Here is a 47755-nt window from a genome sequence, read left to right as displayed (position 1 = left end):
GCCAGCAGGGTCCGCTTGAGCCGGATGCGGGGACGACCCGCACGTCCGGTTCTGAGGGGGCCGGGGTGCGGCAACGCACCCCGGCTACCCGACTGGAGCGCTTCAGCGGACGGAACGTCCTGATCACCGGCGGCGGCTCTGGCATCGGCCAGGCGACCGTGCACCGGATCCTCGCCGAGGGAGGGAAGGTCGTCGCCGTCGACGTCGACGAGGACGGTCTGAAGACGACCCTGGACCGCGCGACCGTCGACGGCACCGCGGACCGCCTGGCCATCCAGGTCCTGGACATCTCGGACGAGGCGGCCGTCGTCACCGGCGTCGCGGCGGCGATCACGGACCTCGGCGGGCTGGACGCCCTGGTCAACGCGGCCGGCATCCTCCGCTCCTCGCACACCCACGAGACCAGCCTGGAGTTCTGGAACAAGCTCCTCGCGGTCAACCTGACCGGCACCTTCCTGATGACCCGCGAGGCGCTCCCCGCGCTGCTCGCGGGCGGCAGGGGCGTGGTGGTCAACTTCAGCTCCACCTCGGCGAGCTTCGCCCACCCCTACATGGCCGCGTACGCCGCGACCAAGGGCGGCATCCAGTCCTTCACCCACGCCATCGCCTCCGAGTACGCGAAGCAGGGCCTGCGTGCGGTCTGCGTCGCGCCGGGCAGCATCGACAGCGGCATGACCCACAACCCGGGGCTGCCCGCCGACGCCGACTTCAGCCTGCTCGCCAAGCTCGCCCCGGCCCTCGGCCAGGGCTTCGCGGGTCCGGAGACGGTGGCCGGGGTGATCGCGATGCTGGCCTCCGACGACGGCGCGTTCGTCACCGGCACCGAGCTGCGCATCGACGGCGGCACCCACATGTGAGCCGCCGGACGGCAGCACGACGGTGGGGCCCCAGCCACTCCCCCCGGTGACACGGGCCCCACCGTCACGTCGCGGACGGCGGGGCCGGGCGCATGACGAGCGCCGGGCTCGTGAAGGCCGCTGACTCGTGACGGCCGCTGGCTCGTGAAGGCCGCTCGGGTCAGCCGAGGCAGCCGTTGCGGGCCGCGGCGAGGACGGCGGTGTCGCGGTCGGCCCGTACCTGGCCGGGCTCGCCGCACCCGAGCGTCCGGCCGCCCACCGTCCTCGCGCCGTACCGGCTCACGGAGGCCGACGTGGCCGCCTGGCGCGCCGTTCGGCCCGCGGCCGGCGACGGGGAGCTGACGCGGCTGCTCGCTTTCGGTGCGTTCGCGGCCGTCGAGCGAGTGGCGGGGTGGATCGGCGGGTGACCGGCCCGCCCGGCCCGTCCGGCCGTCAGCTGCAACCGTCAGCGCAGCGACTTCGCCATCACGAGCTCCCGGGTGGCCCCGCCGGCGAACGGCCCGCCGGGCTCGGCAAGCACGGTGAAGCCGTGCCGGCGGTAGAGCGTGATCGCGGGTTCGTTGCCGGGGAGCACCGCGAGGCGCAGCGTGCTGCCACCGGATGCGCGGGCCCAGCGCTCGACCTCCTCCAGCAGGCGGTCGGCGACGCCCCTGCCGCGCGCCTTCGGTCCGACCCATACCGAGCGCAACTCCCGTACGCCGTCGGCTCCGGGGAGGCCGTCCGCCAGGCCGACGGGAGTGGCGTCCGGACCATCCGAACCGGCCGGACCGTCCAGCAGCGCCGCGACGTGGTGGGCGCCCGGCAGGTGCAACCGGGCGCGCCACCGTCCCTCGCCGCCGTGGTGCCAGTCCGCCAGGCGGGCCTTGAAGGCGTGCGGCGCGTCGGAGAGGGCGGCGAGGCGTAGGTCGCGCCAGAGCGGCCAGTCGTCGGTCGTGAGGATGCGCAGGGTCACCATGGCCGTCACGGTAGGGCGTGGGCGGCGGGCCTTCGCCGAAGGCCCGGGGTCGGCCTGCGGCCGGGGTCGAGACCGGGGCGAGCCGAGCAGGGACGGTTCAGGGCGTGCGCCAGTCGGTGGCGAAGGCGGCGGCCGGGTTGGCGGTGAGGAGGAGGCCGGGCAGTTCGGGGCCGAAGGTGCGGGCGAGCCGTGGGACGAGGTCGTTGAGCAGCTCGGTCCGGCCGCCGGCCCGACGGGCGGTGCGGGTGGTGGTGTCGGCGCCGAGGAGGAGTCGGGAGGCGTGGCCGGCCTCGACGAGGTCGGCGATGACGTCGAAGGCCTGGTGGTCGGCCGGGTGGCCGGCCCGGGAGGGGCTGTCCAGCGCGAAGTAGACGCCTTCCGCCGCGAGTTCGCGGTGCACCCGCACATCCGGCAGCCGGGTGAGGTGGCCGAGGATGATCCGGTGGGGCGGGACGCCGTGTCGAACGTGCAGCCGGTTCAGTACGAGGTGCGGGTGGGCTCGGGGTTCGAGGTGAACGGCGATCGGGGCACCGGTGGCGTGGTGCGCGTCGGCGGCCGCGGCCATCACCCGGCGGGTGTGCGCCGTGGTGGTCCCGGGGTCGCAGGCGACCTTGATCAGGCCCGCCCGGACGGCCGCGGGCGACGCGGGTGCTTCGGGGGCCTCGGGGGCTGCGGGCGGTCCAGGCGGTCCAGGCGGTTCGGTGGCCGGTTCGGCCGTCAGCCCGGTGGTGAGTTCGGCGGTGAAGCGTTCGGCCAGCCCGTCGTACAGGGCGCGGAGGGTGTCCGGGTCGTAGTGGGCCGCCTGGTGCAGGCCGGTGGCGGCGACGACGTGGACTCCGGTCACGCGGGAGAGCCTCGCGAGGGAGTCCGCTCCGCGGCCCATGCCGTACGGGGTCCACTGGACGAACGACCGTCCGCCGACCGCCGCGAAGGCGCGCAGGGCGCCCTCGGCGGCGGCCGGGTCGTCCAGTTCCTCACCGGGGAGCAGGGGGCTGCGGATGAAGAGGTGGTCGTGGGAGTCGGTGGCACCGAGTTCCGCGGGGTCGAGGTCGCCGAGGACGGTACGGATCGTGGGGGTCATGCCCGGTCCTCCTCGGTCGGGGATACCGGGGTCGGGTCTGCGGCAGCCGGGGGCGCCTCGGTCGGGGGCGCCTCGGCGAAGGTGGCGGTGGCGACGCGCAGGCCGGCCAGGGCCTTGGGGACGCCGACGTAGGGGGCGAGGTGGACGATGACCTCGGTGATCTCCTCCCTGGTCAGGCCGATCCGCAGACTGTTGCGGACGTGGTCGGCGAGCTGCGGCTCCACGCCGCCGAGGGCGGTGAGCGCGGCCAGGTTGGCCACCTGCCGGTCGCGCAGGGCGAGGCCGGGGCGCTGGTAGGTGCCGCCGAAGAGACTGGTGACGATCCAGTCGGGGAAGCCGGGCGCGAGACCGTCCAGGCCGCCGAGGGTCGCGGCGGCGACCGGGCCGGCGAGGTCGGCGAGCAGGGCGTAGCCGGCTTCGCGGTCGAGCGGCGCGGGGGTCAGGTCGGCCGGTGTCATCGGGGCGGGGGCCGGGACGGCGGTCGCGGTCGCGGGGGTGACGGGGGCGGTCGCGGGGGTGACGGTCGCGGTCATGGGGCTGGTCATGGAAGTGGCGAAACCTTTCACCAGTGTCGGCCGCCGGGCAGCCGGTCGAGTTCGGGACGGGACAGGTGCAGCACCTGGTAGCGGATGCCCGGCACGTCGTCCGGGGCCGGGCCGTACCAGAGGGCGAAGCGGACCAGCTCCCAGCGGCTCGGATCCACCGCGACGGCGGCGGTGTGCAGAGCGGGGTGCGCGGGGGACTCGGCGAGGGCCCGCTCGACCGCCTCGGCGGGATCGTCGGACTCGGGGAGCCTGACGATGTGCCGGGTAGCCGTGATCGAGGTCGCGGTTGTGGTCGCAGTCGAGGTCGAGGTCGAGGTCGAGGTCGCCGGAGCGTCCGGCACGGCGCCGTGGGCCAGACCGGCGCCGAGCCAGTGACGGACGGCCGGGCGGCCGAAGTCGGCGCTCAGGCCGCGAAAGCCCGGTCCCCAGAGGAAGCTGTTCATGCCCTCGGCGGTGCGCCAGAGGTAGAACGGCGCGTACTGGTTGACGGGCGACCCGTCGCGGCCCCGCTCGCGGACCAGGTACGCCTTGAGCCCGAGGCCCGGGTGCGCATCGAGCAGATGGCCCTTGTCGGCGACGCGCTTGCGGATGATCCCCAGGTCGTAGTCGGCGGGGAGGGTGATCTCGTACTGCATGGCGTGCACGGCGGGTCTCCTCGGTCGGATCGTCGAGCGGGGATCGCTCGGCCAGTCGGTCACGCGGCCGGTCTCGCGGTCACGCGGTCACGCGGTCACGCGGTCAGTCGGTCACGCGCGCGGCCTCGCGGTCACGCGGCCGCTCAGCCGTGCGCGGCGCGGGTCAGGCGGTGCGCTGGGCGGCGAGCAGGCCGAGGGCGCCGCGTACGGCCTGATCGAAGGGCTCGGCCCGGCCGGCCGCGCGGGCCAGGACGTAGCCGCCCTGGACGACGGCGACCACGGCGGCGGCGGTGTCGGCCGGGTCGACACCGGGGACGAGCTCGCCCGCGGCCTGGCCCTCGGCCACCAACTCGGCGATCCGGGCGCGCAGCCAGTCGAAGGTCTCCTCGACGGGGGCGCGCAGTTCGGGGTCGGCGATGACGTCCGGGTCCTGGGCCATCCGGCCGATCCGGCAGCCGCGCAGCACGTCACGGTCGCGGTGCAGGTAGGCGGCGATGCGGTCGTACGCGCCGCCGGGGGCGGACAGGTCGGCGGCGGCGACTCCCCGCAGTTGCTCGGCGCTGCGGCGCAGGGCGGCTGCGGCGAGGTCGGGCTTGCCGGCGAAGTGGTGGTACATGCTGCCCTGGCCGACACCGGCGTGCTGCTGGATGGCCTTGGGGCTGGTGCCGACGTAGCCGCGCTCCCAGAGGAGTGCCTGGGTGCTCTCGATGAGGCGGTCCTGGGTGGTCATGCGAACCACTGTACATACCAGTAGGTACAGAAGGCCAGGAATTTCCCAGCTCGACGCGGACGCGGGGCGGGCGGACGAGTTCGCGCCGGGGACGAGGCGGGCCGACGGGTTCGCGCCGGGGACGGCCGAGGGCCGTGCGCCGCCCCCCGGCGGCCACGGCCCCTCGCCCGCTCGTCTCCCCCGCCCCGACCGGCGGCACTCCACCGCGGCCGGTGGCGCGCGTCACGTCGGGCGGGCGCTCACGGAAGCTCGCGCCTGACCACCGGGGCGACCTCGGCCGCGAACAGCTCCAACTGCTCCCGCTGCGCCCCTTCCGTCAGGGCGTCGACTCCGATCCCGACCACCTCGTTGCCGAAGGCCTCGTGATAGCGGTGGATCTTCTCGATCACCTGCTGCGGGCTTCCGACCAGGGCCGAACCGTGTTCCAACGCGTCCTCCAGCGAGGTGAACGGCGACTTGTTGTGCCGGCCGGCCGCCGAACTGAACATCGCGTCCCAGTACGGACGGAAGCCCTCGACCGCGTCCTGCGAGCGCTTGGCGACGTACAGCCCGCCGAAGCTCGCGCCCACCCTGGCCTCCCTCGGATCGCGCCCGTAGTGCGCCCAGCGCTCGCGGTAGTGCTCCACCAGGGAGCGGTACTTGGCCAGCGGGTGGAAGGAGTTGGCGGAGAAGAGCGGGTCACCGTAACGGGCGGCCAGGTCGGTGGACTGGGTGCTGGTCGCGCTGCCGTGCCACACCGGGATCGGGTCCTGCAACGGGCGCGGCGACACGGCCGCGTCCTTGAGCGGCGGGCGGGTCGAGCCCTCCCAGGTCACCCTCTCCTCACGCCAGAGTCGGCGCAACAGGCCGTAGTTCTCGGCGAGCGCATCCCACTGGCGCTCCTCGGGCAGGCCGAACAGGTCGAAGTGCCGCGGGTCGTTGCCCTTGCCGATGATCAACTCGACCCTGCCTCCGGAGAGCTGGTCGAGCAGGGCGTAGTCCTCGGCGACCCGGACCGGATCCAGGATGCTCAGCACCGTCACCGTGGTGAACAGCCGGATGGTGGAGGTGCGGGCCGCTATCGCGCTGAGCAGCACCGGCGGCGCCGGAGAGAGGAACGGTTCACCGTGCCGCTCCCCCACGCCGTAGCCGTCGTAACCGAGTTGCTCGGCCACGACCGCCTGGTCGATGACGTTCCACAGCTTCTCCTGCGGGGTGCGCTGGACGCCGGTCACGGGATCGGGTCCGTTGGCGACGAGGGACGAGACGGTGAACCGCACGGCGGTCTCCTTGGGGGCGCTCGATGGGGCCTCGGCGCGACGCCCTGACCCGAGGCGCGGGCACGGCTGCCGAGGAGGGGCGGCGGCGGCCCGCGCGGAACGCCCGGGTACGGGCTGCGCTCACGCGGGCGGCACCGGGAGGGGATCGCGGCGGAGCGGCTCTGGGGCGGCGTCAGCGCGAGGTGCAGCGGCGGCGACGACAACAGCGGGGCACGGCGGTCGCGATCGCGGGTGCGGTCATGGCCGTGGCCGTGGCCGTGGCCGCGACCACGGTTGCGGTCGCGGGTGCGGTCGCGGGTGCGGTCACAGCCTGGACGGTCATCGCGACTCCCCCTTCGCCTCGCACGCGTACGATCCCCCGCGAGCATAAGCACCGGTCAGAAACGGGGCAAGGGCTTGATCCGCCCGCGACGACTGGCAAGATGTCCGGCATGAGCTACCTCGCCGCGGATGACCGCTATGCCTCGATGACCTACCGCAAGGCCGGCCGCAGCGGCGTTCAGCTGCCGGCCGTCTCGCTCGGCCTCTGGCACAACTTCGGTGACGCCCAGCCGCTGGAGGTCCAGCGCGCGGTGCTGCGCCGCGCCTTCGACCGGGGGATCACCCACTTCGACCTCGCGAACAACTACGGTCCGCCGTACGGCAGCGCCGAACGCAACTTCGGCTACCTGTTCGCCCAGGACTTCCGCCCGTACCGCGACGAGCTGTTCATCGCCAGCAAGGCCGGCTGGGACATGTGGCCGGGCCCGTACGGCAACGGCGGCAGCCGCAAGTACCTGCTGGCCAGCCTGGACCAGTCGCTGGACCGGATGGGGCTGGACTACGTCGACGTCTTCTACTCCCACCGCTACGACCCGGACACCCCGCTCGAGGAAACGATGGGCGCGCTGGACAGCGCGGTGCGCTCGGGCAAGGCGCTGTACGCGGCGATCTCCAACTACCCGACGGAGCAGCACCGGGAGGCGGTGGCGATCCTGCGCGAGCTGGGCACGCCGGTGCTGCTGAACCAGTCGGCGTACTCGATCCTCAACCGGTACGTGGAGGAGGGCGTGCTGGACGCGGTGGGCGAGACCCGGACCAGCCTCATCGCCTACTCGCCGCTCGCCCAGGGCCTGCTGACGGATCGCTACCTGTCGGGCGAGGTGCCGGCCGGTTCGCGGATGTCGGTCGGGCGGTTCCTGACCGAGGAGGCGCTCAGCGGGCCGAAGCTGGAGCAGCTGCGGGCACTCAACAAGGTCGCCGAGCGGCGCGGGCAGACGCTGGCGCAGCTCGCGCTGTGCTGGGTCCTGCGGGACCCGCGGGTGGTCTCGGTGATCATCGGGGCGAGCAGCGTCGCCCAGCTGGACCAGAACATCGACGCGCTCGCGGGCGGTCCGCTGACCGCGGAGGAGCTCGCGGAGATCGACCGACTCAGCCTCTGAGCGGGTAGGGGGCTTGCCGCCGGAACGGGCGAACAACTAACAGCTGACAGATTTCATCATCTGTCAGCTGTTAGTTGTCACCTGTCAGCCGTCAGCGGCGGATGCCCAGGGCGGGCAGTACCGTTTCTGCAACCCGGTGGGCCTCCTCCAGCAGGGGGTTACCGGAGAGGATGAAGGTGTCGACGCCCAGCGACTCGAACTCCTGCAACCGCTCGACCACCTGGGCCGTAGAGCCGACCACCGCCGTACCGGGGCCGGGGCGGAACAGGCTCATTCCCGGCCAGAGGTTCGGGTAGGCCTCCAGCTCCCGGGCCCGTGCGGGCACCTTGCCGCCGTGCTGGCGGAACTGCCGCTGCCAGCCGACCCCGTCCTCACCCTTCGCGCCGCCCAGTTGGCGGGCGTACGTGGCCTCGCTGGTGACGTCGAGCAGGCGGTCGGCGGCCGCCCAGGCCTCGTCCTCGGTATCGCGGACGATCAGGTGCAGCCGCAGCCCGATCCGCAGGGTCCGGCCGTGGGCGGCGGCCCGCGCCCGGACCAGGTCCAACTTCTCCTTGAGCAGGTGCGGCGGCTCGCCCCAGGTCAGGTAGACGTCCACGCGCTCGGCCGCCATCTCGATGCCGGCCGCCGAACTGCCGCCGAACCAGAGCGGGATGCCACCGGGCTGGACCGGCGCCAGCTCCCGCAGGCTCGCGCCCGCGTTCTTCAGTTCGTAGAACTCGCCTTTGTGGTCGAAGACTTCGCCGGCGGTCAGGCGCTTGACGATCGACCAGTACTCGGCGCTGAGCCGGTAGCGGTCGTCGTGCTCGACGTCCAGTCCGTACTCGCGCAGTTGCGCGGTCGAGCCGTTGACCACGTTGAACCGCAGTCGGCCGCCGTGCATCCGGTCGAAGCTGAGCGCCATCTTTGCCAGCAGGGTGGGCGAGACCAGCCCCGGGTGGACGGCCAGCAGCGGCTTGAACGCCGGGGTGGTGACGGCCGCGAGCGCACTGCCGAGCGTCCACACGTCGTAGAGGTCGGTCGCGAGCAGGGCGCCGGTGTAGCCCAACCGCTCGACGCTTCCCGCCAGTTGCTGCAGGTAGCGGAGATCCACCGGGCGGCGGCCGGCCGGCTCCCACGGGTAGTGGCCCTCGCGCGGGATGATGTACCAGAGGACTTCGGAGGCCATGGTTCAGACCGCCTTGGCGAGCGCGGCGGCCACCGGGGCCTCCAGCGCGGGCAGATGGGCGTCGGCGACGGTCAGCGCCCGGTCGATGAACCCGACCCCGTGGAAGATGTCCGCGGCCTCCTGCTGCTCGGCGATGAACCCGGCGGTGGCGGGCTCCAGTTGCCACGGCAGTGCGGCCAGCGCCGTCTGCCAGTCGACGGCCGAGCCGCCCAGCTGCTCCGCCGCGATCGCGGCCGCCTCGGCCGGGTGGGCGGCCACCCAGGCGTCCGCCCGGCGCAGCGCGGCGGCAATCGCGGCGACCACCTCGGGGCGCCCGGTCGCGAAGTCCCGGCGGGTGAAGAACACCGAGCGGTCGGTGATGACGTCGCCGGTGCGGATCAGCTCCCGAAAGCCCCCGCTCCGGCGGGCGGCGGCCAGTTCGGCGCCCTGGGCGATCCACCCCGCGATCTCGCCGTCGCGCAGCCGCTGGGCCTGGTCCTCGCCGGCCGCCGGGCGCACCGGGGTGACGTCCTCGGCGTACGAAAGCCCCTGCGCGTGCAGGGCCTTGGCGAGCAGATGGGTCTGCCAGGATCCGATGCCCAGCACGACGGTGCCGCCCTTGAGGTCCGCCACCGCCTGGACCGGGCCGCCGTCCAGCACCAGCAGGGCGCCGTGGTCGGGCCGGGGTGCGGAGACCGCCGCGTACACCAGGTCGTGGCCGGCCGCCTGGGCGGTGACCGGCGGGGTCGAGCCCGTCCCGCCGAAGTCGATGGTGCCGTCGGCGAGCAGCGCACCGGTGCGGGTGCCGTCGGCATAGTGGTGGAAGGCGCCGGTCTCGCCGAGCGGGGCCAGTTCCTCGTCCAGGTAGGGCAGTCGGGCGAGGTAGTAGAGCGAGGGGTTGCCGGCGTGGACGCCGAGGGTCACGGTCATCTGTTCAACTCCGGTGGTGCGGGCGGGCGGTCTTGAGGACGGTTCGGTGGGGCCGCTTACGGGTCAGTGGACGCCGAGGTCGGCCAGCAGTCTGCGGCGCAGGTCGGCGAAGGCCGGGTCGGCGGGGTCGCGGGGGTGGTCGACGGCGACCGGTTCGTCGCGCACGAGCAAGCCGTCACGCAGGACGGCGACGCGGTCGGCGAGCCGGACGGCCTCCTCCACGTCGTGGGTGACCAGCAGCACGGCGGGGCGGTGGCGGCGGACGAGGTCGCCGACCAGGTCCTGCATGCGCAGTCGGGTGAGCGCGTCCAGTGCGGCGAACGGCTCGTCGAGCAACAGCAGTTGGGGTTCGCGGACGAGGGCCCGGGCGAGGGCGACGCGCTGCGCCTCGCCGCCCGAGAGGGTGGCCGGCCAGGCGTCGGCGTGCTTGTCCAGGCCGACCTCGGCGAGCGCCTTGAGTCCGGTCTCCCGGGTGGCGGCGCCGCGCGGCAGGCCGACCGTGACGTTGGCCAACACCCGCTTGGACGGGACGAGTCGGGGCTCCTGGAAGACCACCGTACGCACCGGCGGGACGAGCACGGTGCCCTCGTCGGCCCAGTCGAGCGCGCCGAGGATGCGCAGCAGGGTGGTCTTGCCGGTGCCGCTGGCGCCCAGCAGGGCGACGAACTCGCCCCGGGCGATGGAGAGATCGACGCCATCAAGGACAGCCCGGGTGCCGAACACCCGGCGCAGGCCCCGCAGATGGACGGCCGGAGCGGCGGCCGCGGGAGCGGCGGTCGCAGGCACGGAAGTGGCGGAAGTGGCGGAGGTGGCGGTGCTCATCGGGCTGCTCCCTGGACGGCCTGGCGCCACGGCATGAGGAGGCGTTCCAGGACCCGGACGACCGCGTCGGCGGTGAGGCCGAGCAGCCCGTAGATCAGGATGCAGACGGCGAGGATGTCGGTGCGCGAGTAGTTCTGGGCCTGGGCCATCAAGTACCCGATCCCCTCGGTGGAGTTGATCTCCTCGGCGGCGATCAGGGCGATCACGCTGAGCGTCATCGACAGCCGCAGACCGGACAGCAGGGCGGGCAGCGCGCCGGGCAGGACGACGGTGCGCACGATGGCCCAGCGGCCGAGCCCGAAGCTGCGCATCGCCTCGACCAGCTTGCGGTCGGTGTTACGGACGCCGCCGGAGGCGGACACGTACATCGGGAAGCTGGTGGCGACGCCGATCAGGGCGACCTTCGCGGTCTCGGTGATGCCGAACCACACCATGAACAGCGGGACCAGCGCCAGGAACGGGACGGTGCGCAGCACCTGGATCGCGGAGTCGAGCAGTTCCTCGCCGAGCCGGGTGAAGCCGGTGACCACGCCGAGCACCAGACCGGTGGTCGCGCCGAAGAGCAGGCCGAGGCCGGCCCGGGTGAGGGAGACCCCGAGGGCATCGGTGAGCTGGCCGTTGCCCCACAACTCGCCGACGGCTCCGGCGACCTGGGCGGGTGAGGCGAGGACGTCCTGGGTGAGGGCGCCGGTGGCGGAGGCGAGCGCCCAGCCGCCGAGCAGGGCGAGCGGGCCCAGGGTGCGCAGGATCACGGCGAGGGCGCGCGGGCGGGGTCGCTGCCGCCTGGTGTGCGGGGTGACGAGTCCGGCGTCGAGGGCGAGGCGGGTCTCGTCGGTGGTGCGGTCGGGGGCGGCGGTGGTCACTTGGCACCGTCCCCGAGCTTGTTGATGTCGATCAGGTACGGCTTGACGTCCACGAGTTGCTTGGTGACCTTCTGGTCGGCGAAGAACCGGGCGACGGTGCCGAAGCGGGCGGTGTCGGCGTCGGAGATGGCCTCCGCGGCGGCGCCCTGCCCGCTGACGTTCACCGCGATGTCCTTCTCGGCGGGGGTGACGGCGGTCGGGCCGGAGTCGGTGAAGACGTTGAGGTAGGCGGCCGGGTCCGCCTTCTCCTTGAGGCCGTTCTCGCGCAGGTAGGTGTAGAAGGTCTTGACCACCTCGGGGTGCTTGTCGGCGAAGCCGTTGCGGACGGCCCAGACGGCGTAGTTGTCGGATCCGACCTCCTTGCCGTTGGCCAGGAAGTGCGCCCCGGCGTTGGCGATGGTGGGCGTGGAGAAGGTGTTCCAGGTCGCCCAGGCGTCCACCTGGCCGGAGTTGAAGACACCGGCCGTCTGGTCGGCGCGAAGGTAGACCCGCTCGACCTTGTCGGCCGGGACGCCGTTCTTCTCCAGCGCCTTGAGCAGCAGGTACTCGCTGGTGCCACCCTGGGAGACGGCGACCTTGCGGCCGACCAGGTCCTGGACGGACTTGATGGGCGAGTCGTTCTTCACCAGGATCCCTTCGCCGACGCCGTCGGGCGCGGTCTGGGCGAACAGCTTGAAGCCGGGCTTCTGGGCGAGCGCGGCGACGGCCGAGGTGATCGAGCCCAGGGCGACGTCCAGTTGGTCGGCGGACAGGGCCTGCGCGGCCGGGGCGAACGGGCCCGCGCTGCCGGTCCAGGCGACCTTGGCGTGGACGGCGGCCAGCGCCTTGTCCAGCGAGCCGTCCTTCTTGCCGCGGGCGAGGAACCCGTTGTTTCCGGGGTCGGGCAGGCGGAGCACCACGTCGGCCTTGCCGCCGGCCCCGCCGTCGGCGGAGGCCTTGGTCCCGTCGGCGGACGAGCCGCAGGCGGCCAGTGCGGTGGAGGCGAGCAGCGCGGTGGCGGCGAGGGCGAGGCGGGGGGTCTTCACGGGGTCTCCAAACGAAGGACAGCTGACAAGTGACAACTTTCGAAATCTGTTATCTGAAATCTGTCTGCTGAAATCTGTTAGTTGTGATCTGTCAGCCGGCGGCCGGGCGGCGCTCAGCCGCCCACCGCGGCGCGGCGCCGTTCGCGCAGCAGCTCGTGGGCGGCGCGCAGGGGTTCCGGGTCGGCCCAGCCGGGGATGTCGACCGGGGAGGCGAGGAATCCCCGGTCCCCGAGGAAACGTTCCTGCTGCGCCAGCAGCTCCAGGCGCTCCGCCGAGAGGTCCAGGTGCAGGGTGCGGTGGCTGCCCGGTGCGTACGCCCCGGCCACGCCCTCGGCGCCCGCGCCGGTCTCGGCCCGCAGGATCCGCACCACCTCCGCCGGGCGCTCGGCCGCCCAGTCGGCGGCCTCCAGCAGAACGGCGAGGAAGCGGGCTACCAGCTCCGGCTGCTCGTCCAGCAGTTGCTGGTGGACGGTGACCGGCCGAGGCGTCCCGTTGTTGACCCGGGCCCGGCGGTCCGGCGCCGCGTCCAGCTCCACGGCCACCTCCGCCCCGACCCGGCGGGCCGCCTCGACGGCGAGCGCCCCCTTCACGTACACGGCGTCCACCACACCGTCCCACAGCGCGGCCAGCTCGCCGGCCCACTGCCCGCCGCCGGGCAGGCCCGGGACGTCGACCAGCTCGGCGTCGTCCAGCGTGAGCCCGGCGAGGCCGAGGGCGCCACGGAAGCCGGCCAGGGCCATCGCCCGCCAGAAGTCGATGCCGATGTCATGATGTGGGACCGCCAGCCGCAACCCGCGCAGGTCGCCGGGGCCGGTGATGCCGCTGCCGGCCCGGACCAGGACCACCTGGCGCTCCTCGATCCAGGTGAGGCCGACCAGCCGGGTCCGCTCGCCGCGCGAACGGGCCCACAGCGCCGGCACGTTGCCGCCCTCGCGGAACAGTCCGGTGAGCGCGTGGGTGTAGTGGTGGTCGGCGGCCACCTCCGGCGGGGCGTCCTGGAGCGAGCGGACGGCGATCCCGTCGGCGGCGAACTCGCGGGCGAGCCACCCCTGGTCGGCGGCGATCCCGGTGGCGGTGGGCACCGGGCAGCGGGTGAACCAGAGGGTGTCGGGGGCACTGGGGGAAGGGCTGGGCACGGGGTGTGGTCCTCTGCGGAGGGGGCGGGTTCGGCGGGCGCCGGAAGGCTGCGGGTCTGGGCACGCCGCGCGGGTCACGGGGCCGGGGCGTCGGGGAGTTGCACGAGGTGGCGAGTCGGGCGGGGCGGTGGGTCGCGCGAGGCGGGGAACGCCGGACGGTGCGACGCGAGGGGAGCGTCAGCGACAACACGCGCAGGAGACGGGGCACCGGTGGATCGTCACGGCGTCGCTCCTTCCTGCGGGTCGGGGTTGCGGGTGGTGCGCCGGGCGGCGGGCGTCCGGCGCGATGGGAGGAGCGTTCCACGACGATCGAGCCGGAGGCAAGGTTTTGCCACATGGTGGGATCACTTGTTCATCAACGCCATTCCATTGCAACGTCGTCGACACAATCCCGCAGCACTCGCTGCCCTACGCTGAGACTCCTCCCGGTGATCCAGCCGGATTCCCGAACCGAAACGCGAGGTGCCATGGCCGAGGCCGCCACCGCCGTCCAGGGCCCGCCGGCCGGTGCGCAGGCCGTCCAGCGTGCGCTGGGGCTGCTGCACTGCTTCCACGACAACGGCCCCGACCTGAGCGCCTCCGACCTGGCCCGCCGGATGGACCTCTCGGTCTCCACCGCGCACCGGCTGGCCCGGACGCTGGTCAGCGCCGGCTTCCTGGAGCAGGACGAGCAGACCGCGCGCTACCGGCTCGGCCCGGCGGTCGCCGAACTCGGCCAACTCACCTTCCACCAGCGCGGACTGCACCTGGCCGCACCCGAGTTGGACCGGCTGTCCCGACGCACCGGTGCGACCGCGGACCTCGCGATCCGCAGCGGTCCGCACGCGGTCATCCTGGTGGGAGCCTCCGTCCGCCCGGACACCGGCCTCGGGCTGCGCCGGCCGCTGCACTCCACGGCGCTCGGCAAGGTACTGCTGGCCTGGCCGCGCCCGGGGGAGCCGGCGGTGTCGGCGCTCGGCCCGCTGCCGTCGTTCACCGATCGGACGATCACCGAACCGGCCCGGCTCGACGAGGAGTTGGCGAAGGTCCGGAGCTCCGGGTACGCGCTCAACGACGGCGAGTCGGCCGCCGGGGTGCGGACGGCGGCCGTGCCCGTCCTGGACGGCACCGGGCAGGCCCGGTTCGCGCTGGCCGTCCGCTCGACCCCGGCGCACCTGACCGACGACCGCCTGGACTGGTTCCTGGGCCACGCCCGCACCTGCGCCGACGCGCTCGCCGTCCTGCTGCTGCCGCCTGATCAGCGTGCCTGACGACACGTCACAATGCCGCAGCGGGCTGCCCATTGCGCGATGGCACGGGCAACCCGCCGCGGCAGGAAGTTCGATGGCCGATCAGCTGGCCGGGGTGTACTTGTATCCGACCCGACGGACCGTCACGATCGTGTCCCGGTAGCCCGGTCCGAGCTTGCGGCGCAGCCGGGCGACGTGCACGTCGACCGTGCGGCCGTCGCCGACGTGGCCGTAACCCCAGACCGCCGAGACCAGGTGATCCCGGGTGTGCACCCGCTGCGGGTGCTCGGTGAGGTGGGCGAGCAGCTCGAACTCCAGGTAGGTGAGGTCGAGCAGCCGCCCGTCGACGTAGGCGTTGCGCCGCTCGGCGTCGACGGCGATGCCGCGCCCGGCCGGTCGGACCGGGCGAACACCGGCCTGTGCGGGCACACTCACGTGCACACCGGCGTGCGCACCGACGTGCTGTACACCCGAGGGCCCTCCGAGGGGCGCGCCGGCGGGCACCGCCGCCACCGGGCTGTCGGCCGGCACGAGCACCAGGTACCCGACCATCGGATTCCCGGTACCGGCGCCGAACTGCGTGCCGTACTGGGCGAGTAGACCCTGCGGCAGCGCGCCCTGCGGCAGTGCGGCGACGACGGTCGCCCCCTCGGGCAGCGCGGCGAGCAGGGCCGCCGGCGCGGCCGGGAGGACCGCGCCCGGCTGGGGCACGACGCCCGCGCCCGCCGGACGGGGCGGGATCGCGTGAGAGGGCCGGACCGCTCCCCCGGGCCATCGCTCGGCGGCCGGCGAGCCGTGCGAGAGCGGGGAGGCGGAGGAGCCCGGCGCGCCGGAGACGCCGGAGCCGACCGGGGCGACGCCCGGGACGGAGCGGACCGCGCGCAGATGCGGGGTCGCGGAGGGCAGGGGCAGGGTGGCCGTGGATGAAGAAGACATGGTGTGCCGCTCATTTCGCGCGTGACGGACGGGGTGGAGTCGTCTGCGCGTCGACCGGGCGTACTGCCGGGCTGATCCGGAATCAGCCTGCGGAGGGCCGGGACGCGCTGGGCGAGCCCGGACACGTCTGATCGAACAGGTGCGGCTGCCGGGACGGCCAGAACGGCTCAAGGTCGAGGCGACCCTGGTGGCTGTCCCCGGCGCGGTTCGCGCGCCCGTTCCACCGCCTGGCCGGTCCACCCGCGCACATCGCGGAGGCCGCCCCGGTCGAGCGGGGACGGCCGGCGATGCCGGGGGCGGGGCTGGTGCAGGCGATGTTCACTGGTGGTCTCTCCGCGAGGCGGGGCCGGATCGGCGGTCGCGGGCACGCCGGATGAGGCGGGTCCGCTACGGCCTGGTCGACGGGATTGGCGGTGCGTCAGACGGCGGCCGGGTGGGCCGGGAGCGTCAGGGACGTACCGGGAAGGGGCTGGCCGGTCACCGACAACAGGCGCTGCAGATCAGCGCCTGGTCGATGTAGCGACGGACGGTGAGCACCGGCGTGACGGGGGCGGGATCGGTCGTGGCGCGTCGCTGGCCGACGGTCATCCTGCTGCCCTCCCCCTTGCTCTGCACGACGGCGCGTCGTCGTCGATGCGCGCCTTCGTGAACGGAACGTTTCCGGCCCTCCCGACGGCATGGCCGGGCGGCTTTCGTGCCCAGAGCCTTCCACGCCGGGCCGGTCTAGGCAACCTTCGGCACACCGAACGTCCGGGATGCGGACAACCGAATGAGACGTCGGGAGGCTCGGAGGCTCTGTGAAGCCTCTGTGCGGGTGCAGTGCCGGACCGAGGGCGCACTGCCGGACCGAGGGTGCGGCGGCGTCAGACCAGGGACGCGGTGTCGTCAGACCAGGGACGCGGTGTCGTCAGACCGGGGGCGCGGAGGCATCAGACCCGGACGCGGTGTCGTCAGACCGGGTCCCAGCAGCGCTCTACCCGGGGTGTGGCGGCGTCAGGTCCGGGCCGGGGCGCCGCGGTGGCGACGGGCGGCGGCGTGCTCGACGAGCGCGACCAGGAGTTCCTTCCCGTCCTCCCGCAGGCGGGCGTCACACAGCAGCACGGGAATGTCCGGGTCGAGGTCGAGCGCGTCGCGGACCTCGTCCGGGGAGAACCGCTCGGTGCCGTCGAAGCAGTTCACCGCGACCACGAACGGGATGCCGCGCTGCTCGAAGAAGTCGACCGACGGGAAGCAGTCGGCCAGCCGCCGGGTGTCCGCGAGCACCAGTGCGCCGAGCGCGCCGCGGGCCAACTCGTCCCAGACGAACCAGAACCGGTCCTGCCCGGGTGTGCCGAACAGGTACAGCGCGAGTCCGGGCCGCAGGTCGATCCGGCCGAAGTCCATCGCCACGGTGGTGGTGCGCTTCGCCTCCACGCCCGAGGTGTCGTCCACCGGGCGGCCCAGTTCGCTGAGCTCCTCCTCGGTGCGCAGCGGCCGGATCTCGCTCACCGAGCCGACCAGCGTGGTCTTGCCCGCGCCGAAGCCGCCCGCGACGAGGATCTTCACCGCGACGGCCGGGCCGCCGCGCCAGCGCGGGTCGTTGGCGCGACCGCCGGAGCCGTGGCCGCCGGGGGTGCCGCCACCAGGGGTACTGCCGGCAGCGGTACCGCCGGCAGCGGCGCGGCCGTCGTGGTCAGAGCGCACGGAGTCCATTGATCACGTCTCGCAGCAGGCGCTCGTCCGGCAGCTCGGCGAGCGGAACGGGTCGGGTGACGCTGATCAGCTCGGCGTCGTAGAGGTCGCCGAGCAGCACCCGGACGACGCTGACCGGCAGGTCGGTGTAGGAGCCGAGTTCGGCGACGGACAGCGGCTCGCGGCGGCACCAGGCGAGGAGGGTCTGGTGCTCCGGGTCGAGGACGTGCGCGGGCACGGCCCCCGCGTTCGGCCCGGGCTCGGCGGCGGTGATCAGCGAAATCAGGTCGAACAGGCCGTCCTCGACCGGCCGGGTGCGGCCGCGGGTCATCGAGTAGAGCCGCACGACCGGGCCGGCCTCGTCGTCGAACCAGCGGTCGTCGGCAGGGGCACGCGGGTGGAGCAGGTCGGACTCGGCCCCGTCCTGGCCCGTCTGCTCCACCACCGCCCCGGCCGACACGTCCGAGCCGCCCGAGCCAGACGACTCGGGCGGCCCCGCCGCCTCAGCCTTCGGATCCGCCATCGGACCGCTCATCTCCCCGGCGGCGCGGCTTCGGTGCGCGGCTCGGCGGCCAGGTGCTCGCCGACCCGCTTGACCAGCAGCGCCATCTCGTAGGCGATCTGGCCGATGTCGGCCTCGGCCTCGCTCAGCACGGCCAGGCAGCTGCCGTCACCGGCCGCCGTGATGAACAGGAACGCCTCGTCCAGTTCCACCATGGTCTGGCGGACTCCGCCGACCTTGAAGTGCCCGCCGGCGCCCTTGGCCAGGCTGTGGAATCCGGCCGCGACGGCCGCCAGGTGCTCGGCGTCCTCGCGGTCGAGGTCGCGGGAGGCGCCGGTGGCCAGGCCGTCGCTGGAGAGGATCACGGCGTGCCGCAGGGCCGCGACGCGCCCCACCAGGTCGTCCAGGAGCCAGTTGAGGTCCCCGGACGGCTGCGTCGAAGTGGTCATGAATCAGTTCCTTCCGATGGAGCGGGTGGTGCAGGTGGTGCTGTTGGTACGGGTGTTGTCGATGGTGCAGGTGTTCCCGGTGGTGCAGGGTTTGCCGGGTTCCGTCGGACGGGCGAGCCGGCCGGCACCCGACGGGCGAGCGGTGCCCGCGCACCGTCCGGCGGCGCGGACAGCGCCGCCGGGGCGGGTGCCGGACTGATCGCCCGCCGGGCGGGGTCCGGCGGCTGCCAGGCGGGTACTGCGGCGGGCCGGGCACTCGCCGGGGCCGACCTGGGCGTGGCGGCGCCGCGCCCTCGGGTGAAGCCGCGCTGGAACGAGGCGAAGGTGGCCCGCGCCTCCTCGGGCGAGCGCTCACGCGCCCGCTCGGCCTCCTGGGCCTCCCGGGCCCGTCGGGCGGCGAGGGCGGCCTCGTCCTCGGGCCCGTGGTCGGCCCGCTCCCGGAGGCGCTCCTTCAGCTGCTCCTTGAGCTGCGGCGCGAGGTTCGCCTGCCGGACCCGCCGGGGCAGCCCGCCCTCGGTCCGCGGGCCTGCGACCAACGGCGGGTCCGCGGGCCCGTCGACGACGGGAGCGGCCGCGGTCGGCTCGTCCCGACGGTGGCGCCCCGTCCCCGCACCGTCCTCGGCGTCCCTGGGCGGCGCGGGCACCAGCACCGGCCCGCCCTTGGTCCGCGAGGCCCGTCGCGGCAGCCCGCCCGGTGTCCGGGCCGGCTCGGGCGTGGACGGCCGTGGACCGCCGCTGCCCCGGTTCCGCTCGTCCTCCCCCGCGACGGAACCGGCCACAGACCCAGCACCGGCGCCGACACCGACGGCAGAGCCGGCAGCGGCCCGAGCCGCGCCCTCCGCCGCACCGCCGCCACCACCGCCACCACCGCCACCACCGCCACCACCGAGCGCGGGCACGGCGACCAGGTCGCGCTGTCCGCGCCGGACCGGGGCGGAGCGCTGTCCGGTGGGCGGCGGTTCGGGCAGGCCGTCCGGCGCCTCGGCGAGCAGTTCGCGCGGGATCAGCACGACCGCCGTCGTCCCGCCGTACGGGGACGGGCGCAGGTGGACCCGGATGCCGTGCCGCCGGGCCAGCCGGCTGACCACGAACAGGCCCAGCCGGTCGGTGTCGGCGAGGTCGAACTCCTGCTCCACGGCGAGGCGTTCGTTGGTTTCGGCGAGGAGTTGATCGCTCAGCCCGAGCCCGCGGTCGTCGATCTCCAGCGCGAATCCGTGCGCCACCACCTCACCCTGGACGGTGACTTGGGTGGTCGGCGGGGAGAACACCGCGGCGTTCTCGACGAGTTCGGCGATCAGGTGGGTGACGTCCGCGACGGCGCTGCCGAGCAGGCCGGTGCCGGGGAACGGCCGGACGATCACCCGGGCGTAGTCCTCGACCTCGCCGACCGCCGCACGGACCACATCCACCATCCGGACGGGCTTGCGCCAGGCACGCCCGGGCGAGCCGCCGGCGAGGATGATCAGGCCCTCGGCGTGCCGCCGCATGCGCGTGGTGAGGTGGTCGACCTTGAAGAGGTCGGCCAGCTCGGTCGGGTTCTCGGTGCGGCGCTCCATGGTGTCGAGCAGGGTGAGCTGGCGGTGCAGCAGCACCTGGCTGCGCCGGGCGAGGTTGACGAACACCGCCGAGACGCCGCGCCGCAGTTCGGCCTGTTCGACGGCGGCCTCGACGGCGGCCCGCTGGACGGCGTTGAAGGCCTGGCCGACCTGGCCTATCTCGGCCGCCCCGAAGCGCAGTTCGGGTGCCTCGGCCGCGACGTCCACCGCCTCGCCGCGGCGCAGCCGCAGCATGACGGAGGGCAGCCGGGCGCCGGCCAGTTCGTTGGCCGCGTTGCGCAGTCCGATCAGTTCGCGGGCGAGGCCGCGCCCGATCCGGAAGGAGATCAGCACCGACAGGACGACCGCGACCAGGCCGATCGCACCGGCGATGCCGCCGCGCCAGAGCAGCCCGATCGCGGCGGACCGTTCGCGCTCGCCGATCCCGTTGGCGATCCGGGTGTTGATCGAGGTGAGGTCGCCGAGCGCCCGGTCGGCGGTCTCCCGCCAGGAGTCGCCGTTGATCGCCTGGGCGACCCGCTCGGGGCCGCCGGCGCCGACGAAGTCCGCTTCGGCGCGGGCCAGCGCGGCCCAGGCCTCGCCGCCGCGCAGGGCGATGTAGTCGGACTGGTCCGCGGGTTCGAGTTCGGCGATGTAGACGGTGAACAGGGCCTGCTGGTTGTGCAGGGCGTCCAGGGCGACCTGGTACTGCTCGGCGGTGGGCTTGGCCGCCCCGCCGCGCAGGCCCTCCATCGCCGCGTCCTCCTGCGCGAGGTACTCGCGGGCGCGCACCAGCTCGATCAGGATGGTCCCCTGCCGCGGGAGTTGGCCGCTCTGCCGGGCGACGTAGGCGGACCGGAAGCCGAACACCGGCTTGACCAGGTCGCTGTACTGCCCCAGCGCGAACTCCCAGTTGAGCGCGGAGCGGCCGACCTGCGCGCGCAGCGGTCCGATCTGGTCGGCGGCGGCGATGATCTGCAGGAAGCGGCCGCGCTGGGAGCTGGAGAGCTTGCCGCCCGCGTGGTCCTTCTTCTGCCGCAGGACGTCGAGGCTGCGGTCGGTGGCGGCCTTGGCGTGTTCGTAGGCGTCCGTGGCGACCTGCGAGTTCGGGACGGCCAGTCGCTGGACGGCCGCGCGACGCTCGTTCTGCAGATCGTCGGCGTACCGGTCGACCGGGGTCCCGAACTCCTTGTACGTACGGCTGATCTCCAGCTGGCCCCAGACGTCTCCGGTGGTGGCGAAGGTCGCGTACACCCACAGCGCGGTGAGTGCGACGATGGGCACCAGGAGCAGCGCGATGATCTTCGCGCGGATCGAGCTGCTGCGCAGACGCATGGAGTCCTCGGTCGGGAAGTGCCAGGCGCGGACGGGGAGCGGTTCGGAGGAGCCGCGGGGCTCGGCCGGAAAAGGCTTGGGAAAGGGCTTCGGAAAGGGCTTCGGAAAGAGTTCGGGTGCGGGCTTCGGGAATCGGCTTCGGGGCTGGTCGGCGTGGATGGTGCGTCGTCGGATCGGGCCTGGCCGGGAGGCCCCCGGTCGCAGGTCTGCGAGAGCCTACTACGCCCTGACCACTCGTTCGAGGGTCGTACCAGTCCACTTCCCCGGCTTGCCCCGCACACGTCAGGATCGACTCCCGGTCACTGCGGGCTCGCGTCCGGATCATCCACCGCCGCCCGGTTTGCCCGGTCACCGAACGCACGCGGTTCCTCCTCGGCGGCGACACCTTCCGCAGGGACCGGTGCCGATCTCGTCGCGTCACGGTCACAACCCTGGGCAGTGACAGGCCGATCCGATAGTTTCGCTCCACCTGCGCGGCCCGGCACCGCCGCCACGGCCTCCGGCGCCGACACCGGTTCCGGCACCGGCGCGGGCAGTGCCGCCGCGAGACGCCAACGGGGGGAATGTGCGCGAGTTCACCACCCCCGCCGTGGCCGGGCCCGAGGCCACCGGAGGACTCGCCGACTCGCTGTACGACACCGCCGAACGCACACCGGACCTGGTGCAGTTGGCCCGCCGCGTCGGCCCGCCGGGCCCCGCCGACCCCGCCGAGCACCGGGACGGGCACCGGGACGAGTGGCAGGGCGTCACCGCGCGGGAGTTCCGCGACGAGGTGCTCGCCCTCGCCAAGGGCCTGCTCACCCGGGGCGTGCGCTACGGCGACCGGGTCGCCCTGATGTCCCGCACCCGCTACGAGTGGACGCTGTTCGACTACGCGCTCTGGTCGATCGGCGCGATCACCGTCCCGGTCTACCCCACGGCGGCGGCCGAGCAGGTGCGCTGGATCCTCGCCGAGACCCAGGCCGTGGCCTGCCTGGTCGAGGACGAGGACGCCGCGATGACGGTCGGCGCGGTCTGCGACGCGCTGCCCGACCTCACCGGCATCTGGCAGCTGGACCGCGACTGCGTCGCCGCGATCACCGAGGACGGCCGTGACGTGCCCGACTCGCTCGTCCACCGCCAGCGGCTCGGCGTCACGGCCGGGAACGTCGCCACGGTCGTCTACACCTCGGGCACCACCGGCCGCCCCAAGGGCTGCCTGATCACCCACGCCAACCTGGCCGCCGAGGCCGACGCGCTGCTCGGCGGCTGGCGGGAGGCCTTCCACGACACCGGCGGCGGACAGCCGTCCACCCTGCTGTTCCTGCCGCTGGCACACGTCTACGGACGGGCCGTGCAGGTCGCGGCGATCCGCGGCGGCTTCCGGATCGGGCACGTCCCCGAGGTCTCCACCGACGCCCTGCTGCCCGCGATGGAGTCCTTCCGGCCGACCTTCCTGCACGTCGTCCCGTACGTCTTCGAGAAGATCTTCCAGCAGGCCCGGCGGGCCGCCGAGGACGCCGGGCGCGGCGAACTCTTCGAACAGGCCCGGCAGGTGGCCGTCGACTGGGCCGCCGCCCGGGAGCAGAAGGCGTTCGGGCGCGGGCCCGGGCCCAGCCCCAAGCTGCGGCTGCGCCACCTCGCCTACGAGCGGACCGTCTACCAGCGGCTGCGGGCCGTACTCGGCGGCCGGGTGCGCAGCGTGATGTGCGGCGGCTCCGCGCTGCGCCGTGAACTCGGCCTCTTCTTCACCGGCGCCGGCCTGCACCTGTACGAGGGCTACGGGCTGACCGAGACGTCCGCCGCGATCACCGCCAACCCGATCGGGCGGCAGAAGCTGGGCACGGTCGGGCACCCGCTGCCGGGCTCGTCGGTGGCCCTCGCCGACGACGGCGAGGTCTGGGTGCGCGGCGGCTCGGTCTTCGGCGGCTACCTCAACCACCCGCAGTGCACGGCGGAGTCCCTGATCGACGGCTGGTTCGGGACGGGCGACCTGGGCCGGCTGGACGAGGACGGCTACCTGACCATCACCGGCCGCAAGAAGGACCTGATCGTCACCAGCAGCGGCAAGAACCTGGCCCCGTCGGCGCTGGAGGAGCGGGTGGCCGCGCACCCACTGGTCTCCCAGTGCCTGGTGGTGGGCGACGACCGCCCGTACGTGGCCGCGCTGATCACGCTCGACCCGGCGGCGCTGGCACACTGGTTGAAGACGCACGGGCTGGAGCAGCTGGACCCGTGGGCGGTGCTCGCGGACGAGCAGCTGCACACCGAGGTCCAGCGCGCGGTGGCGGCGGCGAACACGGCGGTGTCGCGGGCCGAGTCGATCCGCGCGTTCCGGCTGCTGCCCCGCGAGTTCAGCCAGGACCAGGGGCTGCTGACACCCTCCCTGAAGCTGCGCCGGGCGGCGATCGCCAAGTACTACGCCGATGACATCGCGGAGTTGTACGTCCCCTGACTGATCGTCTCGTCCCTTTTGTGGCAGGTGCGGTGGGCTTCGGTTCACCGGCCGTTCCCTTGACGGGCTGATTGGTCCAGTCCATTGTTTCTCCTCGGTCCGAGTGCGGCGCACCATCCGCTCCCGCCCCTCCGGGAGCACCCAGGTCCCGCGAGCCCGGTTCCAGAGGCCCGCCCCACGGGCCCGGTTCCAGGGTTCCGGTTCCAGGGTTCCGATTCCGCCACGCCCTCCCCACGGGCGTGTCCCCCACACGCAGGAGTCCTCTCGTGTCGATGTCCACGCGCCCGTCTGCGCGCCTGTCCGCGCGCCTGTCCGCGCTGGCCGCCTCCGTCGCGCTGCTCACCGCCTTCGCCGCCCCGGCGGCCTCCGCCGCCCCCGGGCCCGCCCCGGCCGACGCCCCGAGCGCCCCGAGCGGTCCGAACACCCCGAGCGGCCCGACCGTCAACCTGGCCACCAACCCCGGCTTCGAACTGCCCACCCCCGACCTCTCCGCCTGGGGCGCCGTCCCCGGCTGGAACTGCACCGGCGGCCCGGCCGAAGCCGCCGTCACCACCACCGCCGCGCACTCCGGCACCTCCGCGCTCACCGTCACGCCGGCCACCGCCGACTCCACCGGCGAGTGCGCGCAGACCGTGGCCGTCCAGCCCAACACCGCCTACACCGCCTCGGCCTGGGTCCGCGGCGCCTTCGTCTACCTGGGAGCCACCGGCACCGGCAGGGACGTCGCCCCGGCCTGGACCGAGACCACCGGCGGCGGCTGGCAGCAGCTCACCACCCGGTTCACCACCGGCCCGAACGCGCACAGCGTCCGGCTCTACGTCCACGGCTGGTACCAGCAGGGCCCGTTCTCGGTCGACGACGTCCGGGTGGACGGCCCCGCACCCGCCCCGGCCGTGGCCGCCGGATCCATACCCACCAGCGACAAGGTCGTCTTCTTCACCATCGACGACGGCTGGCAGCGCACCCCCGAGGCGGAGAAAGTCATCGCCGACCACCGGCTGCCGATCACCGCCTTCCCGCTGCCGATGCCGGCCGGCACCGACCCCGACTTCTTCCGGCGCGTCACGGCCGTACCCGGCTCCTCCATCCAGGACCACAGCGTCTCCCACTCCGACCTCAGCAAACTGCCGCTGGCGCAGCAGCAGATCGAGATCTGCGACGCCCGCGACGCCCTGACCCGCCAGTTCGGCACCACACCGGTGGCCTTCCGCCCGCCGTACTTCGCCTGGAACGCCGACACCCTTCAGGCCGCCGCCAACTGCGGCATCCGCACCGTGCTCACCGCCGACGCGGACTTCAGCTGGGGCGCGTCCAACATCTGGCACCCGGGCCTGCTTCAGCCGGGCGACGTCGTCCTGATGCACTGGACCGACACCCTCGCCGCCGATCTCCAGCGCGCCCTCGCCGCTGCCGACGCGGCCGGGCTCAAGCCGGCCGGCCTGGTCGACTACCTGCGCTGACGCGTCGCCGTCGGCGGGCTCCCCAGAGAGCCCGCCGACGGGGGCACCCACTCGCGGGGCTCCCGTCCACCGGCGGCCGGGCTCAGCCGAAGACGTGCGCCATCCAGCCGCGCAGGCGCTCGTCGAAGTCGGCGACGCCGGTGAGGTCCCGCGTCGGCGGCCCCGCGTCGGCGATCTTTCGGCGGCGATCTTGCTCGTTGACAGGGCGTCCGCGCGTGGCTCTAATGGGGGCGTGCAGCGCGGCGCCGGCCACAGAGTAGTGGGCCGGCCGGCAGCCGAGCGAGCACCTTTATCCGAGGGACGATGCGCGATGAGTACTTTCTCCGCTGCCCTGATCTGACGTAGGCGGTCACCGTGGTGTCCGCGTGCACGCCCGTGCACCGCGTGTGGCCGTGACTCCCAACCCCTGCAGGAGACTTCACCCACACCTATGTCCATGTCCACGAACCATGTCAACCAGTTCAACCAGAGCGTCATCGAGGAGTTCCGCGCCAACGGCGGGCGGGTCGGCGGCCCGTTCGAGGGCGGCGACCTGCTGCTGCTCACCACCGCCGGGGCCAGGTCGGGCAAGCCGCACACCGTGCCGCTCGGGTACGTCCGGGCCGAGGGACTGCTCCTGGTCGTCGCCTCCGCCGCCGGGGCGCCGGACCACCCGCAGTGGTACCGCAACCTGCTCGCCCGACCGGTGGTCCGGGTCGAACTCGGCTCCGAGGCGTTCGACGTGATCGCCGTACCCGCCGAAGGCGCCCGCCGGGAACGACTGTTCGCGGCCGTCGTCCGGCAGGCACCCGGGTACGGCGACTACCAGGCGAACACCGACCGGGAACTGCCGGTGGTCGTCCTGGAACGACCCGAGACACCCGCGCGCGAGGTGCGCAGCCTCGCCGACAAGCTGCTGGAGGCCCACACCTGGCTGCGTGCGCAGCTGCGCCACGTCCGGGAGGAGACGCACTCGCACGTCGCGGGCCGCCCGACCGGCCTCGGGCTCCAACTGCGCCAGCACTGCCTCGCCTTCTGCGAGGGGCTGACGCACCACCACAGCGGCGAGGACGCCGCGATCTTCCCCGCGCTCGCGCGCAACCACCCGGAGCTGGCCGGGGTGCTGGAACAGCTGGGCGAACAGCACCTGGTGATCGGGCGGATCAAGGAGGAGCTGGTGGCACTGCTGACCGGGATCGAGGTCACCGAACCGGACCGGCTCCGGGCCGAGTTGGACCGGATGTCGGCCGAGCTGGAGGCACACCTCGACTACGAGGAAGCGGAACTGCTCCCGACGCTCGCCGGGATCCCGTTCCCGCCGCTCCGGCCCGGTCCGGCCCGGGACTGAGACGCACGAATGCCGTCGGCCCCTCTCCCCACGCTCGGGGAGAGGGGCCGACGGCCCACGAGCCGGTTCGGCGGCGTCCTGGAGCGACGGCCTACCGACGCGACGGTCCCACCTATGTGACAGGCCTGCCGATGCGACGGCCTACCGGCGCGAAGCCGTTACGACTGGGTGAAGACCGGGAGGTAGCCACCGGACTGGCCGGCGGCCTTCGGGTGGTAGCTCTCGTCGACCGGCAGGGTGGCGCTGTTCAGCCAGGTGGTCTGCGAGCCGCAGATCTCGTGCTCGGTGAAGATGCTGCGCACGTCGCCGAAGCTGAAGCCGGCGTTGGCGACCCGCTTGGCGATGACCTCGTCCAGCGTGTCGGCGGCGCCGTTGATCGCGGCGCGCTTGGTGTCACTGATGCCGAGGATGCAGCTGCCGCCGATCTTGTAGAGGTGCGGGTAGCCCAGCACCACCACGTGGGCGTTCGGCGCCTTGGTGTGGATCGTCGAGTACACCTTGTCCAGCTGGGCGGGCAGGGTGTTGCGGGCGTAGTTCTGGGCCGCGCTGACGGCGCTGAGGCAGGTGCTGTCCGACTCCAGCACGCAGGTCTTCATGGTGTCGGCGAAGCCGGCGTCGTTGCCGCCGACCGACAGGCTGACCAGCGTGGTGCTGGAGCTCAGCGCGGAGATCTGGTTGCTGAGGACGTCTCCGGTTCTGGCGCCGGAACACGCGACGAACGAGAAGGACGACGGCGAGTGCGCGTTCTTCCACAGGTACGGGTAGGCGTTGGTGCTTCGCTTGCAGTTGCCGCTGTCGCTCAGGTAGCTGCCGGCACCGACACCGGCGGAGTAGGAGTCCCCGAGGGCGACGTAGTTGACGCTCGCCGCATTCGCGGATGAAGCGGTGAACAACGTGGTCAGAGTGAGCAGAGCCGCTATCGCGGCAACGGACATGGCGCGCGCTGGACGGAGCATGGCACCTCCTGGTGTGGTACGGGTCACAGAAGTGATACCAGGCAGTAGGTGAACCGGGAAGCGGTCATGCCAAGGACATTGACGGGCAGTCCGACAACGCAGAAGTGAACCATCGGCCACAGGGCGTGAGTTGGCGCTGGTCAGCGCCGGTGTACGCCGACCGACGTCGGTCATCGCGCGTAGACAGTGGTCGGTGAAAAAGTCAGCGAGTGGTCAGTTGGTAGTCAGGGCGCGGCCAGGACACCGTTACGACACGGCCATCGCCAGGCCACCCCGCCGTACGACGCGTCGCGTCGCGCCGGGGCTCGCCACGGCACAGCGCGGCACGAACCGCCACGAACCGGCACGACACGACCCGACTCCGCGCGAACCGACTTCTCACGCAAGGGCGTCAGCGCGCGCGGGCTCCGGCGCACGCGGGCTCCAGCTCGAAGCCCTGACCGTGGATCACGCGGACGGCACCGTCACCCGGCAACCCCTCCTCCGGCTACGCGAGGCCCGGGTGAGACTCGCTCGGGCACACCGCATCCGGGCGGACGGCCTCCGGGTAACCGGCGTCCGGACACACGGCATCCGGGTAGACGGCGCCGGGGAAGACCACGCAGCCCTCCACCGGCAGCTCCTCGATCGCCTCGTTCGCGGCGACCGGCACGCCGAGCCGACGGGCGGCGGTGGAGACCGCCACCCGGGCCTGGCGCAGCCCGGGCGCGCCCCAGCCGAGCAGTTCGACGGCGAGTCCGGGCGCGACCAGCAGCCGCCGGTAGTGCCGGCCGGAGGCCGGGTCGGCCGCGCTCGGGCCGACCGCGCGCAGCGCCGCCGCCATCCGGACCCGCGCACACTCGTGCCCGCCGTTGGCCGAGCCGACCCGGTCGTAGAGGTAACCGAGGTAGTACGGTCGGCCGATCACGGCCTGGGCCTCCTCGGCCGCCTCCCGGGCCAGCGCGGAGGCCGGATCCCCGGCGTCCTCCGGTTCCAGCGAGCCGCCGGGGAGCGAGCAGATCCCGTCCCTGGGGTTGACCAGGGTCAGCACCCGCCCGTCCGGAGCGAACAGCCACCCCCAGGACTGCTTCACCGGCAGCCCCTCGGGCACCTGCTCGCCCGGCCGCCACGGCCACCCCGCCGTGGGACGCCGGCGCACCCTGCCGAGCAGCTCGGCGATCTCCGCGCTGTACTCGATCCGGCTCATGCGTCCCCCTCTCGCTGTCGGGCTCGCCGGACCGGCAGTGCGCGGGACGGACCTGCGGAGCACGGTACGGAGCGGAGCGGCCGGAGCGGCGGCGTGGGGCACCGCACGCTCCTGCTGTTGATCTTCTCCGAATCTTCCCCGAACAGGCGGTCGATGAACAGTCCCCAGCGCCGCATGGTGGATGGCAGGGGTGGAAACCCCCTGATCACCCCAGCGGCCCACCCCCCTCCTCCGACGGGGAAGCGGGCTCCGGGAAGCCCGGCAGCGGGAAGCCCGGTCGCGGGACCACCCCGGGCGGGAACGGCAGCCCGCGCGCGGCGTCGTCGGCCAGCTCGTCGAACACCTCGTGCACCGTCATCGGCCGCAACCGCCCGCCGGCCAGCGCCCAACCGCGCACCCACGGCCCGTCCGAGGCCGAGGCCCCGGGCGCCGGGAGACCCGGATCGCCGTGCAGCAGCAGCGCCCCCGCCCCGCCGCCAGCGACCCCCGCCGCCAGCGTCACGCAGAACGCCTCGGTGTCCCGCCCGGCGGGGTAGAGGCCGCCCGCCTCCACGCAGACCTCCACCGCCGAGCTGAGCTGCTCGCCGTCCTCCGGGCCGTGGCAGCGCAGCGTCAGCAGGTGGCAGCCCTCCCCCGCGCCCTCGGCCAGCGCGAGGTAGGCCGACGTCACGTACCCCATCACCGCCGCCAGCCGCCGCTGCCCGTCCGGGTCGTCGCCGACCGCCTCCAGCAGGGCCACGCCCGCGACGGACATCCGCACCCGCGCCCGGTGGTCGTCCAGCAGGACCGGGAGCAGTTCGGCCAGCCGCTCCCCCGCGTAGACGAAGGGCTCCCCGGCCAGCTCCGGATCGCCCGCGTACGCGACCCGGGCGGCGGGCGTCCGGGGGTCGAGGCCGAGCGCCGTGCAGTAGTCCTCGTAGTCACCCGCCTCCAGGACCCGCAGGTGCACCTCCAGGCCCTGCGCGTGCAGGACCCTCAGCTGCTCCTCCGAGCGCCGCAGGTACTCCTGGTGGGCGAGCCGGCCGAACAACCCGTACCGCGCGAGGCCGGCGAAGTCGGACGCAGCCGCCGCCACCGCGACCGCCACCGGCTGCGGCGGCGGAGCACCCCGGGCCCGCCCGCCACGGCGCCCCCGCGCACCGGCCCCGCCCGCACGCCCTCCCGGCGGCCGGTCACCACCGGACGGCCGGGCCCCGCCGGGAGCACCCGGCCCACCGTCCGCCCCGGCCCGCCGCCCGGCGCGCAGCAGCACCCGCCGGCGGACCCGCGACCGCCCGAAGACATCGACGGCCACGGAACCCCGGCAGCCCCCACAACGCCCCGCACAACGCTCCGCAACCTCGGAGCCCTCACGACCCAACGACCACACCCGCATGGTTCCTCCCACCGACTAGCCCAGCACCGGACACCGCCGACCGCTCCGACCCCGGAACCGCCGACGTCGAGGAACATACACAGAGCCACTGACAATCCACCCCGAGTAATCGAACACGCGCGTCCCAGGACCCCGGGCCTCCCGATCCGGACGGGATTGTCAGTACCGGACGTCAGGGTCGGGAACCATGCGACTGCCGCATGGAGACACAGCCCAATGGGCGGCAGCTTTTGGCGCACCAGTAGATCTGGCCGCAAAAGCAGCGAGTTGGATGGACCACTTCTGGACGACGATCCAGCTGTGAACGGGTGCGCCTTACAACGGCAAATGCCCGCCGGTGCAGGGGCACCAGCGGGCAATCCCGAAATATCATTCCTCGAAGCGCTTGCCGCTCCAGCCCGCCGGAGTCACAACGGTGTTGCGTGCTCCGCCGTTGACCCAGTGCCAGTTGGCGGTGCTGGCCTCGCCGGTCCGTCCGGGCACGGAGGCCTGAGCGTGGGCCTCCCCGGTGCCGACCGGAACGGCCGCACCCGTCGCAGGGAAAGCCGTGACGACTGCCGTGCTTTCCGCACCCGTCTGGGCAAGCGCCACACCGGCACCGAGGCTGAACAGCGCAGTTGCCGCTACGCCAACTACTACACGCTTGATCACTATGGTTCTCCAAGGACTCGAAGGGGTCAGTTCTCACAGTGGACCAGCGGCCAGTAGACATTCGATCAACGCCAGTTGTGCGGCGAATCTCGGGGGCCTCGTGAAACAAGGAAAGCGGGCCCCACCCGAGAAGGCGGAGCCCGACCCGTTTTCCTTGGGATCCACGATCCGGATCACCGCCGACGTCTGCGGCCGCCTGTCCCCTGATGCGGGTGAGAGGCTGAGGGCTGTGATGGACGGGGCTCTGTCGGTGGGTCCTGTGATACTCGGTACTGACCAGGCGCCGGCCACGTGACCGGTGCTGACTCGGCGCTGACTCGGAGGACATGGAAGTGGCAAACGTGCAGGTAGGGGCGCTGTAGTGCGACTGCTGCATACCTCCGACTGGCATCTGGGCCGTTCCTTCCACCGGGAGAGCCTGCACGACGCCCAGCGCGCCTTCCTGGACCACCTGGTGGACGTGGTCCGGGCAGAGCGCGTGGACGCCGTGCTCGTCGCCGGGGACGTGTACGACCGGGCGCTGCCGGGCCTGGACGCGGTCGCCCTGTTCGACGACGTGCTGCACCGGCTGGCCGGGCTGGGCGTGCCGACGGTGTTCATCAGCGGCAACCACGACTCGGCCCGCCGCCTCGGCGTCGGCGCCGGGTTGATCGGCCGGGCCGGCATCCACCTGCGCACCGACCCGGGCGAGTGCGCCGCCCCGGTGCTGCTGGCGGACGAGCACGGGCCGGTGGCGGTCTACGGGCTGCCGTACCTGGAGCCGACGCTGGTGCGCGAGCGGTTCGGGCTGGAGCGCGGCGGGCACGCGGCGGTGCTCGGCGCGGCGATGGACCTGGTCCGGGCCGATCTCGCGGCCCGCCCGGCCGGCACCCGCGCGGTGGTGCTGGCGCACGCCTTCGTCACCGGCGGCACGGCGAGCGACAGCGAGCGGGACATCGCGGTCGGCGGCGTCGCCTCGGTGCCCGCCTCCGTCTTCGACGGCGTGCACTACGCCGCGCTCGGCCACCTGCACGGCTGCCAGACCCTCGCCCCGCACCTGCGCTACAGCGGCTCGCCGCTCGCCTACTCCTTCTCCGAGGTGGACCAACGCAAGACCATGTGGCTGGTCGACCTCGCGGCCGACGGCTCGGTCGCCGCCGAGCGCGTCGACTGCCCGCGCCCGCGCCCGCTCGCCACCCTGCGCGACAGCCTCGACGCGCTGCTCACCAAGGACGAGTACGCGCCGTACGAGCAGGCCTGGGTGCAGGCGACGCTCACCGACGCGGCCCGCCCGAGCGAGCCGATGGAGAAGCTGCGCCGCCGCTTCCCGCACACCCTCCAACTGCTCTTCGACCCCGAGGAGAGCGAGGCCGAACCCTCCCGGTCGTACGCGGCCCGGGTCAGCGGCCGGGCCGACCTGGAGATCGCGGAGGGCTTCCTGCGGCACGTGCGCCCGGGTGCCGAGCCGGAGCCGGACGAGCTGGGCTGGCTGCGCGCCGGGTTCGAGAGCGTCCGGGAGACCACCGACCGGAAGGCGGACCTGCCCCGATGAGGCTGCACCGGCTCACCGTCAGCGCGTTCGGCCCGTTCGCGGGCAGCGAGAGCGTCGACTTCGACGCGCTCGCCGCCGGCGGCCTGTTCCTGCTGCGCGGCGCCACCGGCGCGGGCAAGAGCAGCGTGCTGGACGCGGTCTGCTTCGCCCTCTACGGCGACGTCCCCGGCACCCGGCGGGCCAACCGGCTGCGCAGCGACCACGCCGAGGCGCGCAGGCTGACCGAGGTCCGGCTGGAGCTGACGCTCGGCGGGCGGCGGCTGCAGATCACCCGGCTGCCGGAGCAGCGGCGGCCGAAGAAGGTCGGCACCGGCACCACCGTCGAGCGGCCGCAGACCCTGCTGCGCGAGTGGGCCGCCGACGCGGGGGACGGCACGCCCGGCTGGCGGGCGGTGAGCAAGTCGCACCAGGAGGCCGGGGAGGAGATCCACCGGCTGATCGGCATGAACCGGGAGCAGTTCTGCCAGGTGGTGCTGCTGCCGCAGGGCGACTTCGCCCGCTTCCTCAAGGGCGACTCGGAGGAGCGCGGCAAGCTGCTGCGGCGGCTGTTCGACACGGAGCGGTTCCAGCACGTCGAGGGGTGGCTCGCGGAGCAGCGGCGCGTCCAGGAGGCCGCTGTCCAGGCCGGCCGTCGCCGTCTGCGGGATCTCGCCAGCAAGGCCGAGCAGGCGGCCGGCCCGGGCGCCGAGCCCGCCGAGGGCTGGGTGCCGGCCGAGGAGGACGCCGCCGACCTGACCGCCGGGGTGCTCGGCTGGGCGGCGATCCTGCGCAGCGGCGCAGCCGAACAGCGCACCGTCGCCGGGGCCGCGCTGGCAGGCGCCGAGGAGGCGCAACGCGCCGCCCAGGGCGAGCGCGCGGCCGCCGAGGAGCTGGCCGGGCGGCAGCACCGCCACCGGCAGGCGCTGTTCCAGGCCGACCGGCTGGCCGCGTTCGAGCCCGAGGCGGCCCGGGACGGCCGGCGGCTGGCGGCGGCGCAGGCGGCCGTCGGGGTGGAGTCCGCGCTGCGGCTGCACGAGGGCGCGGCCGAGGCGCACCGGCGGGCCCGGGAGGCCGAGCGACGGCACCGCGAGGTGCTGGCCGGCGCCGGCGGCGCGGGCAGCGCTGCCGCCGGGGGTCCGGCACTCGCCGAAGCGGGGACCGCCGAGCTGGCCGAGGCCGAACGCGAACTGCGGGCCGGGCTGGTCCGGCTGGAGGCCGCCGGGGCGGAGGAGCGGCGCTGCGCCGAACTCGCCCGCGAGCAGCGGAGCCTGGACGAGGAGCGCCGGCGGGCCGACGAGCTCGCCGAGGAGGCCGAGGACTGGCTGGCCGAGTACGACGCGCGGCTCGGCGGCCTCCAGGAGCAGCAGGACCGGGCCCGGGCGGCGGGCGCACTGGTCGAGCAACTCGACGGCCGACGGGCCGAGTTGAGCACCCGCCTGGACGCCGCCCGGGAGCGCGACGGCCTGCGGGCCGAGATCGCCGCCGCCGAGCCGCGCACCGCCGCCCTGCGCACCGCCGCGCTGGACGCCCGCGAGTACGGCCTCGGCCTGCGCGAGCGGCGGCTGGCGGGCATGGCCGCCGAGCTGGCCGAGCAACTGCGCACGGGCGAAGCGTGCCGGGTCTGCGGCTCACCCGAACACCCGGCACCCGCCGAGACCGCCGACGGCCGGGTCGGCGCCGACGACGAGGAGCGTGCCCGCCGGGCCCAGGCCGCCGCCGAACAGGCCTGGACGGCAGCGGACCAGGCCCTCACCGCGCTGCGGGTCCGCGAGGCCACCGCCACCGGCGCAGCCGGGCCGGAGGGCGCCGACGCGCTCGCGCAGGCCCTCGCCGAGCTGGACCGCGAGCACCGCGAGGCACTGCACTCGGCGGAGGCGCTCGGCCGGGTCGAGCAGGAGATCGCCCGTTTGTCGGCCGACCGGGACCGCCGGCTCGCCGAGCTGCGCGAGGCCCGGGAGCGCGCCGCCGTCCGTACCGACCGGCTCCAGGCGCTCCGGCACGAACAGCGCGAGCTCGCCGCACGGGTGGCCGTGGCCCGGGGCGAGGCGGCCTCCGTCGCCGCGCGGGCGGCCGCGCTGGAGCGGCTGGTCGAGCGGGTCGCCGCCGTGGCCGAGGCCTCGCGGGCCTGTGCTCAGGCGCTGGCCCGGCTCGGGGACGCCGAGGGCGAGCTCGCCGAGGCCGCGGCCGCAGCGGGCTTCCCGAGCCCCGAGGAGGCCCTGGCCGTGCTGCTCCCCCGCGCGGAGCGCGAGCGGCTGGCAGCCCGACTGGAGCGGCACCGGACGGAGTCCGCCGCCGTCCGGCACGAACTCGCGCTGCCCGATCTGGCCGAGGCCGCGGCCCGTCCGCCGGTCGACCTGCCCGCCGCCGCGGCCGCGCTCGGCGCCGCCACCGACCGGCTGGGCCGGGCCCACGCCGACCGCTCGGCGGCCGACGAACGGTGCGCGGCACTGGCCTCGATCGGTCGGCAACTGGCCGACCTCGCGGACGAGTTGGCCCCGGCGCTGGCCCGGTACGGGCGGATCAACCGGCTCGCGGCGCTGGCCGCCGGCACCTCCACCGAGAACCGGCTCCGGATGCGCCTGGAGTCCTACGTCCTGGCGGCCCGGCTGGAGCAGGTCGCGGCGGCGGCCAGCGACCGGCTGGTCCGGATGTCCGGCGGCCGCTACACCCTGGTGCACAGCGACGACCGGGGCACCGGCAACAAGCGCTCGGGCCTGGCCCTGCGGGTGGTCGACGCCTGGACGGGCACCGAGCGGGACACCGCGACGCTCTCCGGGGGCGAGAGCTTCTTCGCCTCCCTCGCCCTGGCCCTGGGCCTGGCCGACGTGGTCACCGACGAGGCCGGCGGCATGCCGCTGGACACCCTGTTCATCGACGAGGGCTTCGGCACGCTCGACGAGCAGTCCCTGGAGGAGGTGATGGACGTCCTCGACGGCCTGCGTGAACGCGACCGGGCGGTCGGCATCGTCAGTCACGTCGCCGACCTGCGCACCCGCATCCCCGCCCAGCTCCTGGTCCGCAAGGGGCGACGCGGCTCGACCCTGGCCCTGGCCGGGAGGGAGGACGCCTAAGGACCGCTCAGGGACACTGCCAGCGGCTTTGAGGAGGCCTTCCGGGGCCTTCTGCCCCCAGCATCGCCGCAGGTCAACGGCTTTCAGGCGCCGTCAAGCCGGTGGCATTGCGGCTAGGGCGCGCTGCTTCGCATCAGCCCGAACAGGCCACCCGCTGGGCCTGCTGCCAGGCGCAGACCGGGCAGAGCGTGCTGCCCGGGTGGTCGGCGGGCAGTTCGGTCGGCTCCCCGCACAGGACGCAGTCGGCCCGCGGCCCGGTCGACGCCGGATCGCGCACCAGCGCCGCCTGCGCCCCGCCGTCGGGGGCGAACTCGCAGACCGCCGTGTCCTCGTTCCTCGCGCTGTCGCTCATGCCGCCTTCCTACTCCGCCCCCGGCCCCCGCCGCAAGGCGCCGCCGACCCGAGCCCGAACCGAGCGCCGGCCCGCCCTGACCCAGCCCGACCCGGTCCCCGCACTCCTCGATCAGGGCGGCGGCGCCGTCCAGGAGCGGGCGCAGCCCGAACCGGGCCGGCCGCCCCCGCCCCGCCCGTGTGCACCCCGCCCCCGGGCGACCCGCCGACGGCGGGCCCGCAACGCCCGGCTACGGTGACCGCATGGCCACCGACCTCCAGCGGCGCCTGCTCGCCGCCCGCGCCAGCGCGCCCTCCTACCCCGAGGTCGGCGCCACCCGCGGAGGCCCGCTGCCGGACGGCTACGCGCACCTGCGGCGGCGGGTGCACCTGGGCCGAGGGCCTCAGGTGCTGGCCCGGGCCGGGCGGCACGTGCTCGGCTGGGGCAGCCAGCTGGGCACCGGTTTCGCCGTGTACCCGCATGCGCCGGCCGAGCCGGGGTCGACGGTGCTGCTGCGACTGAGCCTGCCGGGCAGCCGGTGGCCCCGGCTGGTGATCCCGTGCCGGGTGGTGTGGACGGTAGAGGAGCCGGACCGGATCGGCTTCGCGTACGGCACGCTCCCCGGGCACCCGGAGTGCGGCGAGGAGGCGTTCCTGGTGTCCATGGACGCCGCCGGCGAGGTGTGGTTCGAGGTGTCGGCGTTCTCCCGGCTGACCGCCTGGTACGCGCGGATGGGCCGGCCGGTCGCGCTGCTCTGCCAGTACCTGGCGATCGAGCGCTACCTGGCAGCGGTGGCCGCCGCCGTGGCCGAGCCGGCCGGGCCCGCGGGCCCGGCCGATCCCGCCGTCGAGTAGCGCGTCGAGTCGGCCGAAGGAGTGTCGGCCTAAGGAGTCCCTGCCGAAGGAGCCCCTGCCGAAGGAGCCCCGCCCGAGGGAGTCCCGGCCGCAGAAGTCGGGTCAGCCGAAGAAGGAGAGCCGCACCGTCCGGCGCGGATTGTCGCCGTTGGTGTCGATCAGCACCACGGACTGCCAGATGCCGAGCGCCAGCTGGCCGCCGATCACCGGCAGGGTGGCGTGCGGGGCGACCAGGCCGGGCACCACGTGGTCCCGCCCGTGGCCGGGGCTGCCGTGCCGGTGGCGCCAGCGGTCGTCGGCGGGGAGCAGTTCGCGCAGGGTGGCGAGGAAGTCGTCGTCGCTGCCGGAGCCGGTCTCCAGGACTGCGATTCCGGCGGTGGCGTGCGGGACGAAGACGTTGAGCAGGCCGTCGCGGCCGGCGGCCCGCTCGGTGAGGAACGCGGCACAGCGGTCGGTGATGTCGAGCGCGACCTCTCGGCTGCCGGTGGTGATCTCGATGGTGGTGGTCTGGAAGAGGCCCTGGTGGGTGGAGTGGATGTTGTCCGCCATGGCGCCATCCTGACCCACCTCGGCGGGCCCCGCGCAGCACCTCGCCGACTCCGCCTGTGGGGGCGGTGAGGTGCACTAGGCTGAAAGGTTTAGACCACATCGGCCCGGCCGGGGCGGGCCCGGATCCGGGCACGCCGAAGACCCGACGGTCCGTGTGGTCCGCCGGGTCGGGGTCCCGATCCGCACCGGGTGGCCCGGGAGGCCCGGACCGCGGAGCCGTAGGCCCCGGCCGACGGGCGCTAGCCGCGCCCGCCGAAGAGGCTTCGCCGCAGCCGGCGCAGTGGCGTCAGCAGCGAGATCCGCGCGTGACGACGCTTGGCCGTCGGGGCGTCCGCGCCGCGCGGCGTCAGCTCCCTTATCAACCCGAGCGCCTCGGCGGTGTCCACCGCCGGGAGCGCGGGCGCGCCGAGCACGGCCAGGTGTCGGTCGATCCGACGGCCGGTCGTGCCGACACCGCACTGGATCGCCGGCACGCGGGGCCGAGTCCGCACTTGCATGTGTTCCATCAGTTTTCCCACCCCTACGAGGCGCCAGGGCCGTGAGGCGAAGACTATCCGCGATGGACGGCCTTCGCGCAACCGTCCTTGGTGTTGTGCCACCGTACCGTGCGGCGTCAACTGACGATGCACCAGGGGCCACCAGGGCGATCACGACTAGGCATCAATGATGGTGCACGACCGGCCATCTGTCAGCAGTACCCGGGGCGCAGGTCCGGCGCCCGGCCGCGCGGCGCGCGCCGGGCGCACGCGACCCGCACGCGGCCCGGCGGGCGGTCCGGCGGCCATGGGGGATGCCGCGGCGGATGCGGCGGTGGACACGACGCGGATACCGCGGTGGATATAGGGGACAGCCGGGGTCGTCGACAAAGCGACCGGTCGACACCTCCAGGCTTCATGAAGTGAACACATTCGAGGGATTGACTCCGGGGAATCCTCCAAGCAATATCTGTGAGAACGCGTCCGTGCCCGCATCGCACCCGGGTGCGTGTTCGAGTGATGAAGAACTCCGGCTCCCGCGAGCCACTGCCCGGCCGCCTCGACGCTGCGGTGGCCAGGCTCGCGAGGTGCCCGGAAAGGCGGTCGGCCGTAGAGGGTCGGCCGGGCCGCCGCCAGGCTGCCGGTGCCGCCCCGTTCAGGGCCCGGCACCGGCGGTTCCGGGCCCAGCGGCGATCGTGGCCACGGTTCCACCGCGGCCGGTCAGCCCGGCCCGCCACCTCGGCCGATCACCCCGGTCGGACGTCCCCGCAGGTCGCACCCGGTCGATCGGTAGACTCGGCCAGCGTGCCCCTCCTCCTCAGCATCGTGCTCCCGGTCCACGGCGTGGAGCGGTTCCTGCCGCGCTGCCTCGACTCGATCCTCGGCGACACCCCCGCCACGGAGTCCCGTTTCGAGGTGATCGCGGTCGACGACCTCTCCCCCGACGGCTCCGGCGCGATCCTGGACGCCTACGCGGCCCGCGACCCCCGACTGCGGGTCCTGCACCTCACCGAGAACCAGGGCCTCGGCGGCGCCCGCACCGCCGCCCTGGCGCAGGTGCGCGGCGAGTACGTCTGGTTCGTGGACAGCGACGACTGGCTGCCCGAGCGAACGGTGGGCGCGATCCTGGACGAACTGGAGCTGGAGCAGGAGCGGGAGCGCGGGCCCGGGACGCCCGCCGACGTCCTGCTCACCGGCTTCACCCACGTCTACCCGGACGGCGAGACCGAGCCGAACCCCTGGCGCCACGTGCTGGCCGACTCCCCGCTGGTCGAGGGGTGCACGCTGGCCGAACACCCGGCGCTGTTCCAGACCGTGATGTCGGTCTGGAACAAGGTGTTCCGCCGCGCCTTCCTGGAGGGCCTCGGAGTCTCCTTCGGCCGCGGCTACTACGAGGACATCTCGGTCACCTACCCCGCGCTGCTGGCCGCCGGGCGGCTGCGCTACCTCGACCGCCCCTGCTACTTCTACCGGCGCGGCCGGGACGGCGCGATCACCGCCACCGCCTCCCCCAAGCACGCCGACGTGTTCGCCCAGTACGACGCGATCTTCGCCTTCCTGGACCGCCCGGACCGCCCCGGCCGGCCCGTCCCCGACGCACTGCGCACCCTGGTCTTCGACCGGACCGTCCGGCAGGCGCTGAACGTCTACGACACCCCCGGGCTGGTCCCCGCCGACCGGCGCAAGGACTTCTTCCGCCAGATCGCCCGGCACTTCGCCCGGCACCGCCCGACCGGCTACCGCTACCCCGGCGGCGTGCGCGGCGTGCAGTACCGGCTGGCCGCGCGCGGCGCCCGGATCGCGTACGCGGAGCTGCGCCGCACCGGGCAGCTGCCGCGCGAACTCAAGCGCGGGGCAAGGGCGGTGGCCCCGGCCGTGAAGAAGGGCGTGCGCAGCGGCGCGCGGTTCACCGCGTACAACGCCTTCCGCCGGCTGCCGCTGGACGAGCACCTGGCGGTCTACGCGGCGTACTGGCACCGGGGTTACGCGTGCAGCCCGGCGGCGATCTACGAGAAGGCCAGGGAACTGGCGCCGCAGATCCGGGGCGTGTGGGTGGTGGAGAACCGCAAGCAGGCCGCGACCATGCCGCCCGGCGTGCCGTACGTGATCGTCAACACCCCCGCCTACCTCAAGGCGATGGCGACCGCCAAGTACTTCGTCAACAACGTCAACTTCCCGCGCACGATGGCGAAGCGGGCGGGCACCGTGCACGTGCAGACCCAACACGGCACCCCGCTCAAGGCGATGGGCATGGACCTGCGCGAACGCCCCGAGGCCGCCGAGGGGATGGACTTCGACCGGCTCCAGGAGGCCGTCGACCGCTGGGACTTCCTGGTCTCCTCCAACCCGCACACCAGCGAGCACTTCACCCGCGCCTTCCCCGGCCGGTACGAGATGCTGGACACCGGCTACCCGCGCAACGACCGGCTGGCCAACACCACACCGGACGAGGTGCGGGCCATGCGCGAGCGGTTCGGGCTGCGGCCGGACACCACGGCCGTGCTGTACGCCCCGACCCACCGCGGCGACCAGGGCGGCTACGTGCCGCTGCTGGACGTCCGGGAGCTGGCCCGGCGGCTGGGCCCTGACTTCACCCTGCTGGTGCGCACGCACTACTTCCACACCGGCGGCCCGGGCGACCTGGCGGCGGGTGAGGGTTCGGCCGCGATCGTCGACGTCTCGGCCCACCCGACCGTGGAGGACCTCTACCTCGCGGCGGACGCGCTGGTGACGGACTACTCGTCGATGATGTTCGACTACGCGGTGCTGGACCGGCCGGTCGTGATCTTCGCGCCGGACTGGGAGGAGTACCAGCGGGTGCGCGGCGTCTACTTCGACCTGTTCGAGCAGCCGCCGGGGGCCGTCACGGTGGACCCGGACGGGCTGGCGAAGGCGCTGCTGGCGGGCGATCCGGAGCCGGCCGCGCGGGCCCGCTTCCGGGCGCGGTTCTGCCCGTGGGACGACGGCGGGGCGGCGGAGCGGGTGGTGCGCCGGGTGTTCCCGGTGGAGTCCTGAGGCGCCCCGCGGCGCTCCCGGAGCCTTGAGGAGCCGTGCGGAGCCTTGAGGAGCCGTGCAGCACCGGGCCCGGCGCCGCCGGTACGGCGACCGGACCCGTCGGCACGCTCAGCGCTGGCGGGCGGCCAGGAACTCGTCGAAGGTCAGGAAGCCCTGGTGGCGGGTGTCCATGGCGTGGATCAGGGCCTCGGCCATCGACAGCGTCACGGCGTGGTCGCCCATCTCGTTCGCGACCAGTGCGTATTCGGCCGGAGTGATCTTGCCGTCGCCGTTCTTGTCGAAACGGTCGAACATGGCCTTGATCGCCTCGGTGGTCTCCATCGTGCCCTCCTGGTACTGCGGGGTTGCGCTCTGTTCGGACGGGCGTACCCTACCCGGCCGTGGTGCGCGCCACGGTCGCCGGGAGTGGACGGCCGCGGGGGTGGTTGTCGTAGTCTGCGGATCTGATTGCAGGCCCGGGCTCCTCCCGGGCGATCGTTCGTCCAGGGAGGGACCATGCTCGATCTCGCCACCAGGCTGGTGCTGAAACCCGTCTCACGCGGCATCTGGCGGCCGACCATCGAGGGCATCGAGAACGTGCCGCGCAAGGGCGGGGTCATCCTGGCCAGCAACCACCTGTCCTTCATCGACAGCGTGGTGATCCCGCTCACCGCCCCGCGCCGGGTCCACTTCCTCGCCAAGGCCGAGTACTTCACCGGGACGGGACTCAAGGGCCGGCTGTCCAAGGACTTCTTCGAGGCGATCGGCGCGGTGCCGGTCGAGCGCGGCACCTACCGTTCCGCTCAGGCCTCGCTGGAGTCTGCGCTGGAGATCCTGGAGGACGGCAAGGCCTTCGGCATCTACCCCGAGGGCACCCGGTCGCTGGACGGCCGGCTCTACCGGGGCAAGACGGGCGTCGCCTGGCTGGCGCTGACCGCGGGCGTGCCGGTGGTGCCGGTGGCGCTGGAGGGACCGGAGCAGATCCTGCCGGTGGGCAAGCGGGTGCCGCGGATCAAGAAGGTGACCGTCCGGTTCGGCGAGCCGCTGCACTTCGACGAGCTGCACGGGCAGGCCCGCTCGCTGAAGGCCCGTCGGCAGGTGACCGACGAGGTGATGGCGGCGATCCAGCGGCTCTCCGGCCAGGAGGTCGCGGAGCGCTACAACGAGGCGCCGAAGGCCGCGTAGGCCCCGGCCGCGCACCGCGCCACACCTCGCCGCGCCGCGCCACATCACGCTTCGCCACACCTCGCTGCGCCACATCACGCTTCGCCGCGCCGGGGCGAGCGCTCACACGTGTCCGAGCGCGGCCGTCTCCGGTACGACGGCGGCCGGCTCCGGCGCCTCCCGGCGCAGCAGTGCCGCGTAGCGGCCGTCCAGCTCCACCAGTTCCTCGTGGGTGCCGAGTTCGACCACCTCACCGTGGTCGAGGACGGCGATCTGGTCGGCGGCCCGGACGGTGGAGAGCCGGTGCGCGATGGTGATGGTGGTGCGACCGGCCGCCAGGGTGTCCACCGCCTGCTGGACGGCCTGTTCGGTGCGGTTGTCGAGCGCACTGGTGGCCTCGTCGAGGATCAGCACCGGCGGGTTGCGCAGGATCGTCCGGGCGAGCGCGAGGCGCTGCTTCTCGCCACCGGAGAAGCGGTAGCCGCGCTCGCCGACCAGGGTGTCGTAGCCGTCCGGCAGGGCGGCGATGGTCTCGTGGACCTGCGCGGCCCGGGCGGCTTCGACCAGTTCGGCGTCGGTGGCCTCCGGCTTGGCGAAGCGCAGGTTCTCGGCGACCGAGGCGTGGAAGAGGTAGGTCTCCTGGGAGACCACGCCGACCGCGCGGGCCAGCGTGTCGAAGGACAGCTCGCGCACGTCCACGCCGTCGATGGTGACCCGGCCGCCGGTGACGTCGTACAGCCGCGGGACGAGGTAGCTGAGCGTGGTCTTGCCGGAGCCCGTCTCACCGACCACGGCCAGTGAGCTCCCGGCCGGGACCTTGAGTTCGATCCCGGAGAGCGTCGGCCGTTCCTGCGCGGGGTCGTAGCGGAAGTCGACGTCCTCGAAGCGGACCTCGCCGCGGATGTCGGTCAGGTTCCGCGGCTTCGGCGGCTCGGCGATCTCCACCGGCAGGTCGAGGTACTCGAAGATGCGCTGGAAGAGCGCGAGCGAGGTCTGCACGTCCACGCCGGTGGAGAGCAGGCTGACGGTCGGGCGGAACAGGCCCTGCTGGAGGGTGACGAAGGCGACCAGGGTGCCGACCGAGACGATCGGTGCGCCGCCCGCCGCGGACAGCCCCGCCGCCCAGTAGATGACCGCGGGCATCGCGGCCATGACGATCTGGATGGTGTTCATCCGCCAGCGCCCGGCCATGCTGGCCCGCACTTCGAGGTCGGCCAGCTGGTCGGACTGCCCGGTGAACTCACGGGCGAGCGAGTCGGAGCGGCCCATCGTGCGGCCGAGCAGGATGCCGCTGACCGACAGCGACTCCTGGACCGCCGAACTCATCGCGGCCAGCTGCTTCTGCCGCTCGGTGGTGATCTTCTTGCGCTCGTTGCCGACCCGCCGGCTGATCCAGACGAACAGCGGGAGCAGCAGCAGCGAGACGACGGTGAGGCGCCAGTCGAGCGCGACCATGGCGACCACGGAGGCGATCACCGCGGTGAAGTTGGAGACCAGGCTGGTCGCGGTGGACGTCACGGTGGACTGCATGCCGCCGATGTCGTTGGCGATCCGGGACTGCACCTCGCCGGTGCGGGTGCGGGTGAAGAAGGCCAGCGACTGCCGTTGCAGGTGGCTGTAGACGGCGGTGCGCAGGTCGTGCATGACGCGCTGGCCGACGGTGGTGGAGATCAGCGTCTGCAGGACGTTGAAGATGCTGTTCACCACGGCCGCGAGAACCATGCCGAGCGCGAGCAGGCTGAGCAGCCCGGTACGGCCCTGCGGGATCGCGGTGTCCAGGACGGCCTTGAGCAGGAACGGCGAGGCCACCGACACCACGGCGGAGGCGGCCACCAGCAGCCCGACGACGGTGAGGCGGCCCGTGTACGGGCGGAAGAGGGCGAGGATGCGCCGCCACTGGGCCGGCGGGCGGGGCTCGCCCTGGGCGCGTTCGGGCGGGGTCCAGTTGATGGTGGTGGGTCTCAAGGGCAAACCTCCGTGGGTGGGGCGGTCGGACGGCCGCCAGCATAGCGAGAATAGCTCATAGTTAGACTAGCTAATAGTGAGGCTGGATCTATTCCCATGGCGACCGCCCCTCCGGCCGCCCGGCCGCCCGGCCGCCCGGCCGCCCGACCGCTCGGCCACTCCGGCCGCCCCGACCGCCCCGACCGCGTCAGTTCGTCCGGTAGCTGCGCGCCGCCTTCGAGGACAGACCGCCCAGTCGGCCGGAGGGCAGCAGGCGGGCGAGCGCCACCACCGCCTTGTAGCGCTTGCCCGGCACGGACACCGACCGGCCCCGGGCCAGGTCGCGCATCGCCTCCGCCACCACTCGCTCGGCCGAGAGCCAGGACCAGGCCGGGATGTTGCCGGTGCCCATACCCGCCCGCTGGTGGAACTCGGTGCGGGTGAAGCCCGGGCAGAGCGCCATCATCCGCACCCCGGTGCCGCCGAGGTCGCGCAGCACGCCCTGGGTGAAGCTCACCACCCACGCCTTGCTCGCCCCGTACGTGCCGCGCGGCAGGAACGCCGCCACCGAGGCGACGTTCACGACCGCGCCGCGACCGCGCTCGCGCATCCCCGGCAGGGCCGCCGTGGTCAGCCGCAGGATCGCCTCGATGTGCACCTTCAGCATGTCCAGCTCGCCCTGGAGCGGGACGGTCCCGAACGCGCCCTTGTTGCCGAAACCGGCGTTGTTGACGAGCAGGTCCACCGGGCGGGCGGAGTCGGCGAGCCGGGCTTCGACGGCCGCGATGCCCTCGTCGGTGGCGAGGTCGGCGGTCAGCGCCTCCACCTCGACTCCGTACTCGGCGTGCAGGTCGGCGCTCGCGCGCTCCAGGCGCTCGGTGTCCCGGGCCACCAGGACGAGCCGGTAGCCGCTGCGGGCGAGCCGGCGGGCGAACGCGGCTCCGATGCCGGCGGTCGCGCCGGTGATCAAGGCTGTGGTCATGCCCCCGACGGTACCGACTCACCGCGGCCGCGCCCACTCCGAACGGACTATCCCGGCCCGGCCGTCTGCGGATGCAGGTACCGGACCGCGCCCTTACCGTTCGGACGGGGGCATCCCCCGACCGGGCGGTGACGCTCAACTGAGGAGGCACTTCTGATGCTTACTCACTGCCGGACCCACCGGACGACGACCACGCCGACCGCTACGCGCGCCGAGGCGGACACACTCGCGAGCCTGATGGTGGAGGACGAGGCCGTCGTGTCCGACGCGCCCACGTACTCGCCCGAAGCCCTCGGACTCCTGCTGCTGGCGCTGTTGCTGTCGCCGAAGCCGCCGAAGGAGAAGTCGACCCGCTAGCAGCCGGGCGGCCCGATCGCGGGGCCGGTCCACCGACGTGGACCGGCCCACCCCTTCCCCGGCGCCTCGGCGGGCCTGACGAGGGCTCGTGAGCCCGTTCTCGTGAACCCGCGCCCGCGAGCCCACTCCCGCGAGGCCGCCCGCCGGGGGCTCCCCGACCAGGAGGAACACCGCCGATGCCCTTCGCCGAGACGCCACTGCGCGACGAGTACGCCGCAGCCGTCGAACGGGTGGCGCGCCGGACCCTCGACGCCCTCCGGGGTGACGGGGGCGCAGCCGCGCTCGCGGACCCGGACGGCGCCGTACCGCGCCCGACCCTGGCCGCACTGCGGGTGCTCGGCGCGGACCTCTTCGCCCCGCAACTACTCACCGGGGCCGCACCCGACGGGCCCACCGCCGCACTGCTGGCCGAGGCCCGGCAGGCCTTTCCGGCACCGGACTCGGCACCGGACTCGGCAGCGGCCTCGGTGTCGGACTCGGCCGACGCCGCGCTGGTGATCGCATGGCAGGACTGGGCGGCCGGGCAGGTGCTCGCCCGCACGCCGTACGGAACCGGTGCCCCGCCGACCGCGCCGCCCGTGCCGCCTCCGGGCCCGGAGGCCGTCGGCTGGCAGACCTGGTCGGTACGGATGGCGCAGCTGTCCGTCCTGGCGCTGCCCGGGCTCGACGGCCCGGTGCACGACACCGCCCGCACGCACACCCTGGCCCTTGCCCGCGGCACCGTCCGCTCCATGCTGCGTCGCGACCTCCCCACCGCCACCCGGCTCGCCCGCTGGCTCCGCCTGGGCCGGTGCCGAAGGCCGGCCGCTGCGGCTGGAGGTCGAGCCCGTCCTGGAACGCATCCGGCTGGCCGGTAACGGCAGCGCCCGCACCGGACTTGAGCTGGCCGTCGCCCGTCGGATGCTCGACCGTTCCTCCCGTCCGCCGACCGACCGACGGAGCCGGGTCCGATGACCGACACCCACGTCCTCGCCACCGCGCAGCGGCTCGCCTCCCGCGCGCTGGCCTGGCTGCACGCCTCCCACGCCGACGGCCTCGGCCGGATCCCGGACAACACCGTGGTCGACCTCTCCGACCCCGACGACGCCTACAAGCCGCTCGGCGAGATCGCGCTGGCCGCTTCGCTGATCCTGCGCGACGGCGTCACCGGGCCCACCGAGACCCGCACCGCACGCGCGCTGCTCGACCACGCCTGGGGGCAACTGCGCGAGGGCGACCTGCTGTACGAGCGGCAGCTGCGCCACTTCACCATGACCGACCCGCTGGAGACCTACGCCCACTTCGCCCGGGCCGGCTACCGCCACCCCGCGCTGGAGGAACTGCTCGATTCGCTCAGCCGGCTGCGGGCCGCGCACGCCGAGGAGATCCACCCCAACCGACGCCTGGGGGTCGCCGACGCCCGACGGGTCGTCGGGCTCGCCCACCAGCCGAACTGGGCCGCACTCGCCGTCGGCACCTGGCTGGGCGCCACGCCCGAACCGTGGGCCGTCAACTGGATGACCGGCTACGACATCACCCACACCGTCTTCCACCTCACGGACTGGGGCGCCCGCCCGGACGGCCTGCCGGAGCCGATGCGCGACCACGTGCGCGACTGGCTGCCGGCCTGGCTCGACATCTGGCTGGAGATCGGCCAGTGGGACCTCGCCGCCGAACTCCTCGTGGTCGACGCCTGCATCGGCGAACCGGCCACCGGACGGCAGGGCTGGGACGCGCTGGCCGCCGCCCAGCACGAGGACGGCCTGCTGCCGCGCGACACCGACCCGGTCGACGAGGACCGCGAGCGGACGTTCCAGGACCACCAGCACACCGCCGTCGTCGCGGTGGTGGCCGGTGGCATCACGCTCGCCCGGGCACTCGGGGCCACCGCGGCGGTCGCGTGAACGGGCTGGGTCCGGCGGTCGCGGAGGCGGTGCGCGCGGCCGGACCGTACGCCACCGCCGTCACCGTGGCCGTCACGCGCGGGGACGCGGAGGAGGTGCGCTGCCACGGGCGGCTCGGGCACGGGCGGACGGCCGTATGCTCGCCGGACACCGTCTTCGAACTCGGTTCGGTCAGCAAGACCTTCACCGCGCTGCTGCTGGCACAGATGGCCGCGCGCGGAGACGTCTCCCTGCACGACACGGTCGAACACCGCCTGCCGGACTGCTGGCGCCCGGTGACCGTCCGCTCCCCCGAGCCGATCCGGCTGCTGCACCTGGCCACCCACACCTCTGGCCTGCCCCGGCTGCCGCCCGGACTGGCCGCGCGCGCCGTGCCGACCTGGTTCAGCAATCCGTACGCCGCGTTCGGGGACGAGCAGTTGAGGGCCGGAGTGGCCCGAACCACCGTACGGTGCAGGCCCGGCAGCCGGTACCGGTACTCCAACTACGGCGTCGCGCTGCTCGGACGGGCACTCGCCGAGACGGGCGGGTTGCCCTACGGGGAACTGCTCGCCGAACGGGTCCTCCGGCCGCTGGGCCTCGGCGCCACCACCTGTACGGCGGACCCGCCGGGGCGGGCGGTCGGGTACCGGCGCGGACAGGAACTTCCGCCCTGGCGCATCCCCGGACTGCCGGGGGCCGGCGCGCTCCGGGCGAGCGGGGCCGACCTGTTGCGCTACCTGAGGGCGCATCTCGACGGCGGCCACGGCGAGTTGGCGGCCGCGCTGCGCGAGGTCCAGCGGCCGCGGCTGCGGCTGCCGCGCTCGACGGACGAGCTGTGCCTGGTGTGGAACCACCGCCGCCCGGGCGGGCGCGACCTGTACTTCCACGCCGGGGCGACCCGGGGGTTCACCGCCTTCGTCGGGTTCTCGCCCCAGGCGTCGGCCGCGGTGGCGGCCCTGGCCAACACCGGGCCGTCGCTGGACGGACGGTTCCTACAGGCGGCGTACGAGGTGCTGCGGGCGGCTTAGGACCCGACCTGGGGGGTGCGGCGCCGCGGCTCAGGCGGCGGGCGGCGGGCGGCGGGCGGCGGGCGGCGGGCGGCGGGCGGGCCTAGGCTCAATGCCAGTGACTTTGGTGTGTCTGTCTCGTTGGTTGTGGTGTGGCGAGGGTGGGGCAGGTCAAGTCGTGTGCGGGTGAGCGGTTGTCGGA

Annotated in this window: 44 protein-coding genes; 15 read left to right on the top strand and 29 right to left on the bottom strand. The window is 73.8% G+C overall.

Annotated features, from left to right (window positions below):
* Nucleotides 1–92 precede the first annotated feature (92 nt).
* Nucleotides 93–857 (top strand): SDR family NAD(P)-dependent oxidoreductase, encoded by a 765-nt coding sequence (locus tag ACFWPI_RS33045; RefSeq protein WP_063349995.1) that lies wholly within the window; start codon nt 93–95, stop codon nt 855–857.
* 160 nt (nt 858–1017) lie between these two features.
* Here the strand turns inward: ACFWPI_RS33045 and ACFWPI_RS33040 are convergent, their stop codons facing one another.
* From ACFWPI_RS33040 to ACFWPI_RS33005, 8 genes are all read right to left on the bottom strand, one after another.
* The gene (locus ACFWPI_RS33040) at nt 1018–1140 is read right to left on the bottom strand and encodes a hypothetical protein (protein WP_380376857.1); all 123 of its coding nucleotides are present in this window, start codon (nt 1138–1140) and stop codon (nt 1018–1020) included.
* A gap of 162 nt (nt 1141–1302) precedes the next feature.
* Nucleotides 1303–1812 carry a GNAT family N-acetyltransferase gene (locus ACFWPI_RS33035; RefSeq protein ID WP_380376859.1) on the bottom strand — a complete coding sequence of 170 codons (510 nt, stop codon included), beginning with the start codon at nt 1810–1812 and terminating at the stop codon, nt 1303–1305.
* A gap of 97 nt (nt 1813–1909) precedes the next feature.
* Nucleotides 1910–2893, bottom strand: a complete 984-nt coding sequence (locus ACFWPI_RS33030; protein WP_380376861.1) for a phosphotriesterase — start codon at nt 2891–2893, stop codon at nt 1910–1912.
* The gene (locus ACFWPI_RS33025; protein WP_380376863.1) at nt 2890–3438 is read right to left on the bottom strand and encodes a carboxymuconolactone decarboxylase family protein; all 549 of its coding nucleotides are present in this window, start codon (nt 3436–3438) and stop codon (nt 2890–2892) included. The genes ACFWPI_RS33030 and ACFWPI_RS33025 overlap by 4 nt, the downstream gene beginning before the upstream one ends.
* 17 nt (nt 3439–3455) lie before the next feature.
* On the bottom strand, nt 3456–4082 hold the full coding sequence (locus ACFWPI_RS33020) for a DUF4865 family protein (protein WP_380376866.1): 627 nt from the start codon (nt 4080–4082) through the stop codon (nt 3456–3458).
* A 154-nt stretch (nt 4083–4236) separates the two neighbouring features.
* The gene (locus ACFWPI_RS33015) at nt 4237–4803 is read right to left on the bottom strand and encodes a TetR/AcrR family transcriptional regulator (RefSeq protein ID WP_380376869.1); all 567 of its coding nucleotides are present in this window, start codon (nt 4801–4803) and stop codon (nt 4237–4239) included.
* Between the two features lie 239 nt (nt 4804–5042).
* A complete protein-coding gene (locus ACFWPI_RS33010) occupies nt 5043–6062 on the bottom strand; it encodes an LLM class flavin-dependent oxidoreductase (protein WP_380340254.1) in 1020 nt (339 codons plus the stop codon).
* Nucleotides 6063–6234: 172 nt separating this feature from the next.
* Complete coding sequence (locus tag ACFWPI_RS33005) at nt 6235–6384, bottom strand: hypothetical protein (protein ID WP_380376872.1); 150 nt, start codon at nt 6382–6384, stop codon at nt 6235–6237.
* Nucleotides 6385–6493: 109 nt separating this feature from the next.
* On the opposite strand from ACFWPI_RS33005, the gene ACFWPI_RS33000 reads away from it, so the two are divergent.
* Nucleotides 6494–7483 carry an aldo/keto reductase gene (locus ACFWPI_RS33000; protein WP_380376875.1) on the top strand — a complete coding sequence of 330 codons (990 nt, stop codon included), beginning with the start codon at nt 6494–6496 and terminating at the stop codon, nt 7481–7483.
* Nucleotides 7484–7574: 91 nt separating this feature from the next.
* Here the strand turns inward: ACFWPI_RS33000 and ACFWPI_RS32995 are convergent, their stop codons facing one another.
* From ACFWPI_RS32995 to ACFWPI_RS32970, 6 genes are all read right to left on the bottom strand, one after another.
* Nucleotides 7575–8648, bottom strand: coding sequence for an LLM class flavin-dependent oxidoreductase (locus ACFWPI_RS32995; RefSeq protein WP_380376878.1), 1074 nt, complete (start codon nt 8646–8648; stop codon nt 7575–7577).
* A gap of 3 nt (nt 8649–8651) precedes the next feature.
* Nucleotides 8652–9557, bottom strand: coding sequence for an ABC transporter substrate-binding protein (locus ACFWPI_RS32990; RefSeq protein WP_380376881.1), 906 nt, complete (start codon nt 9555–9557; stop codon nt 8652–8654).
* A 63-nt stretch (nt 9558–9620) separates the two neighbouring features.
* Nucleotides 9621–10379, bottom strand: coding sequence for an ABC transporter ATP-binding protein (locus ACFWPI_RS32985; protein ID WP_380376884.1), 759 nt, complete (start codon nt 10377–10379; stop codon nt 9621–9623).
* Complete coding sequence (locus tag ACFWPI_RS32980) at nt 10376–11242, bottom strand: ABC transporter permease (RefSeq protein ID WP_380376886.1); 867 nt, start codon at nt 11240–11242, stop codon at nt 10376–10378. The genes ACFWPI_RS32985 and ACFWPI_RS32980 overlap by 4 nt, the downstream gene beginning before the upstream one ends.
* On the bottom strand, nt 11239–12267 hold the full coding sequence (locus ACFWPI_RS32975) for an NrtA/SsuA/CpmA family ABC transporter substrate-binding protein (RefSeq protein ID WP_380376889.1): 1029 nt from the start codon (nt 12265–12267) through the stop codon (nt 11239–11241). Before ACFWPI_RS32975 ends, ACFWPI_RS32980 begins: the two co-directional genes overlap by 4 nt.
* A 113-nt stretch (nt 12268–12380) precedes the next feature.
* On the bottom strand, nt 12381–13403 hold the full coding sequence (locus tag ACFWPI_RS32970; protein WP_380376891.1) for an ABC transporter substrate-binding protein: 1023 nt from the start codon (nt 13401–13403) through the stop codon (nt 12381–12383).
* A gap of 467 nt (nt 13404–13870) precedes the next feature.
* Between ACFWPI_RS32970 and ACFWPI_RS32965 the strand changes: the two genes are divergently transcribed.
* Nucleotides 13871–14653 carry an IclR family transcriptional regulator gene (locus ACFWPI_RS32965; RefSeq protein ID WP_380376893.1) on the top strand — a complete coding sequence of 261 codons (783 nt, stop codon included), beginning with the start codon at nt 13871–13873 and terminating at the stop codon, nt 14651–14653.
* A gap of 81 nt (nt 14654–14734) precedes the next feature.
* Here ACFWPI_RS32965 and ACFWPI_RS32960 read toward each other — a convergent pair whose 3' ends face one another.
* From ACFWPI_RS32960 to ACFWPI_RS32940, 5 genes are all read right to left on the bottom strand, one after another.
* Nucleotides 14735–15568, bottom strand: a complete 834-nt coding sequence (locus ACFWPI_RS32960; protein ID WP_380376895.1) for a winged helix-turn-helix domain-containing protein — start codon at nt 15566–15568, stop codon at nt 14735–14737.
* 993 nt (nt 15569–16561) lie between these two features.
* Nucleotides 16562–17113: an ATP/GTP-binding protein gene (locus ACFWPI_RS32955; RefSeq protein ID WP_380376947.1), complete on the bottom strand. Its 552-nt coding sequence runs from the start codon at nt 17111–17113 to the stop codon at nt 16562–16564.
* A gap of 127 nt (nt 17114–17240) precedes the next feature.
* On the bottom strand, nt 17241–17762 hold the full coding sequence (locus ACFWPI_RS32950) for a DUF742 domain-containing protein (RefSeq protein WP_380376897.1): 522 nt from the start codon (nt 17760–17762) through the stop codon (nt 17241–17243).
* A gap of 8 nt (nt 17763–17770) precedes the next feature.
* Nucleotides 17771–18190, bottom strand: a complete 420-nt coding sequence (locus tag ACFWPI_RS32945; protein ID WP_063349983.1) for a roadblock/LC7 domain-containing protein — start codon at nt 18188–18190, stop codon at nt 17771–17773.
* A complete protein-coding gene (locus ACFWPI_RS32940; protein WP_380376901.1) occupies nt 18187–21060 on the bottom strand; it encodes a nitrate- and nitrite sensing domain-containing protein in 2874 nt (957 codons plus the stop codon). Before ACFWPI_RS32940 ends, ACFWPI_RS32945 begins: the two co-directional genes overlap by 4 nt.
* A 565-nt stretch (nt 21061–21625) precedes the next feature.
* Here ACFWPI_RS32940 and ACFWPI_RS32935 point away from each other — a divergent pair.
* The 3 genes from ACFWPI_RS32935 to ACFWPI_RS32925 all read left to right on the top strand — a co-directional run bounded on the left by ACFWPI_RS32935 (nt 21626) and on the right by ACFWPI_RS32925 (nt 26281).
* The gene (locus tag ACFWPI_RS32935) at nt 21626–23494 is read left to right on the top strand and encodes an AMP-dependent synthetase/ligase (RefSeq protein WP_380376904.1); all 1869 of its coding nucleotides are present in this window, start codon (nt 21626–21628) and stop codon (nt 23492–23494) included.
* A 272-nt stretch (nt 23495–23766) separates the two neighbouring features.
* Nucleotides 23767–24954: a polysaccharide deacetylase family protein gene (locus tag ACFWPI_RS32930; RefSeq protein WP_380376950.1), complete on the top strand. Its 1188-nt coding sequence runs from the start codon at nt 23767–23769 to the stop codon at nt 24952–24954.
* Nucleotides 24955–25390: 436 nt separating this feature from the next.
* The gene (locus ACFWPI_RS32925; protein ID WP_380376906.1) at nt 25391–26281 is read left to right on the top strand and encodes a nitroreductase/quinone reductase family protein; all 891 of its coding nucleotides are present in this window, start codon (nt 25391–25393) and stop codon (nt 26279–26281) included.
* A gap of 158 nt (nt 26282–26439) precedes the next feature.
* Here ACFWPI_RS32925 and ACFWPI_RS32920 read toward each other — a convergent pair whose 3' ends face one another.
* From ACFWPI_RS32920 to ACFWPI_RS32905, 4 genes are all read right to left on the bottom strand, one after another.
* Entirely contained in the window at nt 26440–27237 is a 798-nt protein-coding gene (locus ACFWPI_RS32920; protein ID WP_380376909.1) for an SGNH/GDSL hydrolase family protein, read from the bottom strand.
* A gap of 487 nt (nt 27238–27724) precedes the next feature.
* Nucleotides 27725–28423, bottom strand: coding sequence for a hypothetical protein (locus ACFWPI_RS32915; protein WP_380376912.1), 699 nt, complete (start codon nt 28421–28423; stop codon nt 27725–27727).
* 205 nt (nt 28424–28628) lie between these two features.
* A complete protein-coding gene (locus tag ACFWPI_RS32910; RefSeq protein WP_380376915.1) occupies nt 28629–29498 on the bottom strand; it encodes a hypothetical protein in 870 nt (289 codons plus the stop codon).
* A 669-nt stretch (nt 29499–30167) separates the two neighbouring features.
* A complete protein-coding gene (locus tag ACFWPI_RS32905) occupies nt 30168–30449 on the bottom strand; it encodes a hypothetical protein (RefSeq protein ID WP_380376917.1) in 282 nt (93 codons plus the stop codon).
* Between the two features lie 361 nt (nt 30450–30810).
* Between ACFWPI_RS32905 and ACFWPI_RS32900 the strand changes: the two genes are divergently transcribed.
* Both ACFWPI_RS32900 and ACFWPI_RS32895 read left to right on the top strand, forming a co-directional pair.
* Nucleotides 30811–31980: an exonuclease SbcCD subunit D gene (locus ACFWPI_RS32900; protein WP_063349975.1), complete on the top strand. Its 1170-nt coding sequence runs from the start codon at nt 30811–30813 to the stop codon at nt 31978–31980.
* Nucleotides 31977–35030 (top strand): AAA family ATPase, encoded by a 3054-nt coding sequence (locus ACFWPI_RS32895; RefSeq protein WP_380376920.1) that lies wholly within the window; start codon nt 31977–31979, stop codon nt 35028–35030. The genes ACFWPI_RS32900 and ACFWPI_RS32895 overlap by 4 nt, the downstream gene beginning before the upstream one ends.
* A 133-nt stretch (nt 35031–35163) precedes the next feature.
* Here the strand turns inward: ACFWPI_RS32895 and ACFWPI_RS32890 are convergent, their stop codons facing one another.
* Nucleotides 35164–35382 (bottom strand): hypothetical protein, encoded by a 219-nt coding sequence (locus ACFWPI_RS32890; RefSeq protein ID WP_363367075.1) that lies wholly within the window; start codon nt 35380–35382, stop codon nt 35164–35166.
* A gap of 242 nt (nt 35383–35624) precedes the next feature.
* On the opposite strand from ACFWPI_RS32890, the gene ACFWPI_RS32885 reads away from it, so the two are divergent.
* Entirely contained in the window at nt 35625–36215 is a 591-nt protein-coding gene (locus tag ACFWPI_RS32885; protein ID WP_380376924.1) for a DUF1990 family protein, read from the top strand.
* Between the two features lie 102 nt (nt 36216–36317).
* On the opposite strand, the gene ACFWPI_RS32880 is transcribed toward ACFWPI_RS32885, so the two are convergent.
* Complete coding sequence (locus tag ACFWPI_RS32880) at nt 36318–36764, bottom strand: YjbQ family protein (protein ID WP_363367071.1); 447 nt, start codon at nt 36762–36764, stop codon at nt 36318–36320.
* 239 nt (nt 36765–37003) lie between these two features.
* The gene (locus ACFWPI_RS32875; RefSeq protein ID WP_063349971.1) at nt 37004–37270 is read right to left on the bottom strand and encodes a hypothetical protein; all 267 of its coding nucleotides are present in this window, start codon (nt 37268–37270) and stop codon (nt 37004–37006) included.
* Nucleotides 37271–38044: 774 nt separating this feature from the next.
* Between ACFWPI_RS32875 and ACFWPI_RS32870 the strand changes: the two genes are divergently transcribed.
* The gene (locus ACFWPI_RS32870) at nt 38045–40255 is read left to right on the top strand and encodes a CDP-glycerol glycerophosphotransferase family protein (RefSeq protein ID WP_380376929.1); all 2211 of its coding nucleotides are present in this window, start codon (nt 38045–38047) and stop codon (nt 40253–40255) included.
* A gap of 108 nt (nt 40256–40363) precedes the next feature.
* Here ACFWPI_RS32870 and ACFWPI_RS32865 read toward each other — a convergent pair whose 3' ends face one another.
* On the bottom strand, nt 40364–40576 hold the full coding sequence (locus ACFWPI_RS32865) for an EF-hand domain-containing protein (protein WP_063349969.1): 213 nt from the start codon (nt 40574–40576) through the stop codon (nt 40364–40366).
* 174 nt (nt 40577–40750) lie between these two features.
* Between ACFWPI_RS32865 and ACFWPI_RS32860 the strand changes: the two genes are divergently transcribed.
* Nucleotides 40751–41419, top strand: coding sequence for a 1-acyl-sn-glycerol-3-phosphate acyltransferase (locus ACFWPI_RS32860; protein ID WP_063349968.1), 669 nt, complete (start codon nt 40751–40753; stop codon nt 41417–41419).
* Nucleotides 41420–41521: 102 nt separating this feature from the next.
* On the opposite strand, the gene ACFWPI_RS32855 is transcribed toward ACFWPI_RS32860, so the two are convergent.
* Nucleotides 41522–43363 (bottom strand): ABC transporter ATP-binding protein, encoded by a 1842-nt coding sequence (locus ACFWPI_RS32855; RefSeq protein WP_380376933.1) that lies wholly within the window; start codon nt 43361–43363, stop codon nt 41522–41524.
* Between the two features lie 187 nt (nt 43364–43550).
* Complete coding sequence (locus ACFWPI_RS32850) at nt 43551–44324, bottom strand: SDR family NAD(P)-dependent oxidoreductase (protein WP_380376935.1); 774 nt, start codon at nt 44322–44324, stop codon at nt 43551–43553.
* A 156-nt stretch (nt 44325–44480) separates the two neighbouring features.
* Between ACFWPI_RS32850 and ACFWPI_RS32845 the strand changes: the two genes are divergently transcribed.
* From ACFWPI_RS32845 to ACFWPI_RS32830, 4 genes are all read left to right on the top strand, one after another.
* The gene (locus ACFWPI_RS32845; protein ID WP_063349965.1) at nt 44481–44681 is read left to right on the top strand and encodes a hypothetical protein; all 201 of its coding nucleotides are present in this window, start codon (nt 44481–44483) and stop codon (nt 44679–44681) included.
* A gap of 176 nt (nt 44682–44857) precedes the next feature.
* Nucleotides 44858–45538, top strand: coding sequence for a hypothetical protein (locus ACFWPI_RS32840; protein ID WP_380376938.1), 681 nt, complete (start codon nt 44858–44860; stop codon nt 45536–45538).
* A 93-nt stretch (nt 45539–45631) separates the two neighbouring features.
* On the top strand, nt 45632–46564 hold the full coding sequence (locus ACFWPI_RS32835; RefSeq protein WP_380376941.1) for a DUF6895 family protein: 933 nt from the start codon (nt 45632–45634) through the stop codon (nt 46562–46564).
* Nucleotides 46561–47574 (top strand): serine hydrolase domain-containing protein, encoded by a 1014-nt coding sequence (locus ACFWPI_RS32830; protein WP_380376944.1) that lies wholly within the window; start codon nt 46561–46563, stop codon nt 47572–47574. Before ACFWPI_RS32835 ends, ACFWPI_RS32830 begins: the two co-directional genes overlap by 4 nt.
* The last annotated feature ends 181 nt before the right edge of the window (nt 47575–47755 follow it).

Source organism: Kitasatospora sp. NPDC058492 (genome assembly GCF_042720685.1).
GTDB lineage: Bacteria > Actinomycetota > Actinomycetes > Streptomycetales > Streptomycetaceae > Kitasatospora.
This window is presented reverse-complemented; position numbering and strand designations above follow the sequence as displayed.

Bases quoted from the DNA above. Each gene is read 5' to 3' on its own strand.
- ACFWPI_RS33035 (WP_380376859.1), bottom strand. From the start codon at position 1,812: ATGGTGACCCTGCGCATCCTCACGACCGACGACTGGCCGCTCTGGCGC.
- ACFWPI_RS33030 (WP_380376861.1), bottom strand. From the start codon at position 2,893: ATGACCCCCACGATCCGTACCGTCCTCGGCGACCTCGACCCCGCGGAA.
- ACFWPI_RS33025 (WP_380376863.1), bottom strand. From the start codon at position 3,438: ATGACCAGCCCCATGACCGCGACCGTCACCCCCGCGACCGCCCCCGTC.
- ACFWPI_RS33015 (WP_380376869.1), bottom strand. From the start codon at position 4,803: ATGACCACCCAGGACCGCCTCATCGAGAGCACCCAGGCACTCCTCTGG.
- ACFWPI_RS33005 (WP_380376872.1), bottom strand. From the start codon at position 6,384: ATGACCGTCCAGGCTGTGACCGCACCCGCGACCGCACCCGCGACCGCA.
- ACFWPI_RS33000 (WP_380376875.1), top strand. From the start codon at position 6,494: ATGAGCTACCTCGCCGCGGATGACCGCTATGCCTCGATGACCTACCGC.
- ACFWPI_RS32995 (WP_380376878.1), bottom strand. From the start codon at position 8,648: ATGGCCTCCGAAGTCCTCTGGTACATCATCCCGCGCGAGGGCCACTAC.
- ACFWPI_RS32990 (WP_380376881.1), bottom strand. From the start codon at position 9,557: ATGACCGTGACCCTCGGCGTCCACGCCGGCAACCCCTCGCTCTACTAC.
- ACFWPI_RS32985 (WP_380376884.1), bottom strand. From the start codon at position 10,379: ATGAGCACCGCCACCTCCGCCACTTCCGCCACTTCCGTGCCTGCGACC.
- ACFWPI_RS32965 (WP_380376893.1), top strand. From the start codon at position 13,871: ATGGCCGAGGCCGCCACCGCCGTCCAGGGCCCGCCGGCCGGTGCGCAG.
- ACFWPI_RS32960 (WP_380376895.1), bottom strand. From the start codon at position 15,568: ATGTCTTCTTCATCCACGGCCACCCTGCCCCTGCCCTCCGCGACCCCG.
- ACFWPI_RS32950 (WP_380376897.1), bottom strand. From the start codon at position 17,762: ATGGCGGATCCGAAGGCTGAGGCGGCGGGGCCGCCCGAGTCGTCTGGC.
- ACFWPI_RS32945 (WP_063349983.1), bottom strand. From the start codon at position 18,190: ATGACCACTTCGACGCAGCCGTCCGGGGACCTCAACTGGCTCCTGGAC.
- ACFWPI_RS32940 (WP_380376901.1), bottom strand. From the start codon at position 21,060: ATGCGTCTGCGCAGCAGCTCGATCCGCGCGAAGATCATCGCGCTGCTC.
- ACFWPI_RS32930 (WP_380376950.1), top strand. From the start codon at position 23,767: ATGTCCACGCGCCCGTCTGCGCGCCTGTCCGCGCGCCTGTCCGCGCTG.
- ACFWPI_RS32925 (WP_380376906.1), top strand. From the start codon at position 25,391: ATGTCCACGAACCATGTCAACCAGTTCAACCAGAGCGTCATCGAGGAG.
- ACFWPI_RS32920 (WP_380376909.1), bottom strand. From the start codon at position 27,237: ATGCTCCGTCCAGCGCGCGCCATGTCCGTTGCCGCGATAGCGGCTCTG.
- ACFWPI_RS32915 (WP_380376912.1), bottom strand. From the start codon at position 28,423: ATGAGCCGGATCGAGTACAGCGCGGAGATCGCCGAGCTGCTCGGCAGG.
- ACFWPI_RS32895 (WP_380376920.1), top strand. From the start codon at position 31,977: ATGAGGCTGCACCGGCTCACCGTCAGCGCGTTCGGCCCGTTCGCGGGC.
- ACFWPI_RS32890 (WP_363367075.1), bottom strand. From the start codon at position 35,382: ATGAGCGACAGCGCGAGGAACGAGGACACGGCGGTCTGCGAGTTCGCC.
- ACFWPI_RS32885 (WP_380376924.1), top strand. From the start codon at position 35,625: ATGGCCACCGACCTCCAGCGGCGCCTGCTCGCCGCCCGCGCCAGCGCG.
- ACFWPI_RS32880 (WP_363367071.1), bottom strand. From the start codon at position 36,764: ATGGCGGACAACATCCACTCCACCCACCAGGGCCTCTTCCAGACCACC.
- ACFWPI_RS32875 (WP_063349971.1), bottom strand. From the start codon at position 37,270: ATGGAACACATGCAAGTGCGGACTCGGCCCCGCGTGCCGGCGATCCAG.
- ACFWPI_RS32865 (WP_063349969.1), bottom strand. From the start codon at position 40,576: ATGGAGACCACCGAGGCGATCAAGGCCATGTTCGACCGTTTCGACAAG.
- ACFWPI_RS32860 (WP_063349968.1), top strand. From the start codon at position 40,751: ATGCTCGATCTCGCCACCAGGCTGGTGCTGAAACCCGTCTCACGCGGC.
- ACFWPI_RS32850 (WP_380376935.1), bottom strand. From the start codon at position 44,324: ATGACCACAGCCTTGATCACCGGCGCGACCGCCGGCATCGGAGCCGCG.
- ACFWPI_RS32845 (WP_063349965.1), top strand. From the start codon at position 44,481: ATGCTTACTCACTGCCGGACCCACCGGACGACGACCACGCCGACCGCT.
- ACFWPI_RS32840 (WP_380376938.1), top strand. From the start codon at position 44,858: ATGCCCTTCGCCGAGACGCCACTGCGCGACGAGTACGCCGCAGCCGTC.
- ACFWPI_RS32835 (WP_380376941.1), top strand. From the start codon at position 45,632: ATGACCGACACCCACGTCCTCGCCACCGCGCAGCGGCTCGCCTCCCGC.